This window comes from Lutibacter sp., assembly GCF_016342705.1.
Taxonomy (GTDB): Bacteria; Bacteroidota; Bacteroidia; order Flavobacteriales; family Flavobacteriaceae; genus Lutibacter.
Genome location: NZ_JAEINV010000020.1, coordinates 1 through 52288, shown reverse-complemented (window position 1 = coordinate 52288; position 52288 = coordinate 1). Strand labels below are relative to the sequence as shown.

Here is a 52288-nt window from a genome sequence, read left to right as displayed (position 1 = left end):
CAAAAAACCTGTGAAGATATCTTCACAGGTTTTCATTATTTTTTTTAATAATCGTCAACCTATTTTAGGACGACTCACTTAAAATATTTTACATCTTAGAATTTATAAAATCTATCACTTCTTTTTCAGCAGCTATAGTTTTAGCATAAATATCAGTAGCTTTATTTATTATATTTTCAGCGAAAACTCTGTCTTTTATGTCTTTTGCATTAATTTTCACATTAAAATATGCTCCAATAACAGCAGTTCTTGCGCATAAAACTCCAACAGCAGCATCGGATAAAGAATTTTGTATCCCATCTTTAAGCATTGCTTGCATAACTTCTATAGAATTATAAGCAGTTTCCATAACTTGAAATGGAATTTCAGTAGCATATTTAGTAGCGCTTTCAATAGCTGTTTTTCTGTTTTCAATTTCTTCATTGTTAGATTTAGGCATTCTAAATCCATCAATAATTTTATTAAAAGCATTGGTGTCCTCATCAACTAAAAACAATAACTTATTTTTATAAGCTTGTCCTTTTACCGCATAGTCTGAGAAATACTCCCATTTATCATCCCAACCCGCTTTATGAGCAGATAAATTGGCAACCATTGTTCCTAAAGAAACTCCAAGAGCGCCAACATAAGCTGAAATAGAACCTCCACCAGGAGCCATAGATTCACTTGCTGTTTCCTCTGCAAAATTTCTCACTGTTAAATCTACCAGCTTTTTAGTGCTGTCTTCCAGTAAATATTCAATAATTTTTTCTTTTGGGTTAAAAGGTTTTAAATCATCTAAACCTAAAGATTTTACTGCAATTTTAATTTTTTCTTCTTCGGAAATTCCTAAAGATCGCTCTTGCTTTTTAAGAAAAAAATCGCCGGCATCTAGCAATGCTTTTAAAGGAATTAATCCAATTAACTCAGAGCCGGTAACTCGCAGACCTCTTTCTGTTGCGGCTTTAACAGTTTCGTCAAAAGCAACATGCATAGATGTTATATTTATATTTGTTAAATTATATGAAATTTGAGCAATACCATATTCTTCAATAAACCATCCAATACCTTTTACGGCTTTTAATTTCCCGGGAATTCTAATAGGTTCACCATTAGCATCTAACATTGGTTTTCCTGAAACTTTATTTCCTTCATATTGAACCCTACCGGCTTCGCGAATATCAAAAGCAATTGCATTAGCTCTTCTGGTTGAAGTAGTATTTAAGTTTATATTGTAGGCAATTAAAAAATCACGCGCTGAAATTGCAATAGCTCCTGTTTTTACAACTGAAGTATTAAATTCAGCAGGACCAAAGTCGGGTTTCCAAGAAGGGTTTATTAGTTTTTCTTTCAGTCCTTCATATTCCCCAGATCTGCAGCTAGCTAAGTTTTTTCTTTTCTCTTCTTTTGCTGCCTTTTCATAAAAATACCCAGGTATTCCTAATTCTCTTCCTACACGTTCGCCTAATTTATGTGCAAAAACAGCAGCTTCTTCTAACGTAATTCCGGAGATTGGTACTAATGGACATACATCTGTAGCTCCAAATCTTGGGTGCTCACCACAATGTTTACTCATATCTATAAGTTCTGAAGCTTTTTTTATCAATCTAAAGGCAGCTTCAATTACATTTTCTGGCTCACCAACAAAAGTAATTACCGTTCTATTAGTTGCTTTTCCAGGATCAATATCTAATAATTTAACTCCTTCAACAGTTTCAACAACAGCTGCAATGGCTTTAATTTTAGCACTATCTCTTCCTTCACTTATATTAGGTACACATTCAATTAATTGTTTGTTCATTGTTATTATATTTTGGTGTTTCAAATTTAGGTAGTTAATTTTTAATTGGCTATTACTATTTTAAAATAAATAGCACATATATTATCCGTTTGTTTAATTAATTCTATTTTTGTGTTTAAATAACAATGGTGTATTTATGAAAAAAGTATTGATTACTGGAATGGCAGGTTTTATTGGTTATCATTTAGCAAAATTATTGGTAAATAATAATTATGAAGTTGTAGGATTGGATAATATAAATGATTATTATGATCAAAATTTAAAGTTGGCACGACTTGAGGATTTAGGTTTTGACACTTCAAAAATAGACTACAATAAATTATTAATAGGTAACAACATTTCATTTATTAAACTAGATTTAAAGGATTTAGATAATATTAAAGAATTATTTAAAAGCCAACAATTTAATTATGTTGTAAATTTAGCAGCACAAGCAGGAGTAAGATATTCTTTAAAAAATCCACATTCTTATGTAGATAGCAATATTACCGGGTTTTTAAATATTTTGGAGAGTTGTAGAGCATATCCAGTTGAACATTTGGTTTTTGCATCATCAAGTTCGGTTTATGGGCTAAGCGAAGAAATTCCTTTTAGTGAAGATAATTGTACAGATCATCCATTAGCTATGTATGCTGCAAGTAAAAAAGCTAATGAAATGATGGCACATTCTTATGCTAACTTATATAATATTCCTTCTACAGGTTTACGTTTTTTTACAGTTTACGGACCATGGGGAAGGCCAGATATGGCGCTACATATTTTCACAAAAGCAATTGTAAATAATGAGGAATTTGAAGTGTTTAATAATGGTGATATGAGTAGAGATTTTACGTATGTTGGTGATATTGTAGAAAGTATAAAAAGGTTACTTCCTTTAGCTCCAAAACATAATTCAAATTTTAATCTAAAAAAACCAGTTTCTTCAAAAAGCTCGAAACCATATCAAATTTTTAATATTGGAAATAACAGTCCAGTTGCTTTAATGGATTTTGTTCAGGCTATTGAAAAAGCATTAAATAAAAAAGGAAAGATTATTTTTAAACCAATGCAACCTGGTGACGTAAAATCTACTTATGCTAATGTTGAAAGTTTGTTTAATTACATAAATTTTAAACCTTCAACAAATTTAGAAGAAGGTGTAAAAGCATTTGTAAACAATTACTTAAAGCTGAATACTTAATCATAAACTTTAATTGAATTACGAAATTCTCATATCGTTTATTGGAGCATCGATGTTGTTAACTATTATGCCTGGACCAGACATTATTTATGTATTGGTGCAAAGCATTAGTAATGGTAAAAAATTTGGAATTGCAACTGCACTTGGATTAGTTTCTGGAATTATTATTCATACAACTTTAGTAGCTTTTGGAGTTTCAGCAATTATAAAAAGTTCAGCATATTTATTTTTTTCAATAAAATTATTTGGAGCATTTTATTTGTTGTATTTGGCTTTTTTAACTTTTAAATCTGATGAAGAAGTTTTATTAAACACAAAAGCAGAAAAAAAAGGTTTGGTAAAATTGTTTAAACAAGGATTTATTATGAATGTTTTAAATCCGAAAGTTTCTATTTTCTTTTTAGCATTTTTTCCTGGGTTTTTATACAGTGCTATACAAAGCACAATTGTTCAATTTTACATTTTGGGCGGATTATTTATGTTACAAGCCTTTATAATTTTTTCATTAGTATCCATTCTTTCTGGAAATTTTGCAGTTTATTTAAAACAGCATCCAAAATTTAATAGCAATATAAAATGGTTTAAAATTGTTGTTTTTATAGGCATTGCTATTTTTATAATTTTTTCGAACTAGTTATTGTACATTTGAATTATATGAATAAAGTGAAAATCATAGAATGTCCGCGAGATGCCATGCAAGGTATTAAAACTCATTTTATTGATACAAAACAAAAAGCGCAATACATTAATGCCATATTGCGTGTTGGCTTTGATACTATAGATTTTGGAAGTTTTGTTTCTCCAAAAGCAATTCCTCAAATGCGCGATACTACTGAAGTACTTTCTAAATTAGATTTAAGTAAAACCGAAAGTAAATTATTAGCTATTGTTGCAAATGTGCGTGGAGCAGAAGATGCTTCAAAATTTGAAGAAATTAATTATTTAGGCTATCCTTTTTCTATTTCAGAAAATTTTCAAATGCGTAATACCGGGAAAACAATTTCAGAATCTATTTTAATTTTAGATGAAATATTAAATATTTCAGTGAAAACAAATAAAGAGGTTGTTGCGTATTTATCAATGGGATTTGGAAATCCGTATGGTAATCCTTGGAATGTTGATATTGTTTCTGAATGGACTCATAAATTGGCAGAAATGGGAGTGAAGATCTTATCATTGTCTGATACTATTGGTAGTTCAACACCAGAAATAATAGAATACTTATTTTCAAATTTAATTCCTCAATATCCAAATATTGAATTTGGAGCTCATTTACACACAACACCAGCAACTTGGTTTGAAAAAGTGGATGCCGCATACAAAGCTGGTTGTAATCGTTTTGATGGAGCAATTAGAGGATATGGTGGTTGCCCAATGGCGAAAGATGAATTAACTGGAAATATGCCTACAGAAAAGTTAATTACTTACTTTAATCAACAAAAATGTAATACAAACATTAACGCAATGAGCTTTGAAAGTGCGTATAACGAAGCTTTAAAAATCTTCGAGAATATATAATGTATTGAATATTAATATTTTAGTTTCTGTCTTTTTTTGATTTCCTGACATTTGTCATATTATTTATAATTATTCTAAATAAGACTTTTTTATTTTAATATTGTTAATTACTTTTGCCTTATTATTTATAATAAGTCTAAATAAAAACAAAATAATTAATCAAAATGAAAAAATTACAATTACTTTTAGCAGCAGTACTAATAAGTATGGTTGGTTTTTCGCAAGAAACTACCAATGAAACTTATGAAAATTCAGGAAACAAATTATTAAATGACAATTTACCAAAAGGGATAACTATTGGTGGATATGGACAAATAGATTATAATGAAGCAGACGGTTCTGCACCAGGGAAATTAGATGTTCATCGTTTAGTATTGTTATTTGGTTATAAATTTAACGAAAAAGTGAGTTTTTTAACTGAAATTGAATACGAACACGTACAAGAAGTATATGTAGAACAAGCATATTTAAAATACAAATTAAATGAAAACGCCAATATTTTAGCAGGTTTAATGTTGGTGCCAATGGGAATTATTAACGAATATCATGAGCCAACAACATTTTATGGTGTTGAACGCCCAAATGTAGACAACGTAATTGTTCCAACAACATGGAGAGAATTAGGTGTTGGTGTTTCTGGAAGGATTGACAATGCTTCATTAAAATACCAAGCATATTTATTTAACGGATTTAAATCCTACGCAGGTGGAGCAGGAATTATTAAAGGTTCAAATGGATTACGTTCTGGTCGTCAAAAAGGAGCAGAGTCTACTGTTCATTCTCCTAATTTTTCTACAAAATTAGATTATTATGGAATTGCAGGATTAAGAGTTGGGTTATCTGGTTATTTTGGGAAAACTCAAACAGATGATACTTCAATTGAGGCTTCAACAGTAGGTGTTTCTATGATTGGATTAGATGCACGTTATAAATACAATAATTTAGAATTAAGAGGGCAATATATTAATGCTAATTTGTTAGATACGGAAGATTACAATGCGTTAACTGGTAAGGATTTAGGCTCTAAATTAACTGGCTTGTACGGTGAAATTGCTTATAGTTTTAATTTAAAAGGAGAGGAAAAATTAACACCATTTTTACGTTATGAAAAATACAATACGCACGCAGAAACTGAAGGAAGTTTACTAGCTAATAAAGCGTATGATAAAGACGAAATTATTTTCGGATTAAATTATAAAGTTGCAAACGGAGCTGCTTTTAAAGTTGATTATCAACTAGTTAATAATGCGGTTTCAGGAAGTGAAACTTCTAAAATATTTAATGCTGGAGTGGCAATTTGGTTCTAATTAAAAAATAGGAAATGGGGCTACATTAATATTTATTAATTAATGGTAGCCTCATTTTAAATTAAAATTTACTATTATTACACCAAATATATTCATGAAAAAAAATATTTATATAGCATTTTTAGGATTAATTATTTCAAGTTTTACACTTTCAAAAAGAATAGATGCTTTAATTGAAAAAGAAGTAAAAAGTGTTTTTTCTATTGAAATATATCAAAAAAAGAGTATTTCAATTTCAAATGATATAAATAAGGATTTACCTCAAAAAATAACGGATACTAATTTTTATAAAATTTATAGCAATCAAAAATTATTAGGGTATTATTATTTTGGGCAGGCTTACGGAAAAGCAGATTTTTTCGACTTTATTGTTATTTTTGATAAAGATTTAATAGTTTCAAAAGTAAAAGTGTTGGTTTACAGAGAAGATCACGGAGGAGAAGTTGGAAGCAAACGTTGGTTAAATCAATTTAGCGGAAAATCTAAGGCAGATAATTTAATATACCAAAAGGATATTGCAGCAATTTCAGGAGCTACTATTTCGGCAAAATCTATGACAAATGAAATAAATAAATTACTGAAAACAGTTCAAATTTTACATCAAAAACAAGTATTATAATGGAGTTACACGGTTTAATTCATCAATTTCCTAAAGAAATAAAAGTGGTTATTATTGCTTTTATATGTGTTTTAAGTATTGGCTTTTATGGCGGGTTAAGTTTTGTAAATACCACAACATCAATGCAAGTTAGTGGTATTGAAACTCATTATTTAGGGAATGAAGATGATGAAGAAGCGATGGATATGAAATTTAAAAAAAGTGAGCGTGAAATTTTAACTGTTGTGCACAATCATATGTTATCGTTGTCTGTTATATTTTTGTTGTTATCTCTAATTCTTTCAACAACCTCCATCAATAAAAAAGTTAAATATTTTTTAATGGTAGAGCCTTTTTTATCAATTGTGTTAACTTTTGGAGGAATTTACTTTTTATGGAAAGGTTTTACTTGGGTTAAATATATTATTGTTATTTCTGGGGTGTTTATGACTTTAAGTTTTGTAAGTGCTACGTTATCAATAGTCTATCAACTATTATTTTCTAAAAAATTATAATTTTAGGTAATTCAATTAAAAAGTGTAAATTTGCTCGCAATTAATTATTAAGTTGATTGCACCATGATTTCACATTCCGATAAATTTGTAGGAGAAGGATTAACCTACGACGACGTTTTACTTATTCCTGCTTTTTCTGATATTCTACCGAGAGAAGTAAGTATTCAAACAAAATTTTCAAGAAATATAACTTTAAATGTTCCAATTGTGTCCGCTGCTATGGATACAGTTACCGAATCTGATATGGCAATTGCCATGGCACGTGAAGGTGGTATTGGAGTTTTGCATAAAAATATGTCTATTGAACAGCAAGCAACAGAAGTTAGAAAAGTAAAAAGATCTGAATCTGGAATGATTATAGAACCTGTTACTATAACAAAAGATGAAACTGTTTTTGAAGCCAAAGCACTAATGCACGAATACGGTATTGGAGGTATTCCGGTTGTGGATGTAAACGGAACTCTAATTGGAATTGTTACTAACAGAGATTTGCGCTTTGAACGTGATAATACACGTAAAATTTCAGAAATTATGACTTCAAAAAATTTAGTAACTGTAGCTAAAGGAACGTCATTAAAACAAGCTGAAATTATTTTACAAGACAATAAAATTGAAAAACTTCCAGTAGTGGATGCTGATTATAAGCTAGTTGGATTAATTACTTTTAGAGATATTATAAAAGTAAGTGAAAATCCAAATGCAAATAAAGATGAGTACGGACGTTTAAGAGTGGCAGCAGCTTTAGGCGTTACAAGTGATGCAGTTGAAAGAGCAGAAGCGCTAATAAGTGCAGGTGTTGATGCCTTAATTATTGATACTGCTCACGGACATACAAGAGGTGTTGTAACTGTACTAAAACAAGTAAAAAGCAAATTTCCAGGAACTGATGTTGTAGTTGGAAATATTGCAACTGGTGAAGCAGCAAAATATTTAGTGGAAGCTGGTGCTGATGCAGTAAAAGTAGGAATTGGTCCAGGATCTATTTGTACAACACGTGTTGTTGCAGGTGTTGGATTTCCGCAATTATCTGCTATAATTGAAGTTGCTAATGCCATAAAAGGATCTGGAGTTCCAGTTATTGCTGATGGAGGAATTAGATATACGGGTGACATTCCTAAAGCTATTGCAGCTGGAGCAGATACTGTTATGTTGGGTTCTTTATTAGCAGGTACAAAAGAATCGCCAGGAGAAACAATTATTTTTGAAGGAAGAAAATTTAAATCCTATAGAGGAATGGGATCTGTTGAAGCAATGAAGCATGGCTCAAAAGACAGATATTTTCAAGATGTTGAAGATGATATTAAAAAATTAGTTCCAGAAGGAATTGTAGGGAGAGTTCCTTATAAAGGTGAATTAAACGAAACAATGCATCAATTTATTGGTGGATTAAGAGCTGGAATGGGTTATTGTGGCGCAAAAGATATTGAAGCTCAAAAACTAGCTAAATTTGTAAAAATTACTTCAGCAGGTATGCGTGAAAGTCATCCACATGATGTTACAATTACAAAAGAAGCACCAAATTATTCGAGATAATTTTTTAAAATAAATAATAAGAAAGGCGTAAAAAGAAATTTTACGCCTTTCTTATTATAAATTGATTTTTTGAGTCAAAAATCAATGTAAATTTTTAAATATATTAATTTTACAAAATACAATTGTAAATGTTATATTTGCAGCCTTTAAAAAAGGGTTTCACAAAAACATAAAGATTATGAAAGCTGGTATAGTAGGATTGCCAAATGTAGGAAAATCAACATTATTTAATTGTTTATCAAACGCAAAAGCGCAAAGTGCAAATTTTCCATTTTGTACTATTGAACCAAACGTTGGTGTGGTAAATGTTCCTGACAGTAGATTGGTAAAATTAGAAGAATTGGTAAATCCAGAACGTGTTTTACCTGCAACAGTAGATATTGTTGATATTGCCGGTTTAGTGAAAGGAGCAAGTAAAGGAGAAGGATTAGGAAATCAGTTTTTGGGAAATATTAGAGAAACAGATGCTATTATTCACGTTTTACGTTGTTTTGATAATGATAATATTGTGCATGTTGATGGCAATATAAATCCAATTAGAGATAAAGAAACTATTGATATTGAGTTGCAGCTAAAAGATTTAGAATCTTTAGATAAAAAGTTAGAAAAAGTTAGAAAAACTGCCAGAACTGGAAATAAAGATGCTCAAAAAGAGCAAGAAGTTTTAGAAAAAGTTAAAAAAGGTTTAGAAGCCGCTGTTTCAGTGAGAGCTATTGATTTAACCGAAAAAGAACGTGAAGAATATGTTACTCCATTACAATTTATAACAGATAAACCAGTATTATATGTTTGTAATGTTGATGAAAAATCAGCAGTAAATGGAAATGAGTATGTAGCTAAAGTTAAAGAAGCAGTAAAAGACGAAAATGCAGAAGTTATTGTTTTAGCTGTTGGAACCGAGGCAGATATTACAGAATTAGAATCGTTTGAAGAACGTCAGTTGTTTTTAGAAGATTTAGGACTTCAAGAAGCGGGTTCAGCGGTTTTAATTAGAGCAGCTTATAAATTATTAAATCTTCAAACATATTTTACAGCTGGAGTAAAGGAAGTGAGAGCATGGACTATTAATATTGGAGATACTGCACCGCAAGCTGCTGGAGTAATTCATTCAGATTTTGAGAAAGGTTTTATCAGAGCTGAAGTTATTGCGTATGATGATTATGTGAAGTTTGGGAGTGAAGCAAAAGTTAAAGAAGCTGGAAAAATGAGGGTGGAAGGAAAAGAATATATTGTTAAAGATGGTGATGTTATGCATTTCCGCTTTAATGTATAATTTAAATATTGATTAAAAGTTTAAGAAAGTCTGTTGATAAAAATATTAGCAGACTTTTTTTTATTTTAGTAGGCAAAATAGTACTTTAGCAACTCTTCAAGAATTTTACAAATATAAATGGCAGAACAAACATCGTATACCGAGGATAATATTCGCTCATTAGACTGGAAAGAACATATTAGAATGCGCCCGGGAATGTATATTGGTAAGTTAGGTGACGGAGCTTCACCTGATGATGGAATATATATTCTTATAAAAGAAGTGCTTGACAACTCAATAGATGAGTATGTAATGGGTGCCGGAAAAACTATTGAGGTTTCTGTAAAAGACGAAACAGTTTCTGTTAGAGATTTTGGTCGTGGAATTCCGTTAGGAAAAGTGGTGGATGTGGTTTCTAAAATGAATACCGGAGGGAAATACGATTCTAAAGCATTTAAAAAATCTGTTGGATTAAATGGTGTTGGTACAAAAGCCGTAAACGCACTTTCATCTTATTTTAAAGTACAATCATTTAGAGATAACCAAACTGTTTTTGCCGAATTTGAACAAGGAAATATTACGCTTGAAGAAAAAGCACAAGAAAGTTCGCAACGCAAAGGTACAAAAGTAACGTTTGTTCCTGATAAAGCCATTTTTAGCAAATTCAAATTTAGGAATGAGTATATTATAAAAATGATTAAAAATTATGTATACCTAAATACTGGGTTAACTATAATTTTTAATGGTGAAAAATATTATTCTGAAAATGGATTGAGAGATTTATTAGATGAAAATATAGATGATGAATCGAAGCTTTTTAACATAATTCATTTAAAAGGCGATGATATTGAAGTTGCAATTACATATAGCAAAGCTCAATACAGTGAAGAATATCATTCCTTTGTAAATGGCCAACATACAACGCAAGGAGGAACGCATCAAAATGCATTTAGAGAAGCCATTGTAAAAACAATTAGAGAGTATTTTGGTAAAAATTACGATTCTTCGGATATTCGAAAATCTATTGTTTCTGCAGTTAGTGTAAAAGTGATGGAGCCAATTTTTGAAAGCCAAACTAAAACCAAGTTAGGATCTACAGAAATGGGTGATGGTTTGCCAACTGTTAGAACGTATATTACCGATTTTGTGAAAACAAATTTGGATAATTATTTACATAAAAATCCAGATGTAGCTGAAAAAATTCAAAAGAAAATTTTACAAGCTGAAAGAGAAAGAAACGATTTATCTGGAATTCGCAAATTAGCTCGTGAACGCGCCAAAAAAGCAAGTGTTCATAATAAAAAATTACGCGATTGCAGAACTCATTTTAACGATTTAAAAAAAGAAAACAGGCTTGAAAGTACCTTATTTATAACTGAGGGAGATTCTGCGAGTGGTTCTATTACAAAATCTAGAGATGTAAATACCCAAGCCGTTTTTAGTTTACGTGGTAAGCCTTTAAATTCCTATGGAATGAACAAAAAAATTGTGTATGAAAATGAGGAATTTAACTTATTACAAGCAGCACTAAATATTGAAGATTCATTAGAAGATTTACGTTATAATAATATTGTAATTGCAACCGATGCCGATGTGGATGGAATGCATATTCGTTTATTATTAATTACCTTCTTTTTACAGTTTTTCCCTGAATTAATTAAAGAAGGGCATTTATATATTTTAGACACACCTTTATTTAGAGTTCGAGATAAAAAACAAACGTTTTATTGCTATTCTCCTGAAGAAAAGCAAGATGCAATAAACAAATTAAAAGGAAAACCAGAAATCACCCGATTTAAAGGTCTTGGTGAAATTTCACCAGATGAATTTGTGCATTTTATAGGAAAAGATATTCGTTTAGATCCTGTAATGTTAGATAAAGAAATGCCAATTGAGAAAATGTTAGAATTTTATATGGGAAAAAATACCCCAGATAGACAAAAGTTTATCATCAGAAATTTAAAAGTAGAATTAGATATTGTAGAAGAAGCATAATATGCAAGAAGATAACAACCAACCAATTGGCGAAGAATTTGGAAACCAAGAAACCATTACTAAAGTTACAGGAATGTACAAGGATTGGTTTTTGGATTATGCATCCTATGTAATTTTAGAACGTGCAGTACCCGGAATAAAAGATGGTTTTAAACCAGTTCAACGTAGAATTTTACATTCTATGAAAGATTTGGATGATGGACGTTACAATAAAGTGGCAAATATTGTAGGACATACGATGCAATATCATCCACACGGAGATGCTTCCATTGCAGATGCAATGGTTCAAATTGGTCAAAAGGAGTTGTTAATTGATATGCAAGGAAACTGGGGTAATATTTTAACCGGTGACAGTGCAGCAGCATCAAGGTATATTGAGGCTCGTTTATCAAAATTTGCATTAGACGTTGTTTTCAATCCAAAAACTACGGATTGGCAATCTTCTTACGATGGAAGAAGAAAAGAACCGATAGATTTGCCGGTTAAATTCCCAATGTTATTAGCACAAGGTGCTGAAGGAATTGCTGTAGGGCTTTCAACCAAAATTGTTCCACACAACTTTAATGAATTAATAGATGCTTCAATAAAACACTTAAAAGGGAAACCATTTACATTGGTGCCAGACTTTTTAACTGGTGGAATTGCAGATGTTTCTAATTACAATGATGGAAAACGTGGTGGAAAAATTAGAGTACGCGCAAAAATTTCTCAACTAGATAAAAAAACACTGGTAATTAATGAAATTCCTTTTGGAACTACAACTACTAGTTTAATAGATTCCATTTTAAAAGCCAATGATAAAGGAACTATTAAAATAAGACAAATAGAAGATAATACAGCCGCAAATGTTGAAATTTTAGTGCATTTACCGTCAGGAATTTCTCCTGATAAAACTATTGACGCATTGTATGCATTTACCAGTTGTGAAAATTCTATTTCACCATTATGCTGTGTAATTGATGATAATAAACCTGTTTTTATAGGTGTATCTGAAGTTTTAAGGCGTTCAACAGATCATACGGTTGAATTATTAAAATTAGAATTAGAAATTCAGTTAAATGAATTAGAAGAACAATGGCATTTTGCTTCATTAGAACGTATTTTTATTGAAAATAGAATTTATCGTGATATTGAGGAACAAGAAACTTGGCAAGGTGTTATAGATGCAATTGATGAAGGTTTAAAGCCGCATATAAAGCATTTAAAACGGGCAATTACCGAGGAAGATATTGTTCGTTTAACAGAAATTCGAATTAAAAAAATATCAAAATTTGATATTGATAAGGCAAAACAATTTATTGAAAGTTTAGAAGATAAAATTGCAGAAGTTAAAAACTCACTAGCTAACCTAATTGAATTTGCAATTGACTATTTTAAAAACCTAAAATTAAAATACGGTAAAGGAAAAGAACGCTTAACCGAAATTAGATTGTTTGATGATATTGTTGCTACCAAAGTGGTGATGCGAAACACTAAATTGTATGTGAATCGTGAAGAAGGTTTTGTTGGAACATCATTAAAAAAAGATGAATATGTGGATGATTGTGCCGATATAGATGACATAATTGTATTTAGAAGCGATGGTGTTATGATGATTACCAAAGTAGATACAAAAACTTTTGTTGGAAAAGATATTATCCATATTGCAGTTTTTAAGAAAAGTGATAAGCGTACAGTTTATAATATGATTTACCGTGATGGTAAAAGCGGACCAAGTTTTATGAAACGGTTTAATGTAACTGGTGTAACACGCGATAAAGAGTACGATTTAACGGCAGGAACAAAAGGCTCCTCGGTTTTATATTTTACTGCAAATCCAAATGGTGAGGCAGAAACAATTTCAATAATTTTAAGAGCTGTTGGTTCCATTAAAAAATTGAAATGGGATATAGATTTTTCTGATTTAGCTATAAAAGGAAGAAGTTCTAAAGGAAATACAGTTACTAAATATGCCATTAAAAAAATTGAATTAAAAAGCGAAGGCGTTTCCACTTTAAAACCACGTAAAATTTGGTTTGATGAAACCGTTCAACGCTTAAATGTTGATGATAGAGGCGAACTTTTAGGTGAATTTAGGGGGGAAGATAGATTGTTGATTATCAATCAGAAAGGTGTAGTAAAAACTATAAAACCAGAATTAACTACACATTTTGACAATGACATGATTGTGTTAGAAAAATGGATTCCTGAAAAACCAATATCGGCTATTTATTTTGATGGTGAAAAAGAAAAATACTTTATTAAAAGGTTTATGATTGATAACCCAAATAAAGAAGAAGTATTTATTTCTGAACATCCAAAATCGCAGTTAGAAATTGTTTCAACAGATTATAGACCAATGGCAGAAATTACTTTTTCTAAAAAAAGTATTGAAAATATGTTGGTTAATTTAGAAGAATTTATTGCTGTTAAAGGAATAAAAGCTTTAGGAAATCAGTTAACTTCCGATAAAATTAAACAAGTAACTTTGCTAGAATCGTTACCATATGTTCCTGAAGAAATTGAGGAAGTTGAAGTAAATGATGAGGAAGTTATAGAGAATGAAGATATTACTTTTGAGTTAGATGGTGAAATTGAAGACGATAAATCTGAAGAAAACGACAAAGACGATAATGGACAAACTAAACTGTTTTAAAAAAAGTGATGTTTGATTTTAACGTTTATAAAAATATTTTTCAAAAATGTAATTTAAAGTCTATTTTAATAAATTACTTATAACTTTTACTTACAAATGGAGTTTCTTTAAATCCAGTTATTTGGTTTATTAAAATTGTAGCAGAAAAAAAATAGTTACATAATACATTCGCAAATTTAGGTAAAATTTCAGGTACTTCTTTTTGCTCTTTATTATGAATTAACACCATTAATCGGATTGCTTGTTTACACATGGAAGAACATTTATTTAATATTCCAACCGGAGAAACGCCACCTGGTAAAACAAATCCGTTGATGGAACTTTTAGTTTTGTTTTTTATTTCTTGATAAAAATGTAATAATTGCAGATGATTTTTATCGCATATTGCCAAATTACCTCTAATTGAACCATTTAAATGATAACATATTGGTAGTAACCAATTTAATTCAATTTCAAGGCTTTTTAAATCATCGTTTTCAGGATAAGAGTTTCGTAATAAACCTAAATCATTAATTGCCCAACCTACCATTCTTGTTAAGTCATCTGTTAAAATTTCATAATCACATAAAAGTGACTCTTCATAAATAAAAGGATAGCATAATTCATCAAGTGTTGATTTTGGATGTAATTTTTTCATAATTAATTTAATTTTTTATAAAAAGTAAACTCATAGTCTTTTAACAATTCGGGATGTGCAATTTTGATCAAGTCTTTTAAAACAAAATCAGGTCTTGTAGGAGATAATTCAAAATAAATTATGCCTCCAGTAGCGCCTTTAGTTTTCATATAAGAGTATATGTTTTGGGTTTGAAAGGCTTTAAATTGTGAGTATATAGCGTTAGTTTCTTCTAATTCTTTCAAGCTTTCATGAAAGCTAGGTGATATCCAAATGGAAGCATTTTTACCTTTTTCAAAAACACTTTCTATATTTAAAGCTAAACTACCTTTTCCTTTAAATTCATTCCATAAATAATTAACATTAGCATCTCTTAAAAAAGTAGCTTCAAAACTATCTCCGGCAGGTAAATACCATACATCTTTAAACAATCCTCCTGCAAGTAAAGTAGGCTTTTCTTTAGATTTTTTAGCAATTTTTACTGCTTCTAAATAATTTTTTTCGATAGAATTAAATATACTATCAGCTTCTTTTTCCTTATTAAAAAGTACACCGTAAAATTTTATCCATTCAGCTCTTCCTAACGGAGTTTCCTCCAACCAATCACCATTTAAAATTACAGGAATTCCAATTTGTTCAATAATATTAAACATTTTATTATTACTAGTTAAAGAAAATCCAATGACAACATCAGGATTTAATGCTACCAAAGTTTCAGTATTAATGTTTTCAGGATGTCCTAATTCTTTTAATTTATTGTCATCAATTAATTTTCTTGTTTTTGGAGATGAAATAAAATTTGTATTAGGAAAACCAACAATTTTTTCTTGCTCATTTAATAATTCTATAAAAGGAATGTGTGTAGTACTTGTAACAACAATAGAATTTATTGGAATATTAATTTCGTTTTTAACAGTTGTTTTGGAAGTTCTTAATATGAATTCAAAAGTTTCTTTTGCACCTTTATAAGGTGCTTTGATTATAACTTTTTTATAATCTTTAAAATGTTGAATTTCAAAACCTTTAGCATATTTAAGTCCACTTGCAGCACTATTTTTTTCTATTTTATAGGGTCTTAATTCTTTTTTACAAGAAATTGAAACAAGGGCAATTATAAAAATTAAAAGTGTGAATTTAAAATAATTCATTTAAATTATATTTTTTTGCAAATGTACTATTTTTTAAAAATAATAGTACTAATTAATCTTTATTTAGTTACTTTTGCAGTTGATTATGGTTCTTACTTATATTTCGTATAAATAAGTTAAAAGGGAAGTTGGTTAAACTCCAACGCTGTTCCCGCAACTGTAAGCTTTGTCGAATAATCGATGGTTGTTATTAAACTTTGTACCACTGTTCATTTTTTTTTTTGAATGGGAAGGTGAATAACAATACGCAAGCCAGGAGACCTGCCTAATCATTAATTTAAAACTTTCGGGAGAAGGGTTGTAATTATGACAAATAAATGGTTTCTAGGTTTTTTTATAATGTTTAGTATCAATGGATACTCACAACTTGATAGTATACAATATTTAAATGTTGTAAATCTTCAAAGTATTACTTTAAATAAGCATTCTAAAGGTTTTAAAGTTATGACTTTAAACGATTCAATTTTGATAAATAATGTAGAGTCTTTTTCATCATTATTACGTTTTAATTCTCCAATTTATATTAAGGAATATGGCGCCGGAGGTACCAGTTCAGTGAGCTTTAGAGGAACAAATGCATCAAATACCGCAGTGGTATGGAATGGAATAAATATAAATTCAATTAATAGTGGACAGTCCGAATTTAATTCAATAAATGTCAGTTTATTTGAATCTATAGATATTAGAAGTGGAGGAGGAAGTATAGAATTTGGTTCAGGTGCAGTAGGAGGAACAATTCATTTAAATAACCAATTGACTTTTGGAAATCACTTTGAAAACCAGGTAAATAGTTCTGTTGGAAGTTATAATACATTTCATAATTTATACAAATTATCTTACGGAAATGATAAAGTTTCATTAAGAATTGGCGCAGCATATAACCAATCTGACAATGATTATAAATGGCTGGGTTACAATTTAAAAAATGAAAATGGAAACTATAAAAACACCAATTTAAGTTTGGGGTTTGCGTATAAAATTGGAAAGTTTAGTAAAGTAAGTTTTTATTCATCTAATTATAACGGAAGTCGAAATTTTTCAGGTGAGCTACCAAATCCATTATCAGCAAAGGAAAAATATAAAGATTTGTCTTTCAGAAATTTAATTGATTTTAATTATTATAAAAATCAATTTAATCAAATTTTAAGTTTGGCATATTTAACCCAAGAATATCAATATTTTAATGATAAGAATACTTCAAATTATAATTTTGGTAAATCTGAACGATTAATTTCAAAATATACGGTTAACTATAAGATTTCTGGAAAATCTAATATTCAAAGCTTTTCTGAGTACGAGTCAACAATAGGGTATACCGATGAAATGGATAAGCAAAACAGAAAACAATTTTCTCAATCCTTTATATATAGTCAACAATTTAAAAATAAAATTGATTTTAATGCGAAGGTTCGGAAAGATTTTAATTCAGATTACACAGTGCCTTTGGTTGTTGCTTTTGGAGCCGATCTTAAACCAATAAAAAATATTCTTGTTAGATTAAATGGTTCAACCAATTATAAAGTGCCTAGTTACAATGATTTATATTGGCCAACTTTAGGAAATGAAGACTTAATTCCAGAATCATCAGAACAAGGAGAAATGGGTATTGCATTTAAAAACAAGCAATTAAAACTTGATGTAGGAGGTTTTTATATTAATTCTAAAGATAAAATTGTTTGGACACCAAACGGAGACCCTAATAGACCTGGTGTTTGGGTACCAATAAATATTGATCACGTAATTAATAAAGGTTTAGAATTAAAAATGGAATTTAAAATTAATGTTATAGAACATAAATTTAGGTTTAATGCTAACTATAGCTATACAATTTCCGAAAATCAAAAAACAAATGAAATGGTTCCATTTGTACCTAAACACTTATTTAATGGAAATTTAGGGTATTCATATAAAAAAACATCGTTGTTTTATCAGCATTTATTTAATGGTAAAATATTTACAACAACAGATAATTCTAATGATTATTCAGTTCCTTATTTTATTATTGGAAATATTGGAGGTTCATATAATTTGATAAAAAACACTAAAAACCAATTAGACTTGGGACTAAAAATTAATAATTTATTTAATGAAGTTTACCAAGTATTACCCGGCAGACCAATGCCAAATAGAACATTAAATTTTAACATAAACTATAAATTTTAAATTATGAAAATCAGTAAATTTTTGCTTAATATTTTTTTATTAAGCGTTTTGTTTGTCTCATGTAATAATGATGAACCTCAATTACCTAAAGGAGATTATGAAAACGGTATTTTAGTTAGCGGAGAAGGTTCTGGAGCTGGTTATGGGTCGGTTTATTTCTATTCCAATGATTTTTTAACAACTGAAAGTCAAATTTTTAAAAAGGTAAATAACAGTGATTTAGGAACTTTTTTACAATCTTTAGCTTTTGATGATACAAGAACTTTTATTGTGGTTGATAATCAAAATACAATAACTGTTGCAGACAGATACACATTTGAAAAATTAGGAGTTATTACAACCGGTTTGGTATTACCAAGGTATATGACGATTTATAATGGGGTTGGTTACGTTACTAACTGGGGAAATGCATCTGATGATTCTGATGATTTTATTGCTGTTGTAGATTTAAATACGTACGAAGTTATTAATACAATACCAGTTGGAAACGGTCCTGAAAGAATTATTGCAGAAAATGGGAAGTTATATGTTTCTCATAAAGGTGCTTGGAGTACTAATAACATTGTAAGTGTAATTACTATTGCTACTGATGCAGTTATGGAAATTACGGTAAATGATAATCCTGATGAATTATTTATTGATAATGCTGGAAATTTAGTTGTTTTATGCGAAGGCCTTACATTGTCATACAATGCCGATTGGACTCCAAACGAAAAAACACCTGTATCTATCACTAAAATCAATACCAACTCTAACGAAATTTCTGCTGAATTAACTTTTGGAGGTGGTCAATATCCTTCTAATTTAACTTATGATGGAAATGATTACTACTATAATTTAGGAAGTAAAATTTATAGTATAAATGACTCTTCAACAACTTTATCAGTTTCAGAATTAATTGATACTGCAGCTGGAAATCTTTATGAAATTGCAGTTAAAGACGGAAATTTATACGCTCTTGATGCAAGTTACACTGCAGAAAGCAACTTAAATATTTATAGTTTAACTAGTAAAACAATGATTCACACATTTAAAGCACCTATAGGAGCTTCAAAAATATATTTTAATTAAGATCATATAACAACATATGAAAAAAAGGTGGTAATTTTAAATTGCTGCCTTTTTTTTTATATAAAATCTCTTACTTCTTCTTTTATAAAAGATAAGGCAGCAGTTGAAGGAGATGACGAGTTTAATACCATTTTCAAAATCTCCTCTCGTAATTGTTGTGCAGTTCTAATAGTTTCATTATCAGAACTTTTTTTAATAATATGAACGGTTGCATTTTTTGAAGCCACAATAACACTCCAACATTTTTCTGAAATATATATTTGCTGAGATATATTGTGTTCAAATTCCTGTTCAATAGTATTAATTAAACTTGTTGCATATGCTTTTTTGTCATCATTTATAGATGTAATTCTAAGTAACAAATTGGAAGGATTCATGCGTTCTAAAAATAAAGTCATTCTTTCATAAGCTTGTAGTCTAACAGGTAGGGCTTGTTTTCTATTTGCTTTAACCATAGATAATTTCATTTTAACTTCTTCACTTTTAGTGTGTGTTAAAAAAAAATAATACGCAACGGCTCCAGTAACTATTGCTGGAAGTGTAAAACTTAGTAATTCTAAAATTTGATCTAATTTCATATGTATGTATTGAGAAAATCAAATTTATCAATTTTAATACAACATTCATAAATTATTCGAATAAAACCATTTTTGCTAAATTGGTTTTATTAATTGCTATTATTTTTTTTAAAATTCTTTTTGAAGTATCTAGTAACAATTGTTACAATGATGTGGAAATTTAATGATAATTGTCATTAATTATGATTTGTAAAGGCTCTAATTTTGCTATCAATAAGCAATTTTACTACTAAAATATATATATGTAAATATTGTTACAATTCAAACAAACATCAATTAAACTAAATTTATATTATGAGAAATTTATTAAAATTTGTAGTACTATTATTTTCTACAGCCATTTTTGCACAAGCAGGACATATTATGCAAGGTGTAGGAGCTGTAAATATGTCTATGGGAGGAGCAGCAACTGCACAACCTTTAGATATAAGTGGAGCCTTACAATGGAACCCAGCAGCAATTTCTGTATTTGATAATAAAATAGTAGATTTTAATATTGGAGCTTTCTTTTCTTCTCCAGAATTAAGTTCAAGTATTCCTGCAGGGATGATGTGGCCAGCTGACGCATTTGGCCCTGGTTCTCCAGCATCTCCAGCTGTTTCTGGAATTACAAAAGATGATAGAGGAGTATCACCAATGCCTGCTTTAGCTATGGTTTGGGGTAAAGAAGATAGTAAACATACATTTGGAGCTTCAGCATTTGGAATTAGTGGTTTTGGAGTTACATTTCCTCAAGAAACTAGCTTGCCTATGGATGTTAATAATAACCCAAATCCTTCTTGGAATCCCAATGATTCAAACCCTATTAGTTTTCCACAAAACATGAATGGTTTTGGTCATTTAGAATCGGATTATATGCTATTACAAATTGGTTTAGCTTGGTCTTATGAAGTTACTGATAATTTTTCTATAGGTATTCAGCCAACTGTAAATTATGCAGCATTAGAATTAGCTCCAAACCCAATTTCACCTCCTGATTTTCCAGTGGCTATGGGTGGAACAGGAAAAGGATACCCAACTTCAGATAAAGCTTCAGCTATTGGTTATGGAGCACAATTTGGTGTTTTTTATAATTCACCTAGTGGTATAAAACTTGGAGCTTCATATAAAACGGCTCAAAAATTTAATGATTTAGAATTTAAAAACACGTATTTAGACGGGTCAGCTGCTCCTGATGTAGCATTTAATATGGATTACCCAGCTATTTTATCTTTTGGTTTAGGGTATTCAACAAAAGTTGTTGATTTAGCTTTAGATTTTAGACAAGTTGATTATGAAAATACAGCTGGTTTTGAAGCTAGTGGATGGCAAATGGCAAGCAATGGTTATCCTACTGGAGCTGTAAATGGATTTGGATGGAAAAATATTCAAATTTTATCTGCTGGAATTCAGTATAAAGGAATTGAAAAATTGCCTTTAAGAATTGGTTATACTTATAGTAGTAACCCAATTGATGAAGAATTAGCGTTTTTCTCTTTACCAGCAACAGCAGTGATTAAACATGCATTTCAATTTGGATTTAGTTACCCAATGACAGATAATTTAATGTTAAATGGTGTTTATCATCATGGTGAAAGTGGTGGTAAAACAGAGGGTACAATGTTAAATCCAATGGCTATTTCTCCAACGAATCCTTTGGGAGCAGTTCCTGGAACTAAAGTTGGTTATGAAATGACAACGGATATGATTATGTTAGGTGTTTCTTACACTTTTTCAAAATAAAAAAAATAATTTATAAAAAAGCGACTTCAGTTTGAAGTCGCTTTTTTTTTGTGATTCACTTAAATATTATAGATTTTCTTGTTTATTTGTAGAATTAAAATAATAAGATGCTTCAAAAGTTAATTTCAAAAAATATTTTTATAATAGCAATTTCATTGTTTGTATTATCAGCGTTTTTGGGTTTGTTAATTAGATGGAATTTTGTATTTCCTTCGCAATTAATTTCCTATAAAAATTTTGTGCAAGGTCATTCTCATGTTGCATTTTTAGGTTGGGGATATTTAGCTGTAATTGGAGCAATTTTAAAGTTCTTTATTTCAAATGAAAATAGGAGTAAACCTATTTATAAAACAACTCTTTTAATAATTATATTAAGCGTTTTTTTAATGCTTTTTAGTTTCCCTATAAGTGGCTATAAAGTACTTTCAATTGTATTATTAACTGTTTTTGGAATTACTTCTTACGTGTTGTCATTTAACTTGTTAAGTGATTTGAATGGTGGAAATACTTCAAATAAATTATTACGATTTGGTATTTATTACTACTTATTGTCAAGTTTAGCCACTTGGTTTTTAGTATTTGTAATTATTAAGATTGGAAAATCGGATTTATATTATAACACCATATATTTTTATTTACATTTTTTATACAATGGTTTTTTTGTTTTTGCACTTTTCGGTTTGTTATTTAAGGTTTTTGAAAATCAACAAATATTAATTTCAGAAAAATATAAGAAACTATTTTTTATCTATTTAAATGTTGCGTGTATTCCTGCGTATTTTTTATCCATTTTATGGAGCTCAAATTCTTCAGTCTTTTACATTTTTGGCTTTGCAGCTGCATTTTTACAATTGATTTCCTTATTATTTTTATTTAAAATTCTTCAACAAGTTTTTTTGACTTTAAAATGGAATGTACTTTCAAAAGTTTTATTGAAATTTTTAATTATAGCTTATAGTTTAAAGGTTCTAAGTCAATTTTTGTCAGCATTTCCATATGTTGTTCAAAAATCTTTGGCCTTAAAACCGTTTTTTATAATTGGATATTTGCATTTATTTACATTGGCTTTCATGAGTGTTTTTATAATATTGATATTGAGTATGATAGGGAAGATATTTATGGAAAATACTATATCAAAAATTGGAATTTCTACATTTTTATGCGGCATTATTTTAACAGAATTTTTATTGTTTGGTGAAGGATTTTTAATTTTAATAAAACTTAAACCAATTTCAAATTATAATTTGTGGCTTTTAGCTTGTAGTGGTATTTTGTTTTTGGGAATATTTTTAGTATTTATAACACAACTATTAAAACCAAAAATAGTTATATAATAGTATTGTCAATAACTTTTATTGTCAAACTTAATTTTGAATAGTACTTTTGAACCTTAAAGAATTCCTGTGAATAAATACATACAAGAACTTAACGAATCTCAGAAAGCAGCAGTTTTACACAAAGAAGGCCCAATGATTATTATTGCTGGTGCAGGTTCCGGTAAAACAAGAGTTTTAACCTATAGAATTGCACATTTAATGAATCAGAATGTTGATTCATTTAATATTTTGGCATTAACATTTACCAATAAAGCTGCACGAGAAATGAAAGAGAGAATTGCCAGCGTTGTTGGTACTTCGGAAGCTAAAAACTTATGGATGGGAACTTTTCACTCTGTTTTTGCTCGTATTTTACGTTCAGAAGCAGATCATATTGGTTTTCCTCAGAATTTCACAATTTACGATACACAAGATGCCGTTCGTTTGATTACGTCAATAATTAAAGAAATGGAGCTGGACAAGGAAAAATATAAACCAAAGCAGATTTTGGCACGTATTTCTTCTTTTAAAAATAGTTTAATTACGGTTAGAGCATATTTTGGAAATCCAGATTTGATTGAAGCTGATAAAATGGCACAACGCCCAAAAGTTGGTGAAATTTATCATCATTATGTAGAACGTTGTTTTAGAGCTGGCGCCATGGATTTTGATGATTTATTGTTAAGAACCAATGAGTTACTAACTCGTTTTCCGCAAGTTTTAGCTAAATATCAAAGCCGTTTTAAATATATATTGGTTGATGAGTACCAAGATACAAATCATTCGCAATATTTAATTGTGAAAGCCTTGGCAGACAGATTTCAAAATATTTGTGTTGTTGGAGATGATTCGCAAAGTATTTATGCGTTTAGAGGCGCAAATATTCAAAATATTTTAAACTTTCAACGTGATTATGATAATGTTCAAATTTTTAAATTAGAACAAAATTATAGATCTTCAAAAAATATTGTTGAAGCTGCAAATAGTGTGATTGAAAAAAATAGAACCAAGTTAGATAAGGAAATTTGGACGGAGAATGAAGAAGGGTCAAAAGTAAAAGTAAAGCAAACTGTAAATGAAGTTACCGAAGGAAGATTTGTAGCCGATTCTATTTTTGATCATAAAATGAATGATCAATTACAAAATTCTGCTTTTGCTATTTTATATAGAACAAATGCCCAATCTAGAGCTTTAGAAGATGCGCTGCGTGAAAAAGATATTGACTATGTTATCTATGGTGGAATTTCATTTTACCAACGTAAAGAAATAAAAGATGTTGTTGCGTATTTACGTGTTTTAATTAACCCAAATGATGAAGAAGCTTTAAAGCGAATTATAAATTATCCTGCAAGAGGAATAGGAGCAACTACTATTGATAAATTAGCCGTTGCAGCCAATCATTATAAAAAATCAATTTTTGAAATTTTAGAAAATTTAGACCAGCACGATTTAAATTTTAATGCAGGAACAAGAACAAAATTGCTCAATTTTGTGACTATGATTCAACATTTTCAAATTGAAGCTCAAACCAAAAACGCCTTTGAAGTGGCAGAATTTGTAATAAAGCAAGTACGTTTTATAAAAGATTTAGAGCAAGATGGCACTCCAGAAGGTGTAAGTAAGGTAGAAAATGTTCAAGAAATATTAAACAAAGTAAAAAACTTTACCGAAGAGCAAAAAGAGAAATTGGAAGATGATTCTTTATCACATTTTTTAGAAACTGCTGCGTTAGAAACCAGTAGCGATGTTGCTACAAAAGATGACAAACCAAGAGTTTCTTTAATGACCATTCACTTAGCAAAAGGGTTAGAATTTCCATACGTTTATATTGTTGGATTGGAGGAAAATTTATTTCCTTCAGCAATGAGTATGACTACAAGAAGTGAGTTAGAAGAAGAGCGTAGATTGTTTTACGTTGCGCTAACAAGAGCAGAAAAACAAGCCTATTTATGTCACGCTCAAATGCGTTATAGATGGGGGAAATTAGTGGATTGTGAACCAAGCCGATTTTTAGAGGAAATTGACGAAAAATACATTGAAAACTTAACCATTGTTAATCATAGACCGGTTCAAAATAAATTTATAAATGAAGATATTTTTGGGAGTGTTCCGCAAGATAGAATTCGTTTTAAAAAACCAATACAAAGAACACCACAAAAACCAACTTCAGTTCAAAAAGTTGAATTTCAACCACCCAAGAACTTAAAAAAAGTAGTAAAAACTACTAGCAATCCAGTCAACCTATTTGATTCAAATATTTCAATTGGAGCCATTGTTTCTCATACTAAATTTGGAAAAGGAGAGGTTTTAAGTTTAGAAGGTTCAGGAGCAAATCAAAAGGCAGAAATAAGATTTGCATCTGTAGGTGTTAAAAAATTATTATTGCAATTTGCTAAATTGACAATAATTAGCTAAATAATTACATTGTAAAACCAATTTATATATTGTAATTTGCAATATTAAAATAAGAAGTAAAGAAATATGGAATTTGATTTAGAATATAATGCGGAAAGACCACATTTAATAATCCCAGAATACGGAAGGCATATACAAAAATTAGTAGATCATTGTATTGCTTTAGAAGATGTTGAGGAGCGTAACAAAATGGCAAAAGCCATTGTACATGTTATGGGAAATTTACAGCCACATTTAAGAGATGTACCAGATTTTAAACATAAACTTTGGGACCAGTTATTTATAATGTCTGATTTTAAATTAGATGTTGAATCCCCTTATGAAAAGCCAGAAAGAGAAGTTTTGCAGGCAAAACCAGACCGTTTAGCGTATCCAAATTACGAATCTAAATACCGTTTTTACGGGAATAACATTCAAACAATGATTGATACAGCTTTAACATGGGAAGAAGGTGAAGCCAGAACAGCATTGTATTTTGCAATTGCAAATCACATGAAAAAATGCTATTTAAATTGGAATAAGGATACTGTTGATGATGAAGTAATTTTTAAGCATTTAAAAGATCTTTCAAACGGTAAAATTGATTTGGATACGCGTAATGAAAATCTTTCTGAAGTAAAAGATTTAATGCGTAAAAGAAAACCAAATACAAATACTAAAAAAAACAATAACCGTCCAAAGAAAAAGCAATAATCATTTAAAATTTAATTAGTAATGTCAACATTTGTTATAGAAGGAGGTCATAAATTACATGGAAGTATAACACCTCAAGGAGCTAAAAATGAAGCGCTTCAAGTAATTTGTAGTGTTATTTTAACCCCAGAAAAGGTTACAATTAGCAATGTTCCAGATATTATTGATGTTAATAAACTTATTTTTATTTTAGGGGAATTAGGCGTTAAAGTAAACAAGTTAAATGCTGATACTTATGAGTTTCAAGCTGATGAAATTGATTTAGAATATTTAGAATCTGATAAATTTAAAAAAGACGGAAGTTCTTTAAGAGGTTCAATTATGATTGTTGGCCCGCTTTTAGCACGTTTTGGAAAAGGTTATATTCCACGTCCTGGAGGAGATAAAATAGGAAGAAGAAGGTTAGATACTCATTTTGAAGGGTTTATAAATCTTGGAGCTAAGTTTAGATATAATACCGATGAGAAATTTTACGGTGTTGAAGCTGAATATTTAACAGGAACAGATATGTTGTTGGAAGAAGCTTCAGTAACTGGAACTGCAAATATTGTAATGGCAGCTGTTTTAGCTAGAGGAATCACCACCATTTATAATGCAGCTTGTGAGCCATATATCCAACAATTATGCAAAATGTTGAATAGTATGGGCGCTAAAATTACTGGAGTTGGATCTAATTTATTAAAAATTGAAGGTGTTAAAAACTTAGGAGGTTGTTCTCATAGAATTTTACCTGATATGATTGAAATTGGTAGCTGGATTGGAATGGCAGCTATGACCAAATCTTCAATTACTATTAAAGATGTAAGTTGGGAAAATCTAGGTTTAATACCGCGGGTTTTTCAAAAATTAGGAATTAATTTAGAAAAAAGAGGCGATGATATTTTTATTCCTGCACAAGAAAATTATGAAATTCAGAATTTTATTGATGGTTCAATTTTAACCATCTCAGATGCTCCTTGGCCAGGTTTTACTCCAGATTTATTGAGTATCATTTTAGTGGTTGCAACACAAGCTAAAGGAAGTGTTCTTATTCATCAAAAAATGTTTGAAAGTCGATTGTTTTTTGTTGATAAATTAATTGATATGGGCGCAAAAGTAATACTTTGTGATCCTCATAGAGCAACTGTTATTGGAATGAATCATGAGTCAAGTTTAAAAGCTACTGTAATGACTTCACCTGATATTAGAGCTGGAATTTCACTTTTAATAGCAGCATTATCTGCAACCGGTACAAGCACAATTCATAATATTGAACAAATAGATCGCGGATATCAAAATATTGATGAAAGATTACGTGCTATTGGTGCCAAAATAACAAGAGTTGCCGCAAATTAAACTTCATTATAGAAATCAATTCTAATTTAGGAAAAATTAAATTTAAAATTTATTAAAAAACTAAATGTCATATTGGCATAAAATCAATATTGGCAGTACTTTTGTAATAGATTACTAAGAAAATTTTTAAGCAATTAATATGAGCAAAAAGAAAGATACAAAGGCAGAAAAAGAAATAACTGAAAATGATGAAATTCAGCCTGAAGTTCAAGAAATAAGCGTTGAAGACAAGCTAAAGAAAGAAGTAAGTCAAGAAAAAGATAAATTTTTAAGATTATTTGCTGAATTTGAAAATTATAAAAAAAGAACATCAAAAGAAAGAATTGAATTATTTAAAACTGCCAATGAGGAATTAATGACAGTTTTATTGCCAATTTTAGATGATTTTGACAGAGGTTTGGCCGAGTTAAAGAAATCTAATGAGGATGCTGCGCTTGTTGGTATGGAATTAATTAATAATAAACTTAGAAATTCATTATCTCAAAAAGGACTAACATCTATAACTGTGAATGCTGGTGATGTTTTTGATGTTGAATTACACGAAGCAATTACACAAATTCCTGCACCATCAGAAGAATTAAAAGGTAAAATAATTGATATAGTGGAGCAAGGTTATAAATTAGGCGATAAAATAATAAGATATCCTAGAGTAGTAGTAGGACAATAATTTAATAAAATGAAGAAAGATTATTACGAAATATTAGGTATTGCAAAAAATGCTACACCAACAGATATAAAGAAAGCGTACAGAAAAATGGCTATAAAGTATCACCCAGATAAAAATCCAGGTGATAAACAGGCTGAAGAAAATTTTAAAGAGGCAGCTGCAGCATATGAAATTTTGAGTGACGAAAACAAAAAAGCTAGATATGACCAATATGGTCACGCAGCCTTTGAAGGAGGTCAAGGAGGATTTGGCGATGGAGGAATGAATATGGATGATATCTTTAGTCAATTTGGAGATATTTTTGGAGGCGCATTTGGCGGTGGCGGATTTGGTGGCTTTAGTGGCGGATCTAGAGGAAGAGCAAGAGTAAAAGGTAGTAATTTACGAATTAGAGTAAAATTAACACTGGAAGAAATTGCAAATGGAGTTGAAAAGAAAGTAAAAGTTAGAAGGAAAGTTTTAGCAGAAGGAGTTACTTTTAAAACATGTACTACCTGTAATGGAAGTGGTCAAGTAATGAGAGTTACCAATACTATTTTGGGTAGAATGCAAACAGCATCAACATGTCCATCATGTCAAGGTGCTGGAGAAATTTTAGATAAAAGTTCTAAAAACGCTGATGCTAGCGGTTTAGAGTTTAAAGAAGAAACAGTTTCTATTAAAATTCCTGCCGGTGTTACAGAAGGTGTGCAATTAAAAGTAAATGGAAAAGGAAATGCGGCCCCGGGGAATAATTCAATAGATGGAGATTTAATTGTAGTTATTGAAGAGCAGGTTCATGAAAGTTTAAAGCGAGAAGGAACCAATTTACATTTTGATTTATACATTAATTTTTCTGAAGCAGTTTTAGGAGCTAGTAAAAACATTGATACTGTTACTGGAAAAGTAAAAATAAAGATTGAACCAGGCACTCAATCTGGAAAAATATTAAGACTAAGAGGAAAAGGATTGCCAAGTATTGATCATTATGGAAATGGAGACTTATTAGTTCATACAAATGTTTGGACACCTCAGAGTTTAAATAAAGAACAAAAGAAGTTTTTTGAACAAATGGAAAATGACGAAAACTTTAAACCAAACCCTTCTAAATTTGATAAATCATTTTTCGAAAAGGTGAAAGATATGTTTTCGTAAAAAACAAAATATTTTATTTCTTTTTAATAAAAAATAAATTATATTTGAAGTGTTATCAGTGAAATAAATGGTAACACTTTTTCTTTTTCATAGCAATTTTCCCACTCAATCTTTGAGTGGGTTTTTTTATACACATAAATAATGTATTTTCGCAAGAAATTAAGTAGGTCGTCTTATCGCTTCAATTTATTGAAGAGGAAAGTCCGGACACCACAGAGTAGCATAGCGGATAACATCCGTCCGGCGTGAGTCGAGGACAAGTGCAACAGAAAGCAAGTACAGTTCGGCTGTAGTGAAACCAGGTAAACTCTATGCGGTGCAATGCCATGTATATTGAAAATTTAGAGTCACTCGCTCTATTTCAAGGGGTAGGCAGATTGAGCAATAAAGTAATTTATTGTCTAGATAAATGATAAGAACTTTTTAAAAGTACAAAATTCGGCTTATAGACCTACTTATTTTTTAATTTCTAAATAATTATTTTCTTACATTTATTTAAATTTAAATAGATGATTTTACCTCTTTCAAAAAGAATTTTTGGATTAGATGTTATTAGAACGATTGCAATTAGTTTAGTTGTGATTTCTCATGCGTCAATACTTATTTTCCCTAAATCTGAACATATAGTTTTAACTGTAATCAAAACATTTGGATCTATTGGAGTTGATTTATTTTTTGTATTAAGCGGGTTTTTAATAGGTGGCATACTTTTAAAATTAATAGAAGAGAATAAAGTTAAATACAATTATTTATTTAATTTTTGGATAAGAAGATGGTTTAGGACACTTCCTAATTATTATTTGATTTTACTGCTAAATATTGTGATACTTTTATTGTTTCATGAAAGTTTACCGAAAAATTTAAGTTCGTATTTTTTGTTTTTACAAAATTTTTCTAGTCCACATCCAGATTTTTTTACTGAATCTTGGAGTTTATCTGTAGAAGAATATGCATATTTAATATTGCCATTTGCACTTTATTTTTGCCTTTCTTTTTTAAAAAATATGAATAAAACAAAACTATTTTTTTATGTGACTTTAATATTAATGTTAGTGTTTTTTAGTTTAAAATTAATTTATTTTAAAAATGTAACTATTAATTCTTACGCCGAATGGAGTGCTTCTTTTAGAAAAGTTGTAATTTATAGAATGGATACTATTTACATTGGATTTTTATTAATTTATTTTATGAAAAATTATTTAAAATTCTTTAAAAAATATAAATCAACAATAGCTTTAGCAGGAGTTTTATTGTTTTTAAGCTTACATATTATAATTTATATTTTTAATTTAACTCCTAAAAGTCACCTTCTTTTTTATGTGTTTATTTATTTACAATTAGTTCATTTAAGTTTGGCAATGCTATTTCCTTATTTATATCATTTAAATTATAGGGGTTTATTTTTAAAACCAATTGAATTTATAAGCGTTCATTCTTATTCAATTTATTTAATAAATTATTCGATTGTACTGCTAAATATTCAAAAATTATTTCATATTGAAAGTTTTTCTCATTATCAAAAAACGGGAATCGTATTTTTATTTTTAATAATAACGCTATTTTTTTCAATTATACTTTATAAATTTTTTGAACTCCCCATATTAAGATATAGAGATAGAAACTTTAAACGCTAAATTCATTATCATTTTTTTAAAAATTAATTTTTACACATAAAATTAATTTGTTTTTTTACCATATTCCTAATATTTACAACGTTTTCGTAGGTAATTTTTATTTATAATAAAAAAAATAGACACATAATATTTATTTCTCTAAAAATGCTTTTGTAAATGTAAGAATATCAATAAAAGGAATCATTTTTTGTAACTTCGCACAATTAAAAATAACTAAATAAACAATTATAGATATGGCTTTTGATATTGAAATGATTAAAGGTGTTTATGGAAGAATGGCAGAACGTGTTGACGCTGCTAAATCCGTTGTAGGTAAACCTTTAACTTTAGCTGAAAAAATATTATACAACCACCTTTGGGATGGTAAAGCAACTACAGCTTTTGAAAGAGGTAAAGATTATGTAGATTTTGCTCCAGACCGCATTGCTTGTCAAGATGCAACTGCTCAAATGGCTTTATTACAATTTATTCAAGCTGGTAAAAGTAAGGTTGCTGTGCCAACTACTGTACATTGTGATCACTTAATACAGGCTAAAATTGGTGCAGATAAAGATTTGCAATCAGCTTTAAATACCAGTAGTGAAGTTTTTAACTTTTTAGCTTCAGTATCAAATAAATATGGAATTGGTTTTTGGAAACCAGGTGCTGGAATTATTCACCAAGTAGTATTAGAAAATTACGCATTTCCAGGTGGAATGATGATTGGAACAGATTCGCATACAGTAAATGCTGGCGGATTAGGGATGATTGCTATTGGTGTAGGAGGTGCTGATGCTGTGGATGTTATGGCAGGAATGGCTTGGGAATTAAAATTTCCAAAACTAATAGGTATTAAATTAACAGGAAAACTTTCTGGTTGGTCTGCCCCAAAAGATGTAATTTTAAAAGTTGCTGGAATTTTAACGGTAAAAGGAGGAACTGGTTGTATTGTTGAATATTTTGGTGAAGGAGCTAAATCTATGTCTGCGACAGGAAAAGGAACCATTTGTAATATGGGTGCAGAAATTGGAGCAACAACATCAACTTTTGGGTATGATGAGTCTATAGAGCGTTATTTACGTGCAACAGATAGAAATGAAGTTGCAGATGAAGCAAATAAAATAGCATCTTACTTAACAGGTGATGAAGAAGTATATGCAAATCCAGAACAATACTTTGATCAGGTAATTGAAATTAATTTATCTGAATTAAAACCTCAATTAAATGGACCTTTTACTCCAGATTTAGCAACGGTTGTTGGTGAAATGACTGAAAAAGCTAACAAAAATGGTTGGCCTTTAAAAGTTGATTGGGGATTAATAGGATCTTGTACAAACTCATCTTATGAAGATTTATCAAGAGCAGCTTCTGTTGCAAAACAAGCCGTAGATAAAGGGCTAGTTGCAAAAGCAGAGTTTGGTATAAATCCTGGTTCTGAGCAAGTTAGATATACTGCAGATAGAGATGGTTTATTAGAGATTTTTGAAAATTTAAATGCAAAAATTTTCACAAATGCTTGTGGACCTTGTATTGGACAATGGGATAGAGAAGGAGCATCAAAACAAGAAAAAAATACAATTATACACTCTTTTAATAGAAATTTTTCAAAAAGAGCAGATGGTAATCCAAATACACATGCATTTGTTGCTTCACCAGAAATGGTGGCTGCCATAGCTATTGCAGGAAGGTTGGATTTTAATCCAATGACAGATACCTTAATTAATAAAAATGGGGAAGAAATTTCTTTTGATGAACCAACTGGATTAGAATTGCCTCCAAAAGGTTTTGCAGTTGAAGATGCTGGTTACGAAGCACCTTATGAAGATGGTTCTGGAGTAAATGTTGTTGTAAAAGAAGATTCTGAAAGACTTCAACTTTTAACACCATTTGAACCAATTGGAAATACAATTGTAAATGCAAAATTATTAATTAAAGCATTCGGTAAATGTACAACAGATCATATATCTATGGCTGGTCCTTGGTTACGTTTCCGTGGACATTTAGATAATATTTCTAATAATTGTTTAATTGGAGCTGTAAATGCATTTAATAAAGAAACAAATTCAGTTAAAAACCAACTAACAGGTGAGTACGGAGCAGTTCCAGATACAGCAAGAGCTTATAAAGTAGCAGGTGTAAAATCTATAGTTGTTGGAGACCATAATTACGGTGAAGGTTCTTCAAGAGAACATGCGGCAATGGAGCCTCGTCATTTAGGAGTTGCTGCAGTAATTGTGAAATCTTTTGCACGAATACACGAAACTAACTTGAAAAAGCAAGGTATGTTGGGATTAACTTTTGCTAATGAAGCTGATTATGATTTGATTCAAGAAGATGATTCATTTAACTTTTTAGATTTAAATGAATTTGCTCCAGGAAAGCAATTATCTCTTGAAATTGTTCATAAAAATGGAAGTAAAGAGATTATAAAATTAAACCATACTTATAATAAAGGTCAAATAGAATGGTATAATGAAGGCTCTGCATTAAACTTAATTAAAAAGGAAAATGCTTGTTAATTAGCTTATTAGCTATTTTAAATATTTTAAGAAAAGAGGAACGAAAAGTTCCTCTTTTCATTTTTATTCTTTTGAATTTTTTACATCTATTTTATTAGGAAATTCTTTACATTTTTAGTAATATAGAATGCTGAAATAAATACTTTTTTTATTAAAAAAAATCATGAAAATACTTCATATAAGTGCAGAATGTTACCCTATCGCTAAAGTTGGTGGACTAGCAGATGTTGTTGGTGCATTGCCCAAATATCAGAATTCAAAAAATGTTATTTCTCAAGTTGTAATGCCTTTTTATAAAAATAAGTTTACAAAGGAAAATAAATTTATAGAAGAATTTAAATCTACGCTAAAATTAGGTGAATCAGAATATGATTTCCGAATTTTATCTCTTGAAAATAATTTGTTAGGATTTGATTTGTTTTTGGTGGATATTCCAGAACTTTTGTTTAAAGATTATGTCTATTCTAGTGACGATACTGATCGGTTTTTAGCATTTCAAATAGCTACTTTAGATTGGGTTTTAACTTGGAAAAAGAAACCTACTGTTGTTCAATGCCACGATCATCACACAGGTTTAACACCTTTTATGATTTCACAATCTTTAAAATACAAAAAATTAAGTGATATTCCCACAATTTTTACAATTCATAATGCACAATATCAGGGTTGGTTTTCACATGAAAAAGTGAGTTTAATTCCAGAATTTGATTTTAGCAAAGTGGGCTTAATAGATTGGGGAGGAACTATAAATCCTATGGCAGCAGCCATAAAATGTGCATGGAAAGTAAATACGGTCTCTCCAAGTTATATGGACGAATTAAAGCAATCTGCTAATGGTTTAGAGTGGTTATTAAATGATGAAAGCGCCAAATGTGTTGGTATTTTAAATGGTATTGATACCGATGTTTGGAATCCAGAAAAAGATTCATATCTATTAAAAAATTATTCAATTAAAACAATTCAATCAGGTAGAAATACTCAAAAAAAATGGTTGTGTGATGAGTTTAATTTAGATATTGAAAAACCTTTATTTGCATTTATTGGAAGATTGGTTGGAGAAAAAGGATCTGATTTATTTCCAGAAGTTTTTAGAAATGCATTAATAAATAAGGATATTTCAATTTTATTGTTAGGTTCAGGAAATAAAGAGGTTGAAGAGCAATTAGAGAATTTAAAAGAAGAAAACAAAGGAAGTTATAATGCCTTTATTGGTTATGATGAAAAGTTATCTCATTTAATTTATGCTGGAGCGGATTTTTTATTAATGCCATCGCGTGTTGAACCTTGCGGCTTAAATCAAATGTATGCATTAAGGTATGGAACAATTCCAATTGTTAGAAGTATTGGAGGATTAAAAGATACTGTTATTGATATTTCAGAAGAAAATGGATTTGGAATTTGTCATGAAAATGTTACTGTTTCTGAAATTGTTCATGCCATAGCAAGAGGTTTGGATTTATATAAAAATCAAACAAAATTTAAAAAAATAAGGAAGCAAATCATGACAATAGATCACTCATGGTATGCTTCAGCAGAAGAATATATAAAATTATACAAATCATTAAAAGGATAAATTATGTCAGGAAAAAGAGTATTAGCAATTATTTTAGGAGGTGGACAAGGTTCCAGATTATATCCATTAACAGCAACGAGGTCAAAACCTGCCGTGCCCATTGCAGGTAAATACAGATTAGTAGATATTCCTATTTCAAATTGTATTAATTCTGAAATTAAACGAATTTTTGTGTTAACGCAATTTAATTCGGCTTCATTAAACAAACATATTAAAAACACCTACCATTTTAGTTTTTTCAGCTCCGCATTTGTTGATGTATTAGCAGCTGAGCAAACACCAGGAAATAGTACATGGTTTCAAGGAACAGCCGATGCTGTAAGGCAAAGTATGCACCATTTTGTGAGTCATGATTTTGATTATGCGCTAATTTTATCTGGAGATCAATTATATCAAATGGATTTTAATGAAATGGTTGAAAATCACATTAAAAATAAAGCTGAAATTTCAATTGCAACCATTCCTGTAAATGCAAAAGACGCTACTTCTTTTGGAATTTTAAAAACTGATAAAAAAAATGCAATTACTTCATTTATTGAAAAACCAGCTTCAGATTTATTACCCGAATGGACTTCTGATACAGGAGATGATATGCAAAAAGAAGGAAGAGATTATTTAGCTTCTATGGGTATTTATATTTTTAATAGAGATTTGTTAATTAAATTAATGGCTAATCCAAACACTATAGATTTCGGTAAAGAAATTATCCCTCAAGCCATTGATAAGAATAGAGTTTTCAGTTATCAATATGAAGGATATTGGACAGATATTGGAAATATAGATTCTTTCTTTGAAGCCAATTTAGGATTAACTGATGATTTTCCAAAATTTGATTTATATTGTAAAGAAAGAACAATTTATACACACGCAAGAATGCTGCCAACTACTAAAATTTCTGGAACTATATTAGACAGAACAGTGGTTGCTGATGGTTGTATTATTAATGCTGGTAAAATTGAACATTCAGTCATTGGAATTCGATCAAGAATTGATGCGGAAACTACCGTTATAAATGCATATATGATGGGAGCCGATTATTATCAACCACTAGAAGAAATTGTAAATCCAGATATTGTGTCTATGGGAATTGGAGCTAGATGTTTTATAAAAAATGTAATTTTAGATAAAAATTGTTGCATTGGAGACGATGTTAGAATTAATGGTGGAAAACATTTACCTGATACAGAAACGGATACTTACGTAGTAAGAGACGGTATTGTAGTAGTTAAAAAAGGTGCAGTAATTCCTAATGGTTTTATAATTTAAATTATGAGTAAGGTACAATCGTTTAGTTTATTTACAGATTTTGATATCAATTTATTTAAGGCAGGAAAACATTTTCGGTTGTATGAGAAATTTGGTTCACATCCAGTTGTTGTTGAAGGCATAAAAGGTACCTATTTTTCAGTTTGGGCACCAACAGCAAATCAAGTATCAGTTATTGGAGATTTTAATTATTGGGTAGACGGTGAATTTAAATTGAATGTTAGATGGGATTCATCAGGTATTTGGGAAGGTTTCATTCCCAATATAGGAAAAGGTTCGGTGTATAAATATAAAATTCACTCTAACAATCAAGGATATATAAGTGAAAAAGCAGATCCGTATGCTCGCAGATGTGAGCATCCACCAAAAACAGCATCAGTTGTATGGGATGATGACTATAAATGGAAAGATAAAAATTGGATGAAAACTCGTAAAGAGCATAATTCATTAAAATCACCATATTCTGTATATGAAATTCATTTAGGCTCTTGGAGAAAAAAGGCTGATGAAGATCGGTCATTATCTTATTTTGAATTAGCTGATGAGTTGGTAACATATGTAAAAGACATGAATTTTACACATGTAGAATTTATGCCAATTATGGAATATCCTTATGATCCTTCTTGGGGTTATCAAATTACAGGATATTTTGCGCCAACTTCGCGCTTTGGTTATCCTGAAGAGTTTAAATATTTAGTTGATAAATTACATCAAAACGGTGTTGGAATTATTTTGGATTGGGTACCATCTCATTTTCCTGAAGATGCTCACGGTTTAGGGTATTTTGATGGTTCACATTTATATGAACATCCAGATAGAAAAAAAGGGTATCATCAAGATTGGAAAAGTTTAATTTTTAATTATGGAAGAAACGAAGTCCGTTCATTTTTAATCAGTAATGCCATTTTTTGGTTAGAGCAATTCCATGCAGATGGATTAAGAGTTGATGCGGTTGCTTCAATGTTATTTTTAGATTATTCTAGAGAAGAAGGTGAATGGGAACCTAATGAATATGGAGGAAAAGAAAATTTAGACGCTATATCATTTTTTAAAGAATTAAATATTGAAGTTTATAAATCCTTTCCCGATGTACAAACAATAGCAGAAGAATCAACGGCATTTCCAATGGTTTCAAAACCAGTATTTGCAGGAGGTTTAGGTTTTGGTATGAAATGGATGATGGGTTGGATGCATGATACTTTAGAATATTTTGCAAAGGATTCTATTTATAGAAAATATCATCAAAATGAAATTACTTTTAGTTTAGCATATGCTTTTACTGAAAACTTTATGCTTCCTTTATCACATGATGAAGTAGTTTATGGTAAAAATTCAATATTAGGTAGAATGCCAGGCGACGAATGGCAACGTTTTGCAAATTTAAGATTGTTATATGGTTGCATGTTTACACATCCTGGAACAAAACTATTGTTTATGGGAAGTGAGTTTGGACAATATAACGAATGGGATTTTCAAAAAAGTTTAGATTGGAATTTATTAGAATTTGAACCTCATAAAAACACTCAAAATTATTTTAAAGAATTAAATAAATTATACAAATCAACACCTGCTTTATTTGAAAATGGCTTTAGTCAAGAAGGTTTTGAATGGATTAGTTATGACGATACAGAAAATTCTGTTATTTCTTTCATAAGAAAAGGTGACAATCCAGAAAATAACGTATTGGTAATATGTAATTTTACGCCAAATCCAATTGAAAAGTATAAAGTTGGTGTGCCTACTAAATCTAAATTAAAAGAAATATTTAATAGTGATAGGGCTGAGTTTGGAGGAAGCGGCATAATAAATTCTAAACAAATTACTAGTAAAAAACAACCTTGGAATGGTAGGGAGCATTCTGCGGAATTAACCTTGCCACCTTTAGGAATTACCATTTTTCAGTTAAAATAGAATAGTTTTTAACTAATTAAAATTTTGCATCTATAATTTTACAAATCTCGAAAAATTATAGGTGCATTTTTATTGAAAAGAAACTATAATAACCTAAGTTTTTTAGTACGTTTGCAAATCGGTTAAATGAAGAGAATATGATTTTAAACACAGAATTAGAATATAAAGGGAATTTATTTCCATCAAAAATAGTTTTTTATAAAAAACATGTAAACGTTTTATACTTTAAAAGTGAAAATGGCGCAGTGTTACAATTAACAATTGAAAGAGATAGTGTTTTGCGTTTCAGATACAGTACTACAGGAATGTTTGATAAAGACTTTTCTTATGCAATTACAATGTATGCAAGCAAAGGGTATAATCATTTAGAAATTTCTGAAGATAATGAAAAGTATATTATTACCACATCAAAATTAATTTGCCATATTTCAAAATTAGATATGCGTAAAACTATTTTTGATGCAAAGGATAACTCATTAATTTGTGAAGATGAATTAGGGTTTCACTGGGAAGAAAGTTATGAAATTGGAGGTGATATTGTAAAAATGTCGTTAAAATCTCAGCAAGGAGAAAATTATTATGGATTAGGTGATAAGCCTGTTGAAAATAATTTAAAAGGAAAACGATTTCAAAATTGGGTAACAGATTCATATGCTTATGGACGCGGAACCGATCCAATTTATAAAGCAATTCCGTTTTATACGGCAATTCATCATGATAAATCTTATGGAGTATTTTTTGATAATACTTTTAGAAGTTATTTTGATTTTTGTAACGAGCGAAGAAATATTACAAGTTTTTGGGCGCAAGGTGGTGAAATGAATTACTATTTTATTTATGGTCCTGAAATGACAGAAGTTGTTTCTAATTATACAGATTTAACGGGTCGTCCACAGCATATTCCTCCAATGTGGGCTTTAGGATTTCACCAATGTAAATGGAGTTACTACCCAGAATCTAACGTAAAAGAAATTACTTCAAAATTTAGAGAATTAAAGATTCCTTGTGATGCTATTTATTTAGATATTGATTATATGGAAGGTTTCAGGTGCTTTACTTGGAGCGAAGAATATTTTCCAGATCCAAAAAGAATGGTGAAAGAATTAGCAGATGATGGTTTTAAAACCATTGTAATTATAGATCCAGGAATTAAAATTGATAATGAATACAGTGTTTTTAAAGAAGGACTAGAAAAAGATTATTTTTGCAAACGTGCTGACGGACCTTATATGAAAGGAAAAGTTTGGCCTGGAGAATGTTATTTTCCAGATTTTACAAACCCGGAAGTAAGAGAATGGTGGAGTGAGTTATTTAAAGAATTAATAGAAGACATTGGTGTTGCTGGTGTATGGAATGATATGAATGAGCCTGCAGTTATGGATGTTCCAGGAAAATCTTTCCCAGATGATGTGCGTCATGATTACGATGGAAATCAGTGTAGCCATAGAAAAGCACATAATGTTTATGGTATGCAAATGGCACGTGCAACCTATCACGGTTTAAAGAAATTTAGTTATCCAAAACGTCCGTTTGTAATTACAAGAGCTGCATATTCTGGAACACAAAGATATACTTCCACTTGGACAGGAGATAATGTTGCCACTTGGGATCATTTATCAATAGCCAATCAACAAGCACAGCGTATGTGTATGTCTGGTTTTTCTTTTGCAGGATCAGATATTGGTGGTTTTGCAGAACAACCAAATGGGGAATTATTCGCTCGTTGGATTCAGTTAGGCGTTTTTCACCCATTTTGTAGAGTGCATTCATCAGGTGATCACGGAGATCAGGAACCTTGGGTATTTGGAAAAACTGTAACAGATATTGTTAGAAAATTTATAGAAATTAGATACCAATTATTACCGTATTTATATACCACTTTTTGGAGATATGCAGATGAAGGAATTCCAATTTTAAAGTCTCTAGTGCTTTTTGATCAAGAAGATTCAAATACACATTATAGAAATGATGAGTTTATTTTTGGTGAAAAAATATTAGTTTGCCCAATTATTGAAGCAAATTCAAAAGGTAGAAGAATGTATATCCCTAGAGGAAAATGGTACAACTTTTGGGATAATTCAATTATTATTGGAGGAGAAGAACTATGGGTTGATGCTGATATTGATAGTATGCCAATTTTTGTGAAGGAAGGAGCAATTATACCAAAGTATCCAATTCAACAATATGTAGGTGAAAAAGTTATAGAGCAATTAGAATTAGATGTTTACTATAAAGAAGGTAAAGAGTCTTCAGAAGTTTATGAAGATGCTGGAGATGGTTACGATTATAAAAAGGGAAGGTATAGTTTACGTAATTTCAATCAGGTTGGAAAAGCTAATTCTTTAACAATTCAACAGTTTAAATCAGGTAAATTTATAACTGCTTATAACTCTTTTAAGATAAATATTCATGGTTTGCCTTTTAAAATTGATAAATTAGAAGTAGATAATGAGGCAATAGATATTTCTAAAATAAATGGAGTAGTTACTTTTGAAGTAACAAAAGAATTTAGAGAATTATATATTACAGGAAAATAATATTTACTTAAAAAATTTAATAAAAAGCTCCTTAAGAAATTAAGGAGCTTTTTTTGTAAGAAATTATAATTTTAGCGACTAAAAGTTAAATTAAATTTATGAGTAAACTTTGGTATTTAGAAAATGTAAATCTCTTTAAAATTCTTTGTCCACATAAATATGGAGCCTATAAAGATTGCCATAACTTCCATAATTATAACAAATTAGACTATGTTTATTTTGAAAAGGATGCTTCTAATAAAGTTTTTTTAATTGATAAAGGAAAAGTTAAAATTGGATATTATACTGAAGAAGGTAAAGAAATAATAAAATCTATTTTAGGCAAAGGAGAACTTTTTGGAGAGAAAGCTATTTTAGGTGAAGATAAAAGAAATGAATTTGCCCAATCCATTGATAATCAAACATCAATTTGCGCTATTGGTATTGAAACATTACATGAGTTAATGAGAGATAATCAAACGTTTACATTAAAAATTTATAAATTTATTAGTTTTAGAATTCAAAAATTAGAGCGTAGGTTACAGTTATTATTATTTAAAGATACTAAAACTAGGTTACTTGATTTTTTAGATGAATTATGCGAAGATTATGGCGTTTGTTGTGAGGAAACTGGAAAAATGAAGGCAGAACATCCGTATACTCAAAAAGATATTGCTAATTTAATAGGGTCTTCCAGACCAACACTAAATTTGTTAATGAATGAATTAAAAGAGGAAGGTTTGATAGATTTTAAAGGAAAACACCTATTTTTTTTAAAAAAATCTGCATAGTGTTAGCTACCTAACATTTTAATATAATTAGTAGAGATATTTTTGAACCATAAAATATAAAACTCTATTAATTATGAAAAACCTATTAAAATTTATAACATTATTTGCTTTGGCATTTACTGTTACATTTTGTTCAGATGACGATGAGCAAACAACTAAAGATTTAGCTTTAAATATTTCAGGACTTGAAAATTTAGGACCAGATTTTGTGTACGAAGGTTGGTTAATTGTTTCAGGGGCTCCCATTTCTACAGGTATTTTTAGTGTAAATGATGCAGGTGAATTATCTCAAAAAAACTTTTCTTTGGATAAAAATCAGTTAGAATTAGCTTCAACTTTTGTATTAACCATTGAACCTAAGATAGACAATGATCCTTCACCTAGTAAGGTTCATATTTTGGCAGGAGACTTTTACGGAAACACTGGGCAATTATCAATTTCTCATGGTGCAGCACTAGCAAATAATTTTGAAAATTCAGCTGGTAAATATATATTAGCAACACCAACGGATGGTACAGATACAAATGAAAATAGTGGAATATGGTTTTTAGATTTATCAAGCGGATCACCAGCTGTAGGCTTAAATTTACCAACGTTACCAGAAGGATGGAAATATGAAGGTTGGGTAGTAACTTCTGGACAACCAGTAACTTCTGGTAAATTCACTTCTGTATCAGGTATTGATGATTTTAACGGTTTTAGTAGCACAATGGCTGGCCCACCATTTCCTGGGGAAGATTATTTAATGAATGCTCCAGCCGGATTAACTTTTCCAGTAAATTTAGCAGGAGGTAAAGCTGTAATTTCTATAGAACCAGATCCAGATAACAGCCCAAATCCTTTTTTATTAAAACCATTGGTCGCTGATATACCTGCAAATGCTATAGATCGTACAACGTATTCTTTAGGAAAAAATTTAAGTTTTCCAATTGGTACCGTTAGTCGCTAATTATTTACAATCAAAATTCCCATAATTTCTTATAATATTATGAAAAGCTTCTTTATAGAAGCTTTTTTTTTAGGTAAATGCGTATATTTGATTCTTTAAAAATCAAAAATTCAAATAATGAAACTATTAGAAAATAAAACATCATTAATAACAGGAGCAACTAGAGGAATTGGGAGAGGTATAGCAATAGAATTTGCTAAACAAGGATCTAATGTAGCATTTACTTACAGTTCATCTGTTGAAGCTGCTAATGAATTAGAAAAGGAATTAGTGGGATTTGGAGTAAAAGCAAAAGGATATCAATCTAATGCTGCAAATTACGATGCTGCGCAACAATTAGCAAATGATGTTTTAAAAGAATTTGGAACAATTGATGTGTTAATTAATAATGCGGGAATTACAAAAGATAATTTATTAATGAGAATTTCTGAAGAAGATTTTGATACCGTAATTGAAGTAAACTTAAAATCTGTTTTCAATTTAACAAAAGCCGTTATCAGACCCATGATGAAACAACGCTCAGGTTCAATTATTAATATGAGTTCTGTGGTTGGATTAAAAGGAAATGCAGGTCAGGCAAATTATGCAGCTTCAAAAGCAGGTATTTTAGGCTTTACAAAATCTGTAGCTTTAGAATTAGGATCAAGGAACATTCGTTGCAATACTATTGCACCAGGTTTTATTGAAACAGAAATGACCGGAAAATTAAATGAAGATGTTGTGCAAGGATGGAGAGATGCTATTCCTTTAAAAAGAGGGGGAACACCTGAAGATGTTGCAAATGCTTGCGTATTTTTAGCTTCTGATATGAGTGCGTACATTACAGGTCAAACGTTAAGTGTTGATGGTGGAATGTTAACCTAATACATTTAAATTTGGAAACTAAAACATTGATATTTATAATTTTAGCATTTTTAGCTTCGTTAAGTATCGCTGCTTTTCAATACTTTTATAATACTAAAGAAAGAAGCCAATTAACTTATTGGCTTTCTTTTTTACGTTTTTTAACACTATTTTCAATTTTTATATTGTTGATTAATCCTTCTATTAAAAAAACTACAATAGAAACTAAAAAACCTCAATTATTAGTTGCTGTAGATAATTCTAGCTCTATAAAACAGCAATCTCAAAACAAAAATGTTACTAGCTTTGTTCAATTATTAAAAGGAAATACGGATTTAAATACAAAATTCACCCTTAATTTCTATGAGTTTGGAAATGAAATAAATACGTTAGATTCCTTGTCATTTTCTGAAACTAAAACAAATTTAGAACTTCCATTTAAAGAGTTTTCTAAATTATACAAAGAAGGGGTAAATCCAGTTGTAATTATTACCGATGGAAACCAAACCTTTGGAAATAATGTGGCCTTTGTAAATTATGAAAGTCCAGTTTATCCATTTATTGTTGGAGACACTACCATTGTTGAAGATATTTATATTAATCAAGTAAATGTTAATAAATTTACAAATATAAATAATAATTTACCTGTTGAAGTTTTTGTAAATTATAATGGCACAAAATCTGTAAATAAAACATTAAAAGTTTACCACAATAACAAAGTTATTTATAGTGAGCAATTACAATTTTCAAATGCTAAAAAAGTGCAGACAGCAACATTTTTTATTACTACATCAGAAAGAGGAAACCAATATTTTACAGCTGTTATTGAGTCACTTTCAGAAGAGAAAAATACCATAAATAATTCAAAAACATTTAGTGTAAATGTTATTGAAGAGCAAACCAAAATTTTGTTGTTAACATCAATAATTCATCCCGATTTAGGGATGTTAAAAAAATCTATTGAAAGTAATAAACAACGCTCTGTAACTATTTTTAATATTGAAAATAAAAATTATAAAATTAATGATTATCAGTTGATTATATTGTATCAACCAAATAATAAGTTTAATACTGTTTTTAAAGATATAAATGATAAAAAACGAAATCATTTTATTATTACAGGGGTAAGTACCGATTGGAATTTCTTAAATTCTAATCAAAAAATATTTTCAAAAATTCCAACAAATAAGACAGAAAATTACAATCCAGTTTTAAATAAAAACTACGCAATTTTTCAAGCCAATGAAATGGATTTTGACTACTTTGCTCCGATAGAAGATATGTTTGGCGATGTGAAATTTTTAAGTTCCTTTAACACATTATTGTATCAAAAAATTGGAAACATTACGCTTCAAAAACCATTGTTAGCAACCTATGAAAAAGACCTTCAGAAAGGAGCTATTTTATTTGGAGAAAATACGTGGAGATGGAGGATGAATAGTTATTCGGAAAATAGAAATTTTGAGCATTTTGATAGTTTTATATCAAATTTAATTCAATATTTAGCTTCAACACAATTGAATAAAAGACTTAATATAACTATTGAACCGTTGTATTATTCTAATGAAATTATTAATGTTTCGGCTAGTTATTTAGATAAAAACTTAAATTTTGATAGTAGAAGTAAATTATTTTTTACCATTTTCAATAAAGATAAATCTGTTTTAAAGAAAGTTCCGTTTGCGTTAGATTTTAATAGTTTTAAATTGGAATTAGCTGATTTACAGTCTGGTGATTATAATTTTACGGTTTCTGTTGAAAATCAAAAAGAAACCATTTCAGGAATTTTTAAAGTACTTCCTTTTGATGTAGAGCAACAATTTAACAATGCAACATCAGGAAATTTAAAACAGTTAGCGCTAAATACAAAGGGTGCAGTTTTTTATAATTATCAAGAAAACAAATTAATTCAACAATTAATTGAAGATAATCAATATAAGAGTGTACAAAAATCCTCTATTCAAAAAACGCCATTAATTGAGTGGAAATGGCTACTAGCACTTATAGTTACGTTGCTTTCTATAGAATGGTTTGTTCGTAAATACTTTGGCGAAATTTAATAGATACTATCAGATAATAAATTTAACTAATAGGACTATTAGTAAATCTTATCATATTAGTTTTATTATTTCAAATTTATTTTGAAATATTTATAAAATCTTTAATCAAAAAGAATATTATACTATTAATGGGTAAAATAGGTGCTTTTTTACTATCATTTACAATTTTATTTCAGAGTTTTAACTTTGAGTTGGACGATATGTATAAACTTCCAACATTTATAAATCATATTTCTAGTCATATTAAAAATGGTGATAATTTTGCAGATTTTATAGATTTACATTACGGAAACAAAACCAATTCTCACCAAGATAAGCATAAAGAACACAAAGATTTACCTTTTAAGCATCAACATTTAGATGCTCATTTACAATTACTTTTTGTATTAAGTAATATAAAAATAATTGTATCAATTCCTGAAATTGGATTTAATATTAAAAATTTCAACTACAAAGAACCTTATTCTAACCAATACACTCATAATTTTTTCCAACCACCACAAAAGTAACATAACTTCATTTTTTTATAATTAAATTTGATAATCATCATTATGATTTTCAATACTACGCATTACTAATTAAATACATTATGTTACAAAAAATTATTAAGTTAAGCATTGATAATAAGCTTATTATATTATTAATGACGGCAGCCATTTTTGGGTTTGGGTTATTTTCACTTACACAAATATCAATTGGAGCCGTACCAGATATAACCAACAACCAAGTTCAGGTAATTACTACTTCCCGAAACTTATCTACTCAAGATGTTGAGCAATTCATTACTTATCCAGTAGAGTTGGAAATGGCTAATTTGCCAGGAGTTGCAGAAATTAGATCTATTTCAAAATTCGGATTATCAGTAGTTACCATTGTTTTTGAAGACAAAATAGGTACTTATTTACCACGCCAATTAATTGCTGAAAAAATAAAAGCTGCGTCTGAAAAAATACCTGAAGGATTTGGTACTCCAGAAATGGGACCCATAACAACTGGATTGGGAGAAATTTACCAATACACTTTAGAAACAACACCAGAATTTAAAGGGAGATACTCTGCAATGGAGTTGCGGACTATTCAAGATTGGGTAGTAAAGCGCCAATTATCAGGTATTCCGGGAGTTGTTGAAGTAAATACTTGGGGTGGATTTTTAAAGCAATATGAAGTGGCTTTAAACCCTGAGAAATTAAAATCAATGAATATTACACATGCAGAAATACTAGAAGCTATTGAAAAGAACAACAGTGTTGCTGGTGGTGGATATATTGAAAAAGCGAATGAAAGTTATTTTGTTCGTGGAGAAGGAATGATTAAATCATTAGATGATATTGAAAATATTGTTGTTAAAAATGTAGAAGGTGTTCCTATTTTAATTAAAAATATAGCTGATGTAAATTTTGGATCAGCCAACCGTTTTGGTGCAATTACTGGAAATGGAGAAGGAGAGAAAGTGTTAGGTCAAGTTATGATGTTAAAAGACGGCGATTCTAACAAAGTAATTGAGTTAGTAAAATTAAGAGTTGCTGAAATTCAAAAATCATTACCAGAAGGAGTTTATATAAATGGCTTTTTAGAAAGAAGTGAATTAATTGGAAAAACAACTTTTACCGTTGCCGAAAACCTAATTTTAGGAGTTTTGATTGTAATTTTTGTGGTTATTTTATTGTTGGGTAGTTTTAGATCAGGTATTGTGGTTGCTTCTGTAATTCCGTTGGCCTTACTTTTTACCATTTCATTAATGTATATTTTTAAAATTGATGCCAATTTAATGAGCTTAGGAGCCATAGATTTTGGAATTATTATAGACGGAGCAGTAATTATTGTTGAATATATTGCTTTTAAAATTACCAGTAGTAGAGATGAGTTACTGCAATTATCAAAAGAAGATAGTCAAGATAAAATTGATGAAATTACCTATAAGAGTAGTTCAAAAATGATGACTTCAGCCGTGTTTGGACAGTTAATTATATTAATTGTATTTATTCCAATATTATCTTTAAGTGGTGTTGAAGGTAAAATGTTTAAACCAATGGCTATGACCTTTAGTTTTGCATTAATTGGAGCAATGTTTTTGTGTTTTACGTATGTTCCAGTGATTGCTTCAATTATTTTAAAACCAGAAAAAGTTACTAAAAATAATGTATCTAAAAGAATAATGGCTTTTTTCAATTTAATGTATGCTCCTGTAATTCAATGGGCTTTAAATCATAAAAAAGCGGTTATAGCAATGTCAGTTGGGTTGTTAGTTTTTACAGCAGTCTTATTTTCAAATATGGGAGGAGAGTTTATACCAACCTTAGATGAAGGAGATTTTGTAATTCAGCCAGTGCTTAAAACTGGAACTACTTTAACTAAAACTTCCGAGATTACCACTAAAATTGAACAAATTTTATTAGATAATTTTCCAGAAGTAGATCAGGTTATTTCTAGAATTGGAGCGGCAGAAGTACCAACTGATCCAATGTCTATGGAAGAAAGTGATGTTATTATTAAATTAAAACCGAAAGGTGAATGGGTTTCTGCAGAATCAAAAGATGAATTAGCAGATAAATTCAAAGAAAAACTTTCTATAATTCCAGGAATTGATTTTGAATTTACCCAACCTATAGAAATGCGTTTTAACGAATTAATTACGGGTGTTAGAGCAGATGTTGCTGTAAAAATTTATGGTGATGATTTAGGGATCTTAGCATCAAAAGCGGATGAAATTAGAAATAAAATTTTAAATGTTGAAGGTGCTTCTGATATTATTGTTGAAAAAATTGATGGATTACCACAAATGACAGTAAGTTATAAACGAGATAAAGTGGCACGTTATGGTTTAAATATTAAGGATTTAAATCAAATAGTATCAATGGCATTTGCTGGAACAACCATGGGAAATGTATTTGAAGGTGAACGTAGATTTGATTTAGTAGTCCGATTACAAGCTGATTATAGAAAAAATATTGACAATCTTAAAAATTTATATGTTGATACACCTTCTGGTTATAAAATTCCATTACACGAAGTAGCTACAATTGAATATACAAAAGGACCTGCAAAAATATCTAGAGATGATACAAAACGACGTATTGTAATTGGTGTAAATGTGCGAAACAGAGATATGGAATCGGTAGTTAAAGATATTCAAAGTATTATTGAGGCAGATGTAAAATTACCAGTTGGTTATACTGTTTCTTATGGTGGCCAGTTTCAAAATTTAAACAGTGCAAAAGCGCGTTTAAAGCTAGCCGTTCCAATTGCTTTGTTACTGATATTTATATTGTTACACTTCGCTTTTAATTCTATTAAAGATGCCTTAATGATTTTTTCAGCCATTCCACTTTCCGCTGTTGGAGGTGTATTGTTTTTATGGATGCGCGATTTACCGTTTAGTATTTCTGCAGGTGTTGGTTTTATTGCTTTATTTGGTATTGCGGTATTAAATGGTATTGTACTAATTGAACATTTAAAATCATTAAAAGAACAAGGTTTTGATGATGTTCATGAACGCATTTTAAAAGGAACAAAAGAACGTTTACGTCCAGTAATTTTAACTGCAGCTGCTGCGGCATTAGGATTTTTACCAATGGCAATTTCAACAAATGCTGGGGCTGAAGTACAACGTCCGTTAGCAACTGTTGTTATTGGAGGTTTAGTATCTGCAACATTTTTAACATTAGTTGTATTACCAGTTTTATACGCATTGTTTGATACTAAATTAACAAAAAGAAAAAGAAGAAAGAAATCACCAAAAACAATGCTTTTGTTATTGTTATTAACTCCTATCATAAGTTTTTCACAAACAAAAGAACTTAGTTTAGATGATGCTATTTCTGTAGCCGTTGAAAATAATAAGCAGCTAAAATTGAAATCATTAGATGTTCAAATAGAAAATAAGTCGAAATTAGGCGCTTTTGATATTGATAAAACAAACATTTATTATTTAAAAGATAGAACTAGTTTAGGTGTAGATGGAAAACCTTTAGAAAACTATGGTTTTAGCCAAACTATAGAATTTCCTTCTGTTTATTTTGCAAGGAATAAAACAGCTAAAATTGCAACAAACTTATCTCAAATATCGTTTGAAATAGCTAAAAACGAGTTGGTTAAAAATGTTTCTAAATCGTATTATCAAATTGTGTATCTCAATAAAAAATTAGATCACTTGGTTTATATGGATAGTTTGTATAGTAATTTTTATAAAGCTGCACAACGAAAATTTGAACTGGGAGAATCAAATTATTTAGAAAAGATTACATCACAAGCTAAATACAAACAGTATAGTCTACAATTAATTCAGCTTAAAAATGATATATCAATTGCTTATGAAAATTTAAAGCAATTACTTCAAATAGAGGAACAATTTGAAATTTCAGTTCCTGAATTAATGAAGATTAATGTTGAAACTCAGAATTTAGAAACACATCTAGTCAATCAATATTTTACGGAGAATTCTAATTTATTTAAAGCAAAAAAAGGATTGGAGACACAACAGTTGTTGCCCGATTTACATTTTAATTACTTTAGAAGCGAAGATTTATCAACAAATAGTTCTGTAAATAGTTTTCAGGCAGGCATCTCAATTCCATTAGCTTTCTGGGGGAAATCTAGTAAAATTACGGCTAAAAATATTGAATATGATATGGCAAAAGAAGCATCTTTAGATGCAAACTTCAAATTAAAATCGAAATATTCAATTTTATTGGACGAGTTAAATAAAAATGAAGCTCAATTAACCTATTTTAATGAAAATGGAAATACCATTGCTAATGCTATTTTAAAAACAGCTACAGCAAGTTATAAAAATGGAGAAATTGATTTTTTCCAATATATACAAAGTATAGAAAATGGTAATCAATTACAAATTGATTATTTAATGTATTTAAATGAATACAATCAAATTGCTTTAGAAATAAATTACTTAAACCTTTAATCGTTAACAATGAAAAATAATATCATATATACAGTATTTACTTTTTTACTTTTAGTTTTTTCTGCTTGTAATAATTCCAAACCAACAGAAAAAGAATTGAATACAGCTTCTAAAAATCCGAATATTATAGAAGTTTCAGAAAAACAATATAAAAGTGCTCAAATGGAAGTGCAACAAACTGAATTACAGTTGTTTTCAGAAACTATAAAAACAAATGGGTTTATTGATGTTCCTCCAACAGACAGAGCTATGGTAAGTGCCATAATGGGCGGTTACGTTAAAATTTCACATTTGTTAATTGGAACAAAAGTAAAAAAAGGTGAATTGTTATTAACAATGGAAAATCCAGCTTTTATTGAAATTCAACAAAATTATTTAGAGTTGTTTGAAAAACTTACCTATTTAAAAAATGAGTTTGAACGTCAAAAAACCTTATTTAATGAAAAAATTACTTCAGAAAAAAACTATTTAAAAGCGGAAAGTGATTATAAAAGTTCTTTGGCTCAATATAATGGTTTAGAGCAAAAATTACGATTAATGAATATTAATGTTAATAACGTAAAGGCAGGAAAATTTACAAGTACTATTCCTGTGTATTCTCCAATAAATGGAAGTGTAACCCAGGTGTATGCAAGCGTTGGTAAGTTTATGAATGAATCTGATGTATTAGTAGAAATTATAGATGATTTACACAAACATATTGAATTGGTAATTTTTGAAAAAGATGTTATGGTTGTGAAAGAAGGTATGAAAATACGTTTTAAATTACCAGAAAATTCAACTAATTGGTATGATGCAGAAGTTCATTTAATAGGGAAATCTATTGATGAAAAAAATAGAACTGTAAAAGTACACGGCCATTTAGAAAATGAAAAACAAGATTTTTTGGTTGGAATGTTTGTAGAAGCTGAAATTATAACCAATGAAGTGCAAAGAACTGCCTTACCAATTGGAGCTTTAATTGAAGAAAATAATTCTTTTTCAGTATTGGTTTTAACATCTCAAAAGGAGGGAAGTTACCAATTTGAAAAAAGAGCAGTGAAAATTGGTTTAAAAACTGAAAGTTTTGTTGAAATTATTGACCCTACAGATTTATTAAAAGAAAAACAGATTTTAGTAAAAGGTGTATTTACACCTTTGGAGGAATAAAATGGGAAAGATTGTGATTATTTCTTTTAAATTAAGATATCTAATTTCTGTTTTGTATTTTTGATAAAATTTTAAAAATAAATATATATGAGTAATAACGGACAATTACAATTGCCTAAAAGTTTAATGCCATTAATTATATTAGCAGTAGTTTTAATTATTTTTCTTTCAAAATCTACAGTAACTATTGACGCTGGTGAAGCTGGTGTTTTATGGAAACGTTTTGATGGTGGGGTAGTTACAGATGAAGTAGCTATGGGAGAAGGATTTCACTTAGTAGCTCCTTGGAATAATGTAGTAATTTATGAAGTACGTCAGCAAGAATTATTTGAAAAAATGAAAGTACTTTCATCAAACGGATTAGATATTATTTTAGAAGTTTCTGCTTGGTATGTGCCTCAACATGAAAATTTAGGCAAGTTACACCAGGAAAAAGGAGAAAATTATTTAGAACGTGTTATTAAGCCAGCATTACGCTCGGCTGCTCGTAGCGTTGTTGGTCGTTATACTCCAGAACAATTATATGCTAGTAAAAGAGATGTAATTCAGAGTGAAATTTTTGAAGAAACTAGAAAAATATTAGAGGTTCAGTATATTCAATTAAATGAAGTTTTAGTGCGTGATGTAACATTGCCATCAACTATTAAAGATGCAATTGAACGTAAATTAAAGCAAGAACAAGAATCTTTAGAGTATGAATTTAGATTGGTAACTGCATCAAAAGAAGCTCAAAAACAAATTATTGAAGCTAAAGGTAAAGCAGATGCAAACAAAATTTTAAGTGCATCATTAACTGATAAAATTTTACAAGATAAAGGTATTGAAGCTACATTAGAACTTTCAAAATCACCAAATAGTAAAGTGGTTATTGTTGGTAGTTCAAAAGATGGTTTACCATTAATTTTAGGAAACAACTAATATTAGCTTCTTAATTTTGAGTCGTCCTAAAATAGGTTGACGATTATTAAAAAAATTAATGAAAACCTGTGAAGATATCTTCACAGGTTTT

The 52288-nt window shown here is 29.6% G+C and carries 37 protein-coding genes, 1 other RNA gene and 1 riboswitch; of the genes, 34 read left to right on the top strand and 4 right to left on the bottom strand.

Annotation, left to right across the window (positions count from 1 at the left end):
• Positions 1 to 88 precede the first annotated feature (88 nt).
• On the bottom strand, positions 89 to 1780 hold the full coding sequence (ftcD, locus tag JEY78_RS14535) for a glutamate formimidoyltransferase (protein WP_291852967.1): 1692 nt from the start codon (positions 1778 to 1780) through the stop codon (positions 89 to 91).
• 136 nt (positions 1781 to 1916) lie between these two features.
• Here ftcD and JEY78_RS14530 point away from each other — a divergent pair, with 136 nt between their 5' ends.
• From JEY78_RS14530 to JEY78_RS14485, 10 genes are all read left to right on the top strand, one after another.
• Positions 1917 to 2960, top strand: coding sequence for a GDP-mannose 4,6-dehydratase (locus JEY78_RS14530; protein ID WP_291852964.1), 1044 nt, complete (start codon positions 1917 to 1919; stop codon positions 2958 to 2960).
• A gap of 13 nt (positions 2961 to 2973) precedes the next feature.
• Positions 2974 to 3594: a LysE family translocator gene (locus JEY78_RS14525; protein ID WP_291852961.1), complete on the top strand. Its 621-nt coding sequence runs from the start codon at positions 2974 to 2976 to the stop codon at positions 3592 to 3594.
• Between the two features lie 20 nt (positions 3595 to 3614).
• Positions 3615 to 4478, top strand: coding sequence for a hydroxymethylglutaryl-CoA lyase (locus tag JEY78_RS14520; RefSeq protein ID WP_291852959.1), 864 nt, complete (start codon positions 3615 to 3617; stop codon positions 4476 to 4478).
• Positions 4479 to 4642: 164 nt separating this feature from the next.
• Positions 4643 to 5785 carry a porin gene (locus JEY78_RS14515; RefSeq protein WP_291852956.1) on the top strand — a complete coding sequence of 381 codons (1143 nt, stop codon included), beginning with the start codon at positions 4643 to 4645 and terminating at the stop codon, positions 5783 to 5785.
• 94 nt (positions 5786 to 5879) lie between these two features.
• Positions 5880 to 6404 (top strand): FMN-binding protein, encoded by a 525-nt coding sequence (locus tag JEY78_RS14510; protein WP_291852953.1) that lies wholly within the window; start codon positions 5880 to 5882, stop codon positions 6402 to 6404.
• Positions 6404 to 6898, top strand: a complete 495-nt coding sequence (locus JEY78_RS14505; protein ID WP_291852950.1) for a hypothetical protein — start codon at positions 6404 to 6406, stop codon at positions 6896 to 6898. Before JEY78_RS14510 ends, JEY78_RS14505 begins: the two co-directional genes overlap by 1 nt.
• 63 nt (positions 6899 to 6961) lie before the next feature.
• Entirely contained in the window at positions 6962 to 8431 is a 1470-nt protein-coding gene (guaB, locus tag JEY78_RS14500; RefSeq protein ID WP_291852947.1) for an IMP dehydrogenase, read from the top strand.
• A gap of 178 nt (positions 8432 to 8609) precedes the next feature.
• Positions 8610 to 9704, top strand: coding sequence for a redox-regulated ATPase YchF (gene ychF / locus JEY78_RS14495; RefSeq protein ID WP_291852944.1), 1095 nt, complete (start codon positions 8610 to 8612; stop codon positions 9702 to 9704).
• 117 nt (positions 9705 to 9821) lie between these two features.
• Positions 9822 to 11678 carry a DNA topoisomerase IV subunit B gene (locus JEY78_RS14490; RefSeq protein ID WP_291852941.1) on the top strand — a complete coding sequence of 619 codons (1857 nt, stop codon included), beginning with the start codon at positions 9822 to 9824 and terminating at the stop codon, positions 11676 to 11678.
• A gap of 1 nt (position 11679) precedes the next feature.
• Positions 11680 to 14313 carry a DNA gyrase/topoisomerase IV subunit A gene (locus JEY78_RS14485; RefSeq protein ID WP_291852938.1) on the top strand — a complete coding sequence of 878 codons (2634 nt, stop codon included), beginning with the start codon at positions 11680 to 11682 and terminating at the stop codon, positions 14311 to 14313.
• A gap of 73 nt (positions 14314 to 14386) precedes the next feature.
• On the opposite strand, the gene JEY78_RS14480 is transcribed toward JEY78_RS14485, so the two are convergent.
• Together JEY78_RS14480 and JEY78_RS14475 are read right to left on the bottom strand one after the other, a co-directional pair.
• A complete protein-coding gene (locus JEY78_RS14480; protein WP_291852935.1) occupies positions 14387 to 14950 on the bottom strand; it encodes a hypothetical protein in 564 nt (187 codons plus the stop codon).
• Positions 14951 to 14952: 2 nt separating this feature from the next.
• Positions 14953 to 16077 carry an ABC transporter substrate-binding protein gene (locus JEY78_RS14475; protein WP_291852932.1) on the bottom strand — a complete coding sequence of 375 codons (1125 nt, stop codon included), beginning with the start codon at positions 16075 to 16077 and terminating at the stop codon, positions 14953 to 14955.
• 69 nt (positions 16078 to 16146) lie between these two features.
• Positions 16147 to 16361, top strand: a riboswitch (cobalamin riboswitch).
• Positions 16362 to 16521: 160 nt separating this feature from the next.
• On the opposite strand from JEY78_RS14475, the gene JEY78_RS14470 reads away from it, so the two are divergent.
• Both JEY78_RS14470 and JEY78_RS14465 read left to right on the top strand, forming a co-directional pair.
• The gene (locus tag JEY78_RS14470; RefSeq protein WP_291852929.1) at positions 16522 to 18240 is read left to right on the top strand and encodes a TonB-dependent siderophore receptor; all 1719 of its coding nucleotides are present in this window, start codon (positions 16522 to 16524) and stop codon (positions 18238 to 18240) included.
• A 3-nt stretch (positions 18241 to 18243) separates the two neighbouring features.
• The gene (locus JEY78_RS14465; RefSeq protein WP_291852926.1) at positions 18244 to 19311 is read left to right on the top strand and encodes a cell surface protein; all 1068 of its coding nucleotides are present in this window, start codon (positions 18244 to 18246) and stop codon (positions 19309 to 19311) included.
• 56 nt (positions 19312 to 19367) lie between these two features.
• Here the strand turns inward: JEY78_RS14465 and JEY78_RS14460 are convergent, their stop codons facing one another.
• Positions 19368 to 19889: a hypothetical protein gene (locus tag JEY78_RS14460; protein WP_291852923.1), complete on the bottom strand. Its 522-nt coding sequence runs from the start codon at positions 19887 to 19889 to the stop codon at positions 19368 to 19370.
• 294 nt (positions 19890 to 20183) lie between these two features.
• On the opposite strand from JEY78_RS14460, the gene JEY78_RS14455 reads away from it, so the two are divergent.
• From JEY78_RS14455 to JEY78_RS14350, 22 genes are all read left to right on the top strand, one after another.
• Positions 20184 to 21611 (top strand): OmpP1/FadL family transporter, encoded by a 1428-nt coding sequence (locus JEY78_RS14455; protein ID WP_291852920.1) that lies wholly within the window; start codon positions 20184 to 20186, stop codon positions 21609 to 21611.
• A 107-nt stretch (positions 21612 to 21718) separates the two neighbouring features.
• Positions 21719 to 22945: a hypothetical protein gene (locus JEY78_RS14450; protein ID WP_291852917.1), complete on the top strand. Its 1227-nt coding sequence runs from the start codon at positions 21719 to 21721 to the stop codon at positions 22943 to 22945.
• 69 nt (positions 22946 to 23014) lie between these two features.
• Entirely contained in the window at positions 23015 to 25342 is a 2328-nt protein-coding gene (locus JEY78_RS14445) for an ATP-dependent helicase (RefSeq protein WP_291852914.1), read from the top strand.
• A gap of 66 nt (positions 25343 to 25408) precedes the next feature.
• Positions 25409 to 26035, top strand: a complete 627-nt coding sequence (locus JEY78_RS14440) for a DUF4290 domain-containing protein (protein ID WP_291852911.1) — start codon at positions 25409 to 25411, stop codon at positions 26033 to 26035.
• 21 nt (positions 26036 to 26056) lie between these two features.
• On the top strand, positions 26057 to 27370 hold the full coding sequence (gene murA, locus JEY78_RS14435) for a UDP-N-acetylglucosamine 1-carboxyvinyltransferase (RefSeq protein WP_291852908.1): 1314 nt from the start codon (positions 26057 to 26059) through the stop codon (positions 27368 to 27370).
• A 139-nt stretch (positions 27371 to 27509) separates the two neighbouring features.
• The gene (locus tag JEY78_RS14430) at positions 27510 to 28037 is read left to right on the top strand and encodes a nucleotide exchange factor GrpE (RefSeq protein WP_291852905.1); all 528 of its coding nucleotides are present in this window, start codon (positions 27510 to 27512) and stop codon (positions 28035 to 28037) included.
• Positions 28038 to 28046: 9 nt separating this feature from the next.
• Positions 28047 to 29171, top strand: a complete 1125-nt coding sequence (dnaJ, locus tag JEY78_RS14425; protein WP_291852901.1) for a molecular chaperone DnaJ — start codon at positions 28047 to 28049, stop codon at positions 29169 to 29171.
• A gap of 160 nt (positions 29172 to 29331) precedes the next feature.
• Positions 29332 to 29633, top strand: an RNA gene (rnpB, locus tag JEY78_RS14420) — RNase P RNA component class A.
• A gap of 47 nt (positions 29634 to 29680) precedes the next feature.
• Positions 29681 to 30805, top strand: a complete 1125-nt coding sequence (locus JEY78_RS14415; protein ID WP_291852898.1) for an acyltransferase — start codon at positions 29681 to 29683, stop codon at positions 30803 to 30805.
• Between the two features lie 233 nt (positions 30806 to 31038).
• The gene (locus tag JEY78_RS14410) at positions 31039 to 33303 is read left to right on the top strand and encodes an aconitate hydratase (RefSeq protein WP_291852895.1); all 2265 of its coding nucleotides are present in this window, start codon (positions 31039 to 31041) and stop codon (positions 33301 to 33303) included.
• Positions 33304 to 33466: 163 nt separating this feature from the next.
• On the top strand, positions 33467 to 34876 hold the full coding sequence (locus JEY78_RS14405; RefSeq protein WP_291852891.1) for a glycogen synthase: 1410 nt from the start codon (positions 33467 to 33469) through the stop codon (positions 34874 to 34876).
• 3 nt (positions 34877 to 34879) lie between these two features.
• Positions 34880 to 36142: a glucose-1-phosphate adenylyltransferase gene (locus JEY78_RS14400; protein ID WP_291852889.1), complete on the top strand. Its 1263-nt coding sequence runs from the start codon at positions 34880 to 34882 to the stop codon at positions 36140 to 36142.
• Between the two features lie 3 nt (positions 36143 to 36145).
• The gene (gene glgB, locus JEY78_RS14395) at positions 36146 to 38053 is read left to right on the top strand and encodes a 1,4-alpha-glucan branching protein GlgB (protein WP_291852886.1); all 1908 of its coding nucleotides are present in this window, start codon (positions 36146 to 36148) and stop codon (positions 38051 to 38053) included.
• Positions 38054 to 38190: 137 nt separating this feature from the next.
• Positions 38191 to 40590 (top strand): glycoside hydrolase family 31 protein, encoded by a 2400-nt coding sequence (locus JEY78_RS14390; RefSeq protein ID WP_291852883.1) that lies wholly within the window; start codon positions 38191 to 38193, stop codon positions 40588 to 40590.
• Between the two features lie 98 nt (positions 40591 to 40688).
• Positions 40689 to 41360, top strand: coding sequence for a Crp/Fnr family transcriptional regulator (locus JEY78_RS14385; RefSeq protein WP_291852880.1), 672 nt, complete (start codon positions 40689 to 40691; stop codon positions 41358 to 41360).
• 73 nt (positions 41361 to 41433) lie between these two features.
• Positions 41434 to 42309, top strand: coding sequence for an anti-sigma factor (locus JEY78_RS14380; RefSeq protein ID WP_291852877.1), 876 nt, complete (start codon positions 41434 to 41436; stop codon positions 42307 to 42309).
• Positions 42310 to 42426: 117 nt separating this feature from the next.
• Entirely contained in the window at positions 42427 to 43173 is a 747-nt protein-coding gene (gene fabG, locus JEY78_RS14375; protein ID WP_291852874.1) for a 3-oxoacyl-[acyl-carrier-protein] reductase, read from the top strand.
• 11 nt (positions 43174 to 43184) lie between these two features.
• Complete coding sequence (locus tag JEY78_RS14370; protein ID WP_291852872.1) at positions 43185 to 45212, top strand: VWA domain-containing protein; 2028 nt, start codon at positions 43185 to 43187, stop codon at positions 45210 to 45212.
• A gap of 128 nt (positions 45213 to 45340) precedes the next feature.
• Entirely contained in the window at positions 45341 to 45721 is a 381-nt protein-coding gene (locus JEY78_RS14365) for a hypothetical protein (RefSeq protein ID WP_291852870.1), read from the top strand.
• A gap of 80 nt (positions 45722 to 45801) precedes the next feature.
• Positions 45802 to 50130 (top strand): CusA/CzcA family heavy metal efflux RND transporter, encoded by a 4329-nt coding sequence (locus JEY78_RS14360; RefSeq protein ID WP_291852869.1) that lies wholly within the window; start codon positions 45802 to 45804, stop codon positions 50128 to 50130.
• A gap of 9 nt (positions 50131 to 50139) precedes the next feature.
• Positions 50140 to 51279, top strand: a complete 1140-nt coding sequence (locus JEY78_RS14355) for an efflux RND transporter periplasmic adaptor subunit (RefSeq protein ID WP_291852866.1) — start codon at positions 50140 to 50142, stop codon at positions 51277 to 51279.
• Positions 51280 to 51366: 87 nt separating this feature from the next.
• Positions 51367 to 52197 (top strand): prohibitin family protein, encoded by an 831-nt coding sequence (locus JEY78_RS14350; protein ID WP_291852864.1) that lies wholly within the window; start codon positions 51367 to 51369, stop codon positions 52195 to 52197.
• The last annotated feature ends 91 nt before the right edge of the window (positions 52198 to 52288 follow it).

Bases quoted from the DNA above. Each gene is read 5' to 3' on its own strand.
- ftcD (WP_291852967.1), bottom strand. From the start codon at position 1,780: ATGAACAAACAATTAATTGAATGTGTACCTAATATAAGTGAAGGAAGA.
- JEY78_RS14530 (WP_291852964.1), top strand. From the start codon at position 1,917: ATGAAAAAAGTATTGATTACTGGAATGGCAGGTTTTATTGGTTATCAT.
- JEY78_RS14520 (WP_291852959.1), top strand. From the start codon at position 3,615: ATGAATAAAGTGAAAATCATAGAATGTCCGCGAGATGCCATGCAAGGT.
- JEY78_RS14515 (WP_291852956.1), top strand. From the start codon at position 4,643: ATGAAAAAATTACAATTACTTTTAGCAGCAGTACTAATAAGTATGGTT.
- JEY78_RS14510 (WP_291852953.1), top strand. From the start codon at position 5,880: ATGAAAAAAAATATTTATATAGCATTTTTAGGATTAATTATTTCAAGT.
- JEY78_RS14505 (WP_291852950.1), top strand. From the start codon at position 6,404: ATGGAGTTACACGGTTTAATTCATCAATTTCCTAAAGAAATAAAAGTG.
- guaB (WP_291852947.1), top strand. From the start codon at position 6,962: ATGATTTCACATTCCGATAAATTTGTAGGAGAAGGATTAACCTACGAC.
- ychF (WP_291852944.1), top strand. From the start codon at position 8,610: ATGAAAGCTGGTATAGTAGGATTGCCAAATGTAGGAAAATCAACATTA.
- JEY78_RS14490 (WP_291852941.1), top strand. From the start codon at position 9,822: ATGGCAGAACAAACATCGTATACCGAGGATAATATTCGCTCATTAGAC.
- JEY78_RS14485 (WP_291852938.1), top strand. From the start codon at position 11,680: ATGCAAGAAGATAACAACCAACCAATTGGCGAAGAATTTGGAAACCAA.
- JEY78_RS14480 (WP_291852935.1), bottom strand. From the start codon at position 14,950: ATGAAAAAATTACATCCAAAATCAACACTTGATGAATTATGCTATCCT.
- JEY78_RS14475 (WP_291852932.1), bottom strand. From the start codon at position 16,077: ATGAATTATTTTAAATTCACACTTTTAATTTTTATAATTGCCCTTGTT.
- JEY78_RS14470 (WP_291852929.1), top strand. From the start codon at position 16,522: ATGACTTTAAACGATTCAATTTTGATAAATAATGTAGAGTCTTTTTCA.
- JEY78_RS14465 (WP_291852926.1), top strand. From the start codon at position 18,244: ATGAAAATCAGTAAATTTTTGCTTAATATTTTTTTATTAAGCGTTTTG.
- JEY78_RS14460 (WP_291852923.1), bottom strand. From the start codon at position 19,889: ATGAAATTAGATCAAATTTTAGAATTACTAAGTTTTACACTTCCAGCA.
- JEY78_RS14455 (WP_291852920.1), top strand. From the start codon at position 20,184: ATGAGAAATTTATTAAAATTTGTAGTACTATTATTTTCTACAGCCATT.
- JEY78_RS14450 (WP_291852917.1), top strand. From the start codon at position 21,719: ATGCTTCAAAAGTTAATTTCAAAAAATATTTTTATAATAGCAATTTCA.
- JEY78_RS14440 (WP_291852911.1), top strand. From the start codon at position 25,409: ATGGAATTTGATTTAGAATATAATGCGGAAAGACCACATTTAATAATC.
- murA (WP_291852908.1), top strand. From the start codon at position 26,057: ATGTCAACATTTGTTATAGAAGGAGGTCATAAATTACATGGAAGTATA.
- JEY78_RS14430 (WP_291852905.1), top strand. From the start codon at position 27,510: ATGAGCAAAAAGAAAGATACAAAGGCAGAAAAAGAAATAACTGAAAAT.
- dnaJ (WP_291852901.1), top strand. From the start codon at position 28,047: ATGAAGAAAGATTATTACGAAATATTAGGTATTGCAAAAAATGCTACA.
- JEY78_RS14415 (WP_291852898.1), top strand. From the start codon at position 29,681: ATGATTTTACCTCTTTCAAAAAGAATTTTTGGATTAGATGTTATTAGA.
- JEY78_RS14410 (WP_291852895.1), top strand. From the start codon at position 31,039: ATGGCTTTTGATATTGAAATGATTAAAGGTGTTTATGGAAGAATGGCA.
- JEY78_RS14405 (WP_291852891.1), top strand. From the start codon at position 33,467: ATGAAAATACTTCATATAAGTGCAGAATGTTACCCTATCGCTAAAGTT.
- JEY78_RS14400 (WP_291852889.1), top strand. From the start codon at position 34,880: ATGTCAGGAAAAAGAGTATTAGCAATTATTTTAGGAGGTGGACAAGGT.
- glgB (WP_291852886.1), top strand. From the start codon at position 36,146: ATGAGTAAGGTACAATCGTTTAGTTTATTTACAGATTTTGATATCAAT.
- JEY78_RS14390 (WP_291852883.1), top strand. From the start codon at position 38,191: ATGATTTTAAACACAGAATTAGAATATAAAGGGAATTTATTTCCATCA.
- JEY78_RS14385 (WP_291852880.1), top strand. From the start codon at position 40,689: ATGAGTAAACTTTGGTATTTAGAAAATGTAAATCTCTTTAAAATTCTT.
- JEY78_RS14380 (WP_291852877.1), top strand. From the start codon at position 41,434: ATGAAAAACCTATTAAAATTTATAACATTATTTGCTTTGGCATTTACT.
- fabG (WP_291852874.1), top strand. From the start codon at position 42,427: ATGAAACTATTAGAAAATAAAACATCATTAATAACAGGAGCAACTAGA.
- JEY78_RS14365 (WP_291852870.1), top strand. From the start codon at position 45,341: ATGGGTAAAATAGGTGCTTTTTTACTATCATTTACAATTTTATTTCAG.
- JEY78_RS14360 (WP_291852869.1), top strand. From the start codon at position 45,802: ATGTTACAAAAAATTATTAAGTTAAGCATTGATAATAAGCTTATTATA.
- JEY78_RS14355 (WP_291852866.1), top strand. From the start codon at position 50,140: ATGAAAAATAATATCATATATACAGTATTTACTTTTTTACTTTTAGTT.
- JEY78_RS14350 (WP_291852864.1), top strand. From the start codon at position 51,367: ATGAGTAATAACGGACAATTACAATTGCCTAAAAGTTTAATGCCATTA.